The sequence below is a fragment of the Aestuariibacter sp. GS-14 genome (assembly GCF_006494365.1).
GTDB lineage: Bacteria > Pseudomonadota > Gammaproteobacteria > Enterobacterales > Alteromonadaceae > Alteromonas > Alteromonas mangrovi.
The window spans coordinates 1-50,328 of the sequence record NZ_VHIP01000021.1; the positions used below are offsets into that span (position 1 = coordinate 1).

General features: G+C 44.0%; 47 protein-coding genes. 31 read left to right on the plus strand and 16 right to left on the minus strand.

The genetic code is table 11. The features are described 5' to 3' along the window. Nucleotides 1–454 precede the first annotated feature (454 nt). The 16 genes from FJ444_RS20100 (at nucleotide 455) to FJ444_RS20175 (ending at nucleotide 16,249) form a co-directional block, all read left to right on the plus strand. Nucleotides 455–1,075: a hypothetical protein gene (locus tag FJ444_RS20100; protein ID WP_140961529.1), complete on the plus strand. Its 621-nt coding sequence runs from the start codon at nucleotides 455–457 to the stop codon at nucleotides 1,073–1,075. Nucleotides 1,076–1,091: 16 nt separating this feature from the next. Next, nucleotides 1,092–1,253 carry a lasso RiPP family leader peptide-containing protein gene (locus tag FJ444_RS20105; RefSeq protein ID WP_140961531.1) on the plus strand — a complete coding sequence of 54 codons (162 nt, stop codon included), beginning with the start codon at nucleotides 1,092–1,094 and terminating at the stop codon, nucleotides 1,251–1,253. Nucleotides 1,254–1,535: 282 nt separating this feature from the next. Beyond that, the gene (locus FJ444_RS20110; RefSeq protein ID WP_140961533.1) at nucleotides 1,536–2,144 is read left to right on the plus strand and encodes a hypothetical protein; all 609 of its coding nucleotides are present in this window, start codon (nucleotides 1,536–1,538) and stop codon (nucleotides 2,142–2,144) included. A 13-nt stretch (nucleotides 2,145–2,157) separates the two neighbouring features. Continuing rightward, nucleotides 2,158–2,319 (plus strand): lasso RiPP family leader peptide-containing protein, encoded by a 162-nt coding sequence (locus FJ444_RS20115; RefSeq protein ID WP_140961535.1) that lies wholly within the window; start codon nucleotides 2,158–2,160, stop codon nucleotides 2,317–2,319. Between the two features lie 301 nt (nucleotides 2,320–2,620). Further along, entirely contained in the window at nucleotides 2,621–3,790 is a 1,170-nt protein-coding gene (locus FJ444_RS20120) for an APC family permease (protein ID WP_140961537.1), read from the plus strand. Nucleotides 3,791–4,667: 877 nt separating this feature from the next. After that, nucleotides 4,668–4,820, plus strand: a complete 153-nt coding sequence (locus FJ444_RS20125; protein WP_140961539.1) for a lasso RiPP family leader peptide-containing protein — start codon at nucleotides 4,668–4,670, stop codon at nucleotides 4,818–4,820. A gap of 142 nt (nucleotides 4,821–4,962) precedes the next feature. After that, nucleotides 4,963–5,955 carry a hypothetical protein gene (locus FJ444_RS20130; RefSeq protein WP_140961541.1) on the plus strand — a complete coding sequence of 331 codons (993 nt, stop codon included), beginning with the start codon at nucleotides 4,963–4,965 and terminating at the stop codon, nucleotides 5,953–5,955. Between the two features lie 219 nt (nucleotides 5,956–6,174). Beyond that, on the plus strand, nucleotides 6,175–7,395 hold the full coding sequence (locus tag FJ444_RS20135) for an HD domain-containing phosphohydrolase (protein ID WP_140961543.1): 1,221 nt from the start codon (nucleotides 6,175–6,177) through the stop codon (nucleotides 7,393–7,395). Nucleotides 7,396–7,528: 133 nt separating this feature from the next. Continuing rightward, nucleotides 7,529–8,641 (plus strand): hypothetical protein, encoded by a 1,113-nt coding sequence (locus FJ444_RS20140; protein ID WP_140961545.1) that lies wholly within the window; start codon nucleotides 7,529–7,531, stop codon nucleotides 8,639–8,641. A gap of 380 nt (nucleotides 8,642–9,021) precedes the next feature. Continuing rightward, a complete protein-coding gene (locus FJ444_RS20145; RefSeq protein WP_140961547.1) occupies nucleotides 9,022–10,425 on the plus strand; it encodes an undecaprenyl-phosphate glucose phosphotransferase in 1,404 nt (467 codons plus the stop codon). Then, nucleotides 10,415–11,563, plus strand: a complete 1,149-nt coding sequence (locus FJ444_RS20150; protein ID WP_140961549.1) for a glycosyltransferase — start codon at nucleotides 10,415–10,417, stop codon at nucleotides 11,561–11,563. Before FJ444_RS20145 ends, FJ444_RS20150 begins: the two co-directional genes overlap by 11 nt. Beyond that, the gene (locus FJ444_RS20155; protein ID WP_140961551.1) at nucleotides 11,547–12,755 is read left to right on the plus strand and encodes an O-antigen ligase family protein; all 1,209 of its coding nucleotides are present in this window, start codon (nucleotides 11,547–11,549) and stop codon (nucleotides 12,753–12,755) included. Before FJ444_RS20150 ends, FJ444_RS20155 begins: the two co-directional genes overlap by 17 nt. After that, nucleotides 12,752–13,480, plus strand: a complete 729-nt coding sequence (locus FJ444_RS20160) for a WecB/TagA/CpsF family glycosyltransferase (RefSeq protein ID WP_140961553.1) — start codon at nucleotides 12,752–12,754, stop codon at nucleotides 13,478–13,480. The genes FJ444_RS20155 and FJ444_RS20160 overlap by 4 nt, the downstream gene beginning before the upstream one ends. Beyond that, nucleotides 13,473–14,213, plus strand: a complete 741-nt coding sequence (locus tag FJ444_RS20165) for a putative capsular polysaccharide synthesis family protein (protein ID WP_140961555.1) — start codon at nucleotides 13,473–13,475, stop codon at nucleotides 14,211–14,213. Before FJ444_RS20160 ends, FJ444_RS20165 begins: the two co-directional genes overlap by 8 nt. A 3-nt stretch (nucleotides 14,214–14,216) precedes the next feature. Further along, entirely contained in the window at nucleotides 14,217–15,482 is a 1,266-nt protein-coding gene (locus FJ444_RS20170; protein ID WP_140961557.1) for an oligosaccharide flippase family protein, read from the plus strand. An 11-nt stretch (nucleotides 15,483–15,493) separates the two neighbouring features. Continuing rightward, on the plus strand, nucleotides 15,494–16,249 hold the full coding sequence (locus FJ444_RS20175; RefSeq protein WP_140961559.1) for a WecB/TagA/CpsF family glycosyltransferase: 756 nt from the start codon (nucleotides 15,494–15,496) through the stop codon (nucleotides 16,247–16,249). Here the strand turns inward: FJ444_RS20175 and FJ444_RS20180 are convergent. The 5 genes from FJ444_RS20180 to FJ444_RS20200 all read right to left on the minus strand — a co-directional run bounded on the left by FJ444_RS20180 (nucleotide 16,238) and on the right by FJ444_RS20200 (nucleotide 21,726). Continuing rightward, nucleotides 16,238–17,248, minus strand: coding sequence for a nucleotidyltransferase family protein (locus FJ444_RS20180; RefSeq protein WP_140961561.1), 1,011 nt, complete (start codon nucleotides 17,246–17,248; stop codon nucleotides 16,238–16,240). The two genes, FJ444_RS20175 and FJ444_RS20180, sit on opposite strands and share 12 nt — an antisense overlap. Before the next feature lie 98 nt (nucleotides 17,249–17,346). After that, complete coding sequence (locus FJ444_RS20185) at nucleotides 17,347–19,560, minus strand: polysaccharide biosynthesis tyrosine autokinase (protein ID WP_140961563.1); 2,214 nt, start codon at nucleotides 19,558–19,560, stop codon at nucleotides 17,347–17,349. Nucleotides 19,561–19,572: 12 nt separating this feature from the next. Continuing rightward, a complete protein-coding gene (locus FJ444_RS20190; protein ID WP_140961565.1) occupies nucleotides 19,573–20,133 on the minus strand; it encodes a polysaccharide biosynthesis/export family protein in 561 nt (186 codons plus the stop codon). 1 nt (nucleotide 20,134) lies between these two features. Further along, complete coding sequence (locus FJ444_RS20195; RefSeq protein WP_181405250.1) at nucleotides 20,135–21,304, minus strand: outer membrane beta-barrel protein; 1,170 nt, start codon at nucleotides 21,302–21,304, stop codon at nucleotides 20,135–20,137. A 5-nt stretch (nucleotides 21,305–21,309) separates the two neighbouring features. Beyond that, complete coding sequence (locus tag FJ444_RS20200; protein WP_181405251.1) at nucleotides 21,310–21,726, minus strand: 3-phosphoshikimate 1-carboxyvinyltransferase; 417 nt, start codon at nucleotides 21,724–21,726, stop codon at nucleotides 21,310–21,312. Nucleotides 21,727–22,070: 344 nt separating this feature from the next. Between FJ444_RS20200 and gmd the strand changes: the two genes are divergently transcribed. Then, nucleotides 22,071–23,186 (plus strand): GDP-mannose 4,6-dehydratase, encoded by a 1,116-nt coding sequence (gmd, locus tag FJ444_RS20205; RefSeq protein ID WP_140961570.1) that lies wholly within the window; start codon nucleotides 22,071–22,073, stop codon nucleotides 23,184–23,186. 772 nt (nucleotides 23,187–23,958) lie between these two features. Here gmd and FJ444_RS20210 read toward each other — a convergent pair. After that, a complete protein-coding gene (locus FJ444_RS20210) occupies nucleotides 23,959–24,663 on the minus strand; it encodes a metallophosphoesterase (RefSeq protein ID WP_140961572.1) in 705 nt (234 codons plus the stop codon). 105 nt (nucleotides 24,664–24,768) lie between these two features. Beyond that, nucleotides 24,769–25,257 (minus strand): VanZ family protein, encoded by a 489-nt coding sequence (locus FJ444_RS20215; RefSeq protein ID WP_140961574.1) that lies wholly within the window; start codon nucleotides 25,255–25,257, stop codon nucleotides 24,769–24,771. Nucleotides 25,258–25,665: 408 nt separating this feature from the next. Between FJ444_RS20215 and FJ444_RS20220 the strand changes: the two genes are divergently transcribed. Further along, nucleotides 25,666–26,640, plus strand: a complete 975-nt coding sequence (locus FJ444_RS20220; protein WP_140961575.1) for a hypothetical protein — start codon at nucleotides 25,666–25,668, stop codon at nucleotides 26,638–26,640. A 22-nt stretch (nucleotides 26,641–26,662) separates the two neighbouring features. Next, a complete protein-coding gene (locus tag FJ444_RS20225; protein WP_140961577.1) occupies nucleotides 26,663–28,126 on the plus strand; it encodes a hypothetical protein in 1,464 nt (487 codons plus the stop codon). A gap of 99 nt (nucleotides 28,127–28,225) precedes the next feature. Here the strand turns inward: FJ444_RS20225 and FJ444_RS20230 are convergent, their stop codons facing one another. The 3 genes from FJ444_RS20230 to FJ444_RS20240 form a co-directional block, all read right to left on the minus strand. Further along, nucleotides 28,226–28,999, minus strand: a complete 774-nt coding sequence (locus FJ444_RS20230) for a DUF1353 domain-containing protein (RefSeq protein ID WP_140961579.1) — start codon at nucleotides 28,997–28,999, stop codon at nucleotides 28,226–28,228. Continuing rightward, a complete protein-coding gene (locus tag FJ444_RS20235) occupies nucleotides 28,929–30,062 on the minus strand; it encodes a hypothetical protein (protein ID WP_140961580.1) in 1,134 nt (377 codons plus the stop codon). The genes FJ444_RS20230 and FJ444_RS20235 overlap by 71 nt, the downstream gene beginning before the upstream one ends. 529 nt (nucleotides 30,063–30,591) lie before the next feature. Further along, nucleotides 30,592–32,022 carry a PLP-dependent aminotransferase family protein gene (locus FJ444_RS20240; RefSeq protein WP_140961582.1) on the minus strand — a complete coding sequence of 477 codons (1,431 nt, stop codon included), beginning with the start codon at nucleotides 32,020–32,022 and terminating at the stop codon, nucleotides 30,592–30,594. A gap of 269 nt (nucleotides 32,023–32,291) precedes the next feature. Between FJ444_RS20240 and FJ444_RS20245 the strand changes: the two genes are divergently transcribed. Further along, nucleotides 32,292–32,894 carry a LysE family translocator gene (locus FJ444_RS20245; RefSeq protein WP_140961584.1) on the plus strand — a complete coding sequence of 201 codons (603 nt, stop codon included), beginning with the start codon at nucleotides 32,292–32,294 and terminating at the stop codon, nucleotides 32,892–32,894. Between the two features lie 49 nt (nucleotides 32,895–32,943). Here the strand turns inward: FJ444_RS20245 and FJ444_RS20250 are convergent, their stop codons facing one another. Next, a complete protein-coding gene (locus tag FJ444_RS20250; protein ID WP_140961586.1) occupies nucleotides 32,944–34,029 on the minus strand; it encodes a DUF3419 family protein in 1,086 nt (361 codons plus the stop codon). A 405-nt stretch (nucleotides 34,030–34,434) separates the two neighbouring features. After that, entirely contained in the window at nucleotides 34,435–34,713 is a 279-nt protein-coding gene (locus tag FJ444_RS20255) for a hypothetical protein (protein WP_140961588.1), read from the minus strand. 809 nt (nucleotides 34,714–35,522) lie between these two features. Between FJ444_RS20255 and FJ444_RS20260 the strand changes: the two genes are divergently transcribed. After that, the gene (locus FJ444_RS20260; RefSeq protein ID WP_140961590.1) at nucleotides 35,523–35,735 is read left to right on the plus strand and encodes a cold-shock protein; all 213 of its coding nucleotides are present in this window, start codon (nucleotides 35,523–35,525) and stop codon (nucleotides 35,733–35,735) included. 75 nt (nucleotides 35,736–35,810) lie between these two features. After that, nucleotides 35,811–37,226: a DEAD/DEAH box helicase gene (locus FJ444_RS20265; protein WP_140961592.1), complete on the plus strand. Its 1,416-nt coding sequence runs from the start codon at nucleotides 35,811–35,813 to the stop codon at nucleotides 37,224–37,226. 349 nt (nucleotides 37,227–37,575) lie between these two features. On the opposite strand, the gene FJ444_RS20270 is transcribed toward FJ444_RS20265, so the two are convergent. After that, entirely contained in the window at nucleotides 37,576–38,751 is a 1,176-nt protein-coding gene (locus tag FJ444_RS20270; RefSeq protein WP_140961594.1) for a PLP-dependent aminotransferase family protein, read from the minus strand. Between the two features lie 209 nt (nucleotides 38,752–38,960). Here FJ444_RS20270 and FJ444_RS21755 point away from each other — a divergent pair, with 209 nt between their 5' ends. Further along, on the plus strand, nucleotides 38,961–39,497 hold the full coding sequence (locus FJ444_RS21755) for a prepilin-type N-terminal cleavage/methylation domain-containing protein (protein WP_140961596.1): 537 nt from the start codon (nucleotides 38,961–38,963) through the stop codon (nucleotides 39,495–39,497). Nucleotides 39,498–39,532: 35 nt separating this feature from the next. Here the strand turns inward: FJ444_RS21755 and FJ444_RS20280 are convergent, their stop codons facing one another. Next, entirely contained in the window at nucleotides 39,533–39,958 is a 426-nt protein-coding gene (locus tag FJ444_RS20280; RefSeq protein WP_140961598.1) for a hypothetical protein, read from the minus strand. A gap of 379 nt (nucleotides 39,959–40,337) precedes the next feature. On the opposite strand from FJ444_RS20280, the gene FJ444_RS20285 reads away from it, so the two are divergent. From FJ444_RS20285 to FJ444_RS20305, 5 genes are all read left to right on the plus strand, one after another. Further along, nucleotides 40,338–41,129: an RNA polymerase sigma factor gene (locus tag FJ444_RS20285; protein ID WP_140961600.1), complete on the plus strand. Its 792-nt coding sequence runs from the start codon at nucleotides 40,338–40,340 to the stop codon at nucleotides 41,127–41,129. A gap of 11 nt (nucleotides 41,130–41,140) precedes the next feature. Further along, complete coding sequence (locus tag FJ444_RS20290; RefSeq protein ID WP_140961602.1) at nucleotides 41,141–41,782, plus strand: hypothetical protein; 642 nt, start codon at nucleotides 41,141–41,143, stop codon at nucleotides 41,780–41,782. A gap of 15 nt (nucleotides 41,783–41,797) precedes the next feature. Further along, the gene (locus FJ444_RS20295) at nucleotides 41,798–43,192 is read left to right on the plus strand and encodes a peroxidase family protein (protein ID WP_140961604.1); all 1,395 of its coding nucleotides are present in this window, start codon (nucleotides 41,798–41,800) and stop codon (nucleotides 43,190–43,192) included. Nucleotides 43,193–43,194: 2 nt separating this feature from the next. Continuing rightward, entirely contained in the window at nucleotides 43,195–43,680 is a 486-nt protein-coding gene (locus FJ444_RS20300) for a hypothetical protein (protein ID WP_140961606.1), read from the plus strand. A 71-nt stretch (nucleotides 43,681–43,751) separates the two neighbouring features. Then, complete coding sequence (locus FJ444_RS20305) at nucleotides 43,752–46,646, plus strand: CHAT domain-containing protein (RefSeq protein WP_140961608.1); 2,895 nt, start codon at nucleotides 43,752–43,754, stop codon at nucleotides 46,644–46,646. A 7-nt stretch (nucleotides 46,647–46,653) separates the two neighbouring features. On the opposite strand, the gene FJ444_RS20310 is transcribed toward FJ444_RS20305, so the two are convergent. Continuing rightward, nucleotides 46,654–47,106, minus strand: coding sequence for a MarR family winged helix-turn-helix transcriptional regulator (locus FJ444_RS20310; protein WP_140961610.1), 453 nt, complete (start codon nucleotides 47,104–47,106; stop codon nucleotides 46,654–46,656). Between the two features lie 141 nt (nucleotides 47,107–47,247). On the opposite strand from FJ444_RS20310, the gene FJ444_RS20315 reads away from it, so the two are divergent. The 3 genes from FJ444_RS20315 (at nucleotide 47,248) to FJ444_RS20325 (ending at nucleotide 49,551) form a co-directional block, all read left to right on the plus strand. After that, nucleotides 47,248–47,673: an organic hydroperoxide resistance protein gene (locus FJ444_RS20315; RefSeq protein ID WP_140961612.1), complete on the plus strand. Its 426-nt coding sequence runs from the start codon at nucleotides 47,248–47,250 to the stop codon at nucleotides 47,671–47,673. Between the two features lie 737 nt (nucleotides 47,674–48,410). Next, nucleotides 48,411–49,061 (plus strand): hemolysin III family protein, encoded by a 651-nt coding sequence (locus tag FJ444_RS20320; protein ID WP_370298078.1) that lies wholly within the window; start codon nucleotides 48,411–48,413, stop codon nucleotides 49,059–49,061. Between the two features lie 22 nt (nucleotides 49,062–49,083). After that, complete coding sequence (locus FJ444_RS20325) at nucleotides 49,084–49,551, plus strand: hypothetical protein (protein ID WP_140961616.1); 468 nt, start codon at nucleotides 49,084–49,086, stop codon at nucleotides 49,549–49,551. Between the two features lie 25 nt (nucleotides 49,552–49,576). On the opposite strand, the gene FJ444_RS20330 is transcribed toward FJ444_RS20325, so the two are convergent. Beyond that, on the minus strand, nucleotides 49,577–50,176 hold the full coding sequence (locus FJ444_RS20330; protein ID WP_140961618.1) for a YigZ family protein: 600 nt from the start codon (nucleotides 50,174–50,176) through the stop codon (nucleotides 49,577–49,579). Nucleotides 50,177–50,328 lie beyond the last annotated feature (152 nt).

Genomic DNA, 50,328 nt, shown 5'->3' on the forward strand with positions numbered 1-50,328 from the left:
TAAACAGGCCTGGATCTTTAAAACGATCTTTAATTTATTCTTACAAAGCCTGCTTAAAAATTGTGCATGTGCACAGTGTTAGTGCTTATTCAAATTAATAGGCTTGAAAATCAATAAACACCATTTAAATCATGTGGTTAAATCTTTCTCAATTTGATGTATTCAATAACACCTAACTACTTCCCTAATGACCAAAACCAAAGTAAACTACGCACCAAGCTGAAAATAAGCTTATAAAACTGCATAAAAGCCGGATCGCGTCGCATTTTTAGTAATTTGTGTCGGATATTTTTACAAATAAAGCAGCCTAAGCTGCGGTGTTTGGCATTAATGGTTTAGTTAGTGTTTTTAAATGTTGTTTTATAAGTAATTTTTATTTTTGGCATAAACCTTGTATTAATACGGAAGTAGTGCACGAAATTTCGGTACTGAGCTTTTTTAGAGGACGGAAGCGATGAAAAAATTTATTTTAGCGGGTCTCCTGGCGTTTTTTGCTTGTCAGGCAAACGCAGGTTTCATTCAGGGTGTAACTGGCGAAGACATGGTAGGTGTTGAAGTTACTGCAACATTTGCTGATGGTGCTTCTGAAACAGCTACATGGGCGGCCATTACTACCGGTGCTGGTGGTGCTTTCGGTATTTTACCTTGGGGTGTGTTACTGGACGGTGATTCGTTCGGTGAGTACGATCCATTAACCGACACTCTGTACGGCGGTTTCTTAATGATGAACTTCTACGATTTCGACATGGTGTCGTTATCGTTCAGCGCACTGTCTGCAGGTTTTGTATTCGATACTGCATTCTTTGACGCTTCTGCTAACGGTTCTGGTTCTGGTCGTGAATTGGCGGCTTCTAACCCAGATGTGTTCGCAGTTTACTCAGACAACTACATGGATGAACTGTACGGCACAATGACTCTGCTGAGTTCTTCTCAGGTAGTTCTGGCTTCTGGTGAGATGGGCGTGTTCTTAACTGACACAGACCAAATTTCTGAAGAAGTTCCAGCCCCAGCAGGCTTTGCAATGATTGCACTGGCTCTGATGGGTATGCGTTTAGCGCGTAAATCATCTAAGTAATATGGAGAATGTAACGATGACTTCTATTGAACAGCGTAATGCGCACGCTCAAAAGCGCGAATACTCGAAGCCTGCGTTACAAAAGGCAGGTAGCCTGGCAGAACTGACTCAAGGTTTTTCTGGAAGCGTTCCAGACGAACAGGGTGGTCACACCAAGCGCAATCCGTTCCAAGGCTAATCGTTAAAAGCCTATTTCATCGCAGAAACCCGGGTAGAGATACCCGGGTTTTTCTTTTTGCGCTGCAAAATAGTAAAAATAGTAAATCATTGATAACACGGTGTTTGTGTGTCGGTTTATTTTACAATCTGAAAACTTCTGATCAGCATTGATCCAAAGCGATCAAATTTTTATTAATAAAAACAAGTAACTAAAATAACTACTAGGATAGGTATAATCTTTGCATTGCTATAAGTGGAAGTAGCAGTACTCTTTTTCACTTTCATTTTAAGGACGTCTAAAATGAGAAAATATATTATCGCAATGACTATGGCTCTGTTTGCCTCTTTCCAGGCTAATGCGTCATATGTTCAGGGTGTTACCGGTGCAGATATGGTTGGCATTTCTGTTACTGTTGAATTTGCTAATGGATCGAGCGAGTCTGCTATTTGGCAAGCAATATCAGCCACCGCTGGCGGTGCGTTTGGTGCTTCTGATTGGGCTTTGATTCTCGACGGTGATTCATTTGGTGAGTACGACTCGGTATCAAACACCTATTATGGTTTGTTCAATTTCTTCAACGGTCCGTTTGACGTTGTTGGTATCACACTTGATATTCTGAGCGAAGGCTTTGTATTTGACACCGCTTTCGGTGATGCTTCTGCAAATGGCTCAGGTGCTGGTCGTGAATTCGTAAGTTCTGATCCTCAGGCAACAGTAAGTTACGGCAGTCTGGTTGAAGACGAGCTGTACGGTACGCTGGATATTTCTGCATTTGTTGCTGCTGGTACTGGTTTAGCATTCATGACAGATACCGACGCAATGGCACAGGGTGAAGTACCTGCTCCTGCTGGCTTATTGTTGGTAGCGTTTGGTTTGTTAGCACTGCGTGCTACTCGTCGCGCTAAGTAAGGGAGTAACTATAATGACATCACAACAGGTAGTTGTTACGGAACAAAATAAAAAGGTTTATGCACAGCCTAAGCTTGATAAAGCGGGTAGTCTGGCTGAGTTAACGCAGGGTTTCTCTGGTAGCGTACCAGACGAGCAGGGCGGTCACACTAAGCGTAATCCTTTCCAAGGGTAAAAGCTTATTAGCTTCTACTTCTAAAAGCCCGGTTTTCCGGGCTTTTTTATAACTTCAAACCTCAAACCCCAAAAAAGCATTAGCTTGCTAAGCATGAGCACGTAATACAAAACCAATGTGCTTACTTTCTTCAGTCACCGCTATTAACAATCAAAACTTCATTGCGACTCAGAATACAAAAAATTTCATTCGCAGGGCCTTCATAGTTACCGTGAATACTTTAGAATCGATAACTGCTAATACCAGCACACACAATGGTAAGGCATTGTAATTACTAAGGCTAAAACGTAAAAGAATAACAATGAACAACCAGTTAGTAAGAAGCACTCACTTGGGCGGTGCGGTAATAATTGGCCTGGGATCGATATTGGGAACCGGCGCTTACGTAAGCGTGGGATTAAGTGCCTCAATTGCGGGTAATTGGCTGGTATGGGCGGTGGCAATTGCCGCTATCACAGCACTGTGCAATGGCTTGTCTTCAGCGCAGCTTGCTTCGGCCCACCCTGTTAGCGGTGGTACTTACGAATACGGATACCGGTTTCTTAATCCGCTAAGCGGCAAAATTGCCGGCGGGTTGTTTGTAGTAGCAAAAAGTGCTTCGGCCGCTACGGCTGCTTTGGCTGTAGCACAATACCTTAACAGTTATTTGGGCATGTCAGCTGCGGTGGTAAAAGTAATCGCACTGATGCTGCTGCTTTTGTTCACCCTGTTTGTGTTGTCGGGTGTGCGCCGCACTAACTGGCTTAATGTAATACTGGTAGCCATTAGCCTTACCGGGCTATTTGTATTTATTGGCATTGCTTTCTCCATGCCAGTAAGTCACCACGAATGGACCGACAATCAATCGGGCGGCTTGTCGGTTTTCCATGCAGCTGCACTGATGTTTGTGGCATTTACTGGCTATGGCCGCATTGCCACCATGGGAGAGGAAATTGTAGATCCTCGCAGGAACATTCCGCGTGCGGTATGGCTTACACTCACTTTGGTAAGCGCGTTGTACATAGTAATAGGTATGGCAATTTTGCATGTTTATAACGCCCCGGTATTTAATCAGGCTACGTTTAAAATTAGCGATTTGGTTGCTGATGCTAGCTGGGCTTGGGTAATCGTAACAGGCGGCGTAGTGGCTATGTGTGGCGTGGTGCTAAACTTAGTGCTGGGCGTGTCTCGCGTGATACTGGCGATGGGGCGCAGAGGTGATTTACCCAAAGGGCTGGCAAAGCTGGATGCCAGCAGCAAATCTGCGCCTGCTGCAACATGGCTAACCTTTAGCATGATGGCCGTGATTGCTTTGCTAACCGAAATAGAAGGCGCCTGGACCCTGAGTGCGTTTACCGTATTGGTGTATTACGGCATTACCAACCTGGCTGCTCTGCGCGTTAGTAAGCACGATCGTTTTATTCCCCGCTGGGTATCGGTGGCTGGGTTTTTTAGCTGTGTGGGCTTGGTTGTATTGGCCGCTTTAGCATAACCGTTATCATTGTGTAAAAGTGCGCAGGCTTACAATTGACATCCCGGGCACCATTAGGCTTGACCCGGGGCCTATTTAAACAGTGTGGGATGTGTATACAAGATCCCATGTCATCCCGGGCTTGACCCGGGGCCTACTCAAACAGGCCGGGATCTTAATTACCGTCACCCCGGGCTTGACCCGGGGTCTACTCAAACAGGCCGGGATCTTAATTACCGTCATCCCGGGCTCGACCCGGGGCCTACTTAAACAGTGTGGGATGTGTATACAAGATCCCCTGTCATCCCGGGCTTGACCCGGGACCTACTCAAACAGGCCGGGATCTTAATTACTGTCACCCCGGGCTTGACCCGGGGCCTAATTAAACAGTGTGCCGATGCTAAACAAGATCCCCGCCTTCGCGGGGATGACGGATGAGGGGGGGGGAATGAAGGATGAGGGCGGGGAATACTTCCCATTACCGTCACCCCGGGCTCGACCCGGGGCCTACTTAAACAGTGTGCCGATGCTAAACAAGATCCCCGCCTTCGCGGGGATGACTGAAAGAACGCGGGGATGACGGATGAGGGCGGGGAAGACTTCCCATTACCGTCATCCCGGGCTTGACCCGGGGCCTACTCAAACAGTGTGCCGATGCTAAACAAGATCCCCGCCTTCGCGGGGATGACGGGAAGAACGCGGGGATGACGGATGAGGACGGGGAATACTTCCCATTACCGTCACCCCGGGCTCGACTCGGGGCCTACTCAAACAGGCCGCGATATCAAATAGTCAGTCATAAATTACTTATTACAATCCATACCTAATAATAGCCACTTATAACCTACGCACGAACAAAATATGTACACTGGACTCATCAACTAGAAGGATGTGTTGAATGAACAAGCAAGACGACAGACAAGCTAAATTAGCCTACCACGCCCCCCAACTGCAGCGTGCAGGCAGCTTGCAAGAATTAACGCAAGGTTTTTCCGGCAGTGTTCCCGACGAACATGGCGGCCATACCAAGCGAAACCCTTTCCAAGGTTAGTGTGTGAAACAAAGTGTGTGTTCTCTAGTTTGCCCCGTTTTTACGGGGCATTTTTTTATCCCGCAGTTTATACAACCCCTTTACACAACTCTTTAAACCCCGCATTCTTACACCACAGGTATGGCAGTAAGCGGATTAAGGAATGTCAGTTAATACTCAACAGGAACTCGCAACATTAAGCAGCGCCCCATTACACGGTGTTACGCTGAACTGCTCCCCTGATCCCACTACAGCAGACACGCCTTACACATTGCAGGTAGCGTTCAACAACATCAGCCCGTTAAGCAATCCCGAACGCGTATGGCAACTTACCGACAAAGGTGAGCGGTACGAGTCGAATATTACGCTGGATCGCCAGCAGCACTGTTACCAGTTACACATAAACTGTGAAGGGCAGGGCAGTTTTCAGCTTCAGCATAACCAACTGGATATCGATTGGCAGGCAAATGGCACAGGCCCCTCGCATTATTTGCAAACGTTAGGTATGTCGCTATTTTTGGAGTTACAAGGCAAGCTGTGCCTGCATGCGAATACCCTGGTTAAACATGATCAGGCGCATTTATTTTTAGCGCCAAGCCGCACAGGTAAATCTACTCTAACCACGTTGCTTACTACATTAGGGTACTCACTCACCACCGACGACATGGCAGCGCTATACCACTTAAATAGCAGCTATCAGGTTTACCCCAGCTGGCCAAAGGTACGTTTGTGGCCCGATAGCGCCGAACTGTTAGAAAAACACTTAACGACGCAACAAGTGCAACAAAAAAAAGTGCACGAACGCTTCGCCAAAAAAGAAATTACCTTTACGCAGCAAAACAATCAGCAAGGCGGCCATATGCCCACACCGGTAAAGGCCATGTATTACCTGAACAGGGTAGATGCACCGGCTAACACCAGTGAGCCTTTAACAATCACACCTATCAACCCCAGTGCTGCACTAATTATACTGATACAAAACAGCATGCTGGGCGATGCTTATCGTGGGTTGGGCATAGAAAAGCAACGCATTATGGCACTCGCTGCCTTGTTGCAGCGCGTTCCTTTTTATCGGGTAACCTATCCAAGCGGATTACACCAGTTACCTGATATTGCCAGCATTCTGGATAAACTCATTCAATCGAAAACACAATAAATTGTCGGGCCAGCAAGGAATACACTGCACAAGAGTGTGAATACGAACGCAAATCAATAAAACATCGTATTTGCAGGCAGCTATGTCGCAAAAAGTGGACTTATACAAAAGTTTAATTAAACTGCCCCCAATATACACAGCCTCAAGTGGTGTACTCCCGGTTTAACGGGAGCCTAAGCAATATCTTCTTCATTTTCTTCAATGTGGTTTTAACTCATCATGAATAAAAGTCGCTACCAAAAACTAGTTGCTATTTATCTGGTTATCGGTTTGCTTTGGATTATTGGCAGTGACTGGCTACTAGCTCAGTTTATTGGCGATTTTTCAGATTCCTATGCAATATCAGCAGCCAAAGGCATGGCCTTTGTAATACTAATGTCGGGTATGTTATACGTGCTGTTAATGCGTTTAAACAAAGCAGAAAGCAAAGTTGCCACCACTATTACGCACAGTACAGAACAACTGGTGCTGAATAAAATTCCGACGTTTTTCCAGAATATTCCCATGCTTACCTATGCCCTGGATTGGGATGGCAAAACCCTTCGTACACTCTGGGTAAGCGAAAACCTACAGGAAATCCTGGGTTACTCTAACGAAGAAGCCTTGCAACCTGGTTGGTGGGAAAAATGCGTACACCCCGACGACCGCCTGCGCGCCCTGGAAGAGAGCAAAAGCATTCTGGCAAACGGTGGGGGCGATCACTACTACCGGGTTAAGCACGCAAACGGGCACTATGTGTACTTTCACGACGAACTGCGCCGGGTAGAAAGCGTGTCGGCCAATTGCTTTGTAGGCATATGGCGCGATATCAGCACCGAAGAATCCGCGCTGGAACAAGTGCAGGAATATTCTACCAAGCTGGAAAAAACCATTCTGGGTACCATAACAGCCATTGCACACATGGTAGAGCTGCGCGACCCCTATACCGCTGGGCATGAGTCGCGGGTAGGCGATTTGGCTGCCGCCATAGCGCTGGAAATGGGCTTAGACATGGATACCCAGTATGGCCTTCGCATAGCTGGGTTGTTACACGATATTGGTAAAATAAGCGTGCCGGCAGAGTACCTCACCAAACCTACACGCCTCACCGATGCTGAATTTGAGATCATTAAATCTCACGCCTGTAACGGGTTCAGCATTCTTAAAAGTATCGACTTCCCCTGGCCGGTAGCCGAAGTAGCGTATCAGCATCACGAACGCCTGGATGGCACTGGTTACCCAAGGGGCTTAAAGGGCGACGAGATCCTGCTGGAAGCACGCATTATCGCGGTAGCGGATGTAATTGAATCTATGGCCACCAACCGCCCATACCGCCATGCGTTGGGTATTAAAAAAGCCTTGCAGGAAATCGAAAGCAATGCGGGAAGGTTATACGATACCGAAGTATGCAACGCCGCACTTACACTTTTCCGCCAGAAGAATTACCAGTTGGGTGATTAGTAGGATTGTACAGTTTATACAATCATGTTCAGGAAGTATCAGAAGTTATATTGCAGGTTTATATCTCTATAATTTGAAGTATTGTTTGCCTAAATTTAAAGAATGTAGCATTTTGATGGGAAAAGGACTTTTTATGCAAAGTATCATTATTCACAAACTTCAAGATCTCAATTCCGCATGGGTGGTAATAGTAGCGCCTCACTCTAATGTGAAACCATCGCGATTTGAAAGTGAAGGATTAGTTGTTACTACAGATAGTGATCCATCTACTTTAGAATTAGAAATAATCGAGAAATATAACTTCAAAGGCTCCTTCTTTGATGATGACTCCTTAAATACTATTTCTAACTTTGCTTCTGAAAATGTTCCTAAAAAATTTAGATTAAAAGCAACCATACCTGGAGGGTTCTGGTATCGATTTTCTAATCATAATGAGAAGATGTCCACCTATATCAAGACTAATCAGTATTTGGTTATTCTTGAGGACGAAAGTTATGTTGCCGCTGTTATTGGTAGTATTGGAAAGGATATTGACTATTCCTTTCTACAATTTTCGGAACAACAATCTTCAAGAATTTCATTAGGAAATGTGGCAAAACTAATCGTTGGTCCCGGGAAGCGACGAGGAGCGATTAAAGAACTCCAGTCTTTTACTAGGGGGGCAAGGAAGGTTAGTGTAATTGATCCATATATTTTGGGTACTGTAACTGGCAAATGCGAGGTTCATGAGCAATTCATTACGTTGATAGAAAGAAAAGCGACCAGTGATTTGGTACTCAGACAGCTAAGAGAAATGCAAGGCAGAAGCTTTGGTTCAGTTGACAAGCTAACCTCTTACATTAAACGAAAGATCTCAGTATCGGATAATGATTTGATGATAATTCAGAAAATTGCTGAGAGGCTCTTTGTTAAGGAATGCTACGTTTCTGACTTTATGAAAGCTGTCGGAAACAAATACACTAATGAATTGAATATATTCTTCAGTAGTAGTCATGCTAATTCAAAGAAAGTTAAGGACGATATTGGAACTCAGTTTTCAGGGAGAACTCGGTTTTGTGATCTTGACAGCCATGAAGAATTGTTTGTACACGATAGAATTTGGGTTGTTGATTCGTCAAAGGCGGTTGTGGTTGGTAATTCATTCGGTGGGCTAGGTATGAATGCAATATCGTTTATACTTCCGTTGCCTTTAGCCGATTTGGAAGCATTAAAGAAAGAGATGAAAGCAACGGGTATAGATATTTAACGCAAATTAACGTTCGACTAATCGGTTTGTTTGGAAAATACGACAATTCGGGACATCCCAAACAACATAGTCCAGTAAACTAACCAAAATACCAGTAAAAAAACTGGCACCCCATTTGCTCATTCTTTACATTAAAAATCGGCCCTAATTACAATAACGGGCCAACAAAAAAACAAACGTAACTAAATCGATTAAAAACACGCACTCACAGCGCCAATCTACACACTGGTTTGGCATTCAGCGTATTTGCGGTATAGTTACGAAATGGTGCAAAAGCACCATTTTGGTGATTCATTTAATTGTCACGCTGGGGCAATACCATTAGAATCTCCAGCTTACGCATTCATGTTGTATTGGGAATTACCAAGGGATGGTATTCAATGAACGAAAACGGCGGATTCATTCGCAACAATATTAATCAGTTTGCCTTCATCTACCGACTGATCGATATTTTAATTATCCAGCTGTGTTTAGCTGTTTCCGCAATGGCGTACATAGGCAAATTCGACACCAAGTACTTTGTATTGGGGTTGGTGTCTAATATGGCGTATCTCTTCTTTGCCGAACTCTTTGTGTTATACCGCTCCTGGCGCAACGGGTCCTTCAAAGAGATGCTGTTTTACACCGTAAGCAGTTGGCTGCTTACGCTGTTCCCACTGTTTATATTCCTATTCTTTACCAAGCAAACCGAGTACTTTTCGCGGGTTACCCTGGGTTTATGGATAATCAGCACCACTACCTTGTTGTGCCTGTGGCGAGCTTTATTCCGCCAGTTCCTTATTTCCATTCGCAAAAAAGGCTATAACACCCGTTCAGTGGGCATTATTGGCTTAACAAAGCGCGGATTAGATTTAGCCAACGAAATAGTTAACTACCCGGAAGCAGGCTATAAGCTTACCGCCATATTCGACGAACGCGCCCCTGAACGGCTGAACGACAAATACCTGCACAAACTGGCAGGTGGTATTGCCGATGGCGTAAAAATGGCACAGGAAGGCAAAATAGAAATACTGTTTATTGCCCTGCCGCTTACCAACAAAGAGCGCATAGAAAACATATTAAAAGAACTGGGCGACACCACGGTAGACGTACACTTAGTGCCAGACATTTTTACTTTTAACCTACTGCACTCCCGCATGGGACACGTAGGCGAAATTCAAACTATAAGCATATACGACACCCCCATGCGCGGCGGGTACTCCATTATGAAACGTATGGAAGACGTAGTACTAGCGTTTTTAATCCTAACCGTAATAGCGCTGCCCATGCTGATTATTGCCACCATTATTAAAATTACCTCACCAGGCCCAGTGTTATTTAAGCAAGACCGCTACGGCATGGACGGCAAAAAAATAAAAGTGTGGAAGTTCCGCTCCATGCGGGTAATGGATAACGGCGAAGTAGTTAAGCAAGCCACTAAAAACGATCCGCGGGTAACCAAGTTTGGCGCATTCCTGCGCAGAACCAGCTTAGACGAACTGCCCCAGTTCTTTAACGTTATACAGGGCACTATGTCGGTAGTGGGCCCAAGGCCACACGCAGTAAGCCACAACGAAGAATACCGGAAAAAAGTAGCCTACTACATGCTGCGCCACAAAATGAAGCCAGGTATAACCGGGTGGGCGCAGGTAAACGGATGGCGTGGCGAAACCGATACCGTAGAAAAAATGGAAATGCGTATAAAGTACGATTTAGAGTACATCCGTAACTGGAGTATATGGATGGACTTTAAGATTGTAGTGTTTACGGTGTTTAGAGGGTTTGTGGGAAAGAATGTCTACTGAAGAAAAGTGCACATATATAATAGTAAATCGAATTAGTTATGCCGGTGGCGCCGAACAGATAGCAATAAAATCTGCATTGTATATTCGTGAAATAGGCTTTTTAGTTACAATAATATGTATATCGATAGAAGACGACGACCTCTACAATGAAATTGAAAGGTCTGGTATCAAAATAATAGTTTTAGAACAAAGAAATTATCTTTCGAAAGGAGACTCTAAAGATAAATACGAGAAATTATGGGACCAAATAAATGATATATATAATCCTAGGATAGAAATATTTATTAAAAAAAATATAAGGCCAGGAAGTATTGTTTTAGCTCATAAAATTAGAGGTTTTTCTCCATCGATTTTTAAATGGATTTCACAATTAAATTGTAATGTTTTATATACTACTCATGATTATGAGTTCTTCAATTATAACGCTAAAATAATTAGTGGTGGGTATTTATCAAAGTTGTATTATCTACTTTTTAGAATAAAATATTTAAAGTATATTGATAAAATTTTGGTTCCTAGTCAATTTTTAAAAAATGAAATTTCAAGAATATATAAAATAGACAAGAATATAGAAGTACTACATAATTTTATCGAGGATTTTAAGTATAAAGAAGGAGACATAGATAGACAATTTGCATTGGGGTATTTTGGAAGAATAGAGGATATTAAGGGGGTAAAAGAGTTTTGTGCCGCAGCAGCTAATACAGAAAGAAAAACGATAGTAGTAGGTCAGGGATCTATTTTAGCCGATTTGAAGGAAGAGTATAAAAATTCACATTTTCTTTTTACAGGAAACGTAGATAAGGAGGATGTACTTAACTATATGAGAATGACAAAAGTGGTAGTTGTCCCTTCTTTATGGAACGAAACATTTGGTTTAGTAGTTGCCGAGGCAATTTCCTGTGGATGTTTTGTATTGGTAAGTGAATTTGGTGCTTTGAAAGAAGTATTGAATTTATGCCCCAACCGAGGACGGGTTATTAGTAAATCTGAAATAGTTGATAAAAGTAAATTTTCTGAAATTTTGAAAGAAACATCTGATAAGGTAAATAATTTATATATAAATATTGATATGTTGACTATCAGTAATTATCACAAAAAGCTAATGGAACTACTAGATAATGTTAAGATTGGATAGAATTTTATTTAAGTATTATCCAATTGCATGGATTGCTGGATTAAGCTTATTTTATTTTCATATAATTGTGATATTACAATCTATAAAAACATTAAATAGAAAAAATATTAAGATAGTACCGACAGAAATCGTACCAATAATTCTTTATATTTCAATTTACTTATTCTCCCTTGCATTTAATTCATATGGCTCTCCATTAGATAGAATAATTGCAAGTGCCTATAATCTTTCTTTTTGGGTTTTAGGCGTTTTGACGGTATTGGTTCTTTATCATAATCGAGAAGAAATAGATTATAATAGTCTTAAGAGGGGAGCAGAATTACTTTTGATAATTATATTTATTTCAGCCCTCCTATGCCTAACTGGGTCTTATAATGAAATAAAATTTGATTCGTTACTGGCAAAAGCGATTAACGTTAACTCTATGCCGCAATTAATAGTTGATTCTACGGTATTAAAGGTATTCACTTCAGACTGGTTTGACGGCGGCAGCTCAGTTAGAAACGCAATCCTTTCACCATATGCTACTGCAACAGCAGCAGTATCGATAATGCTCTTTACAATTATTACATTAAAATCAAATGTGAAAAGCTTGGAGTTCACGATTTGGGCTTTGATTACACTTATCTGCGTAATATCTACTTTCTCAAGACTCTTAGTCGCTCTCTATCTATTACATTTACTTGTTCTTTATAGTTCTGAACTTAAGCGAAGTCTTAAAATATATTTAATAATGATATTTGCAACTTTGTGTATTTTAACATTTCCTATGTTATTGAAGGCTTGGAGTGAAATTAACAATTTGAGATCTGGAAGCAGTGCCATTAGATTTTTAGCATATGAAGCCACATATGAAAAGGCAATGGCCGAAAATCCGATTTTCGGCTTGGGGGTGAAAGATAGAGGAGTATTTTTTATCCCACTCGGATCACATTCTACATTTTTAGGTGCTTTTCTAAAAACCGGAATTTTTGGTTTGCTTTTTTTAATTACATATAGTGTGTTAATTATATTTAGATTTTCTCTTGAGTTTCTCAGAACAGAAGTTAATAGATGTAAAGTTAGGTTGATTTCGATTTTAATGGTTATGACTACCTTTTGGATTTTTGAAGATATCGATGCAGCACAGTTGTTAAGTGTTTGTTATTTTTTTATGCTTGGATTATATACAACTAAAAGAGAAATTCAGTGAGTAGAGATGATCAACTAATCACATCATTGAGAAAAATTGCCAATTTTGATATTTCAGACTTGGATGATAAGAAGAGTAGAGCGTATACTTTTGTCAATCCTTATTCTGTAAAGTTGCTTTCAGAATCTAATATACAAATAAATCAATTTGATAAGATTTATGTTGATGGCATTCTAATGGTTTTTATCTTGCGATTGTTATTTAATATAAGAGTAAAGAGACATAGCTTTGATTTTACATCTTTGGCGGATGTAGTCATCGGGTATGCTTGCAACCAAGATAAACCAATAGCTTTTATTGGCAGCGACTTTGAATCAAATCAATTATTTTGTAGTAAAATTCGATCTCAATATAAAGATATAAATTTAGGGTATTCGAGAGATGGATATTTCGGTAAAGAAGAATACCCAGCTCTTAGAAATTTTATTCAAGAAAATTCTATTGCTATAGTTATTTTAGGAATGGGCACTCCTAAACAGGATGAGCTTGCTATTTATCTTAAATCACAGCTGTCCAATATAATTATTTTTACATGTGGTGGTTTTATTCATCAACACGCATCAACTGAGAATGAAATTTATTATCCACATATAATAGATAAGCTGAACTTGCGTTTCTTATATAGAATTTTTGACGAGCCAAAGTTATTAAAAAGATATATATATGAGTATCCAAGATCGATATTTTGGTTATTTAAATTAGCTTTTAAGGATAAAAATGTTTAGAAGGCTAAAGGAAATATCGGAAAGGTTTTCAAATGAAAGCAATGTCTTAATTTATCAAATGGGGAAAGTTGGTTCTACTTCGCTTGAAAAATCAATACCCAATAGCATTCATATTCACACTTTATACGGTAATGCTCCGTGTTGGGTATTTCAGAAACAACATAGAAGTGGGATTCGTGCGCTATTTGGATTTATTGGTGATTTGATAAAGCGAAGCTGTATTTTAAAAAGGAAAAAAGTAAAGATAATTACTTTGGTTAGAGATCCCTATAAACGTAATTTATCTATGTTTTTTCAGGATATATCTCACTGGATTTATAATTATTTGGGCTCAAAAGGGGCTGATTGTAGAACTGATGATAATGAATTTCTCTTTCAAGTGTTTGAAAATTCGTTTGACCAGGATTACTTACATCTTTGGTTCGATAAAGAGATTCGTCGCTTTACTGGAATAGATGTGTATAACCGTAATTTTTCTGATTTGGGATTTGAACTATATAAAAAGGATAAGTTTGAAGTACTACTCCTTAGAGCTGAAGATTTGAACGATAATATTAAGATAATCGAAGAGTTTTTGGGCTTTGAAATTAGCTTTTCGTCTTCTAATGTTGGTGATAATAAGTGGTATTCCAGTTTATACAAAGATTTTAGAATTCAAGCTGAGGATAAACTTTTAACATATAAGCAAAATTTAAAAAAAAGCAGGTTTTATAGACATTTTTATAAGGTCTAGTTTATGTGGCAAATGGCACTAAATTTTTGTAAGTCAGATTTATTCTGTCAAATAGTTGTCAATTTTTCTTTAAAGATCGTAGGTGTGTTATTTGGATTTTTATTGACTCTGGTCGTTGCTCGTTACATAGAAATTTCTGTTGCAGGTGATTTTTTTTTCTTGATGTCACTTGGTTTTATTATTGGTACAGTTTTTAAATTCGGATTGGACCAGTCTACCATTCGGTTTGTCAGTACTTCTGATGTAAAAAGTCATGCGCATATAAATATAATGCAATCAGTACTTCTAATTTCTATTATTTTCACTTCGAGTTTGTTGTTTTTATGCTTAACTTTTTTATATTTATTTCACAATACGCTTTTATTATTTGACGTATATGTTTTAGTTGTAATTAATGCAATTTTTTGGGCTCTTTTCAATTTGATTGCAATGGGATTTCAGGGCTTGTCATTTAGTAAAACTTCTGTTTTCTTTATGAATATATGTAGTAATGCTTTATTTTTAATTTTTTTTATTTTGCTTCGCCCTACTAGTTTATATTCACTTTTGTTTATTCTACTTTGCTCGTCAGCTTTTTGTTTCTTGCTCTCTTATTTGTTTTTCTTTAGACAGCATCTTTTTTTCTTTACACGTTCTATTGATTTTACAATTCTACGTTCTTCTATCCCGCTTTTTTTTGTTTCAATACTGGGTCAATTATTGTTCTGGGGGGGGCAGTTATTTCTTGGTCTGTTTGAAAGTTCAGAGTCAGTCGCAATATTTGCTGTTTGTCAAAGATTATCTTTGCTTGTGAGCTTTGTGCTCACCACTACTAATTTTATTCTATCACCAAAGATTGCAAGGTTTGCTGCTGCAGGGAATTTTAAGGACATAGAGTTGTTGTGTAAGAAAGGAATCGTAATAACTTCAGGAGTTAGTTTTCCAGTATTTGTTTTCATATTTTTCTTCCCAGACTTATTATTGAATATGTTTGGAACCGAGTATGTGATTGGTACTAAGTGCCTACTTATACTGATTATAGGACAAGCCATAAATGTTTTTTTCGGTCCTGTTATTTATATTTTATCCATGTCAGGTTTTGAAAAAGATCTAACTAAGTGCTCCTTATTAGCCGGTGCGACACTAGTGTTAGCATCACTGTTGTTGATAGATGCTTATGGTATTGAGGGTGCAGCCATTGCCACTATACTAGCTATATTTGTACAGACCTTTTTAGCTAGTTTTTACGTGAAGTACCGTTTGAACATATTTTTTTATAGGTTAAGTTAGTTAAGTCTGGCATGAATATTTCTAATTACAAAAAATTAAACATATTCGATCTTTTTATTTTTAATTCGAATAAGATGGTCTTTTATAGTTTAATTAGAACACTAGCTTGTTCTGGGAAGCCAGCGGTCATTGTAACCCCTAATGTCGATCATTACGTTAGAATTTCTAAATCAACTACGATCAAAGAGTTATATTCTAGTGCTGATTTTTGTATCAACGATAGTAGAGTAATGGCGATCCTAGTAAAGGTAATTTTGAATAAAAATATCTCCGTAATTACAGGCAGTGACATTACCTCTATGATTTTGCGTAGAGGAGATTTTACTAGTTTTAAAATTTTGATTGTAGGAGCTCCGGACCCCATGTTCTCTCAAATACATCAAGGTTTAAATTCTATGAACACAAACATTTCGCATGTTTGTCCGAGTTTTGGTTTTATTGATAAACCAGATGAAGTAGATAGTATTTCTGATATTATTGTACAAGAAAATGCCGATATTTTGTTTTTAGCTTTGGGTAGTCCCCAACAAGAATTTTTAGCACATTTTATTAAACCAAGATTAAAGAAGGGTATAATTTTGTGTGTAGGTGCCAGTATAGATTACTTAACCGGTAAAGAAAAAAGAGCGCCGAAATTCATACAAGCTATGTATCTGGAATGGTTGTTTAGGTTTGCTCAATCGCCCATAAAGCGCTTCAGGCGCTATTTTATTAACTGCCCTCAAATCATTTATTATCTTTTGCGTGAGCGATTTCTATCTAAATAGCTTTAAGCGCATGTATTGCATTTGTGTAGCGATAGTACGCTTAAAACTATCAACCAGTATTATTTGCAGTAAAGCTTGCTGCAGCTTTCGTCTGAGCGATTTAACGGGGTAGTTTTTACTAAGTAGATATCTTCCTATTTTTATCCGCAATGATGCTGAGATAGGTTGATTGAATGACTTAATTGTTAGTTTTGTGTCTTCTAGTTCAGTAATGAGTAAGTGTGTAATTAATTGGCATCCCCAGGCTTTACATATTTGCTCTAAACCCCGAGAGCTCATCTTTAGCTTGTTTAAAAGACTCGATGCGTCTAAAAGGCTGTGATGCGGCAAATATCCATCACCAAATATATGTAAAGCTGCGTGAATAAAATTATGCTCTGGGCCCATTACTCTTATTGCTGGCGTATTGAATTGTGGGTGCTCTCTGCTTAATGCAAAGATGTCTGCATTGCATATAGAAAACAGTTTAGGATTAGTAAGGTCTGTATGTACATCAATAAACAGTGTTGGATCTTGTTTACTTATCCAGCTTTGTTCATACAAGCCATCAAATGGCTGTGAATCTGATTTGTTGTGTAAGTAGGCAACCTTTTGAAGGATCTGCTCCAGCTTATCTTTTTCGTTGCTTCTGATAAGCATGTCGATATCTGAATTTCCCCGACAGCGCTGATTTGGGTAGAGGTAACCATTTAGTGCGGATGATTTCAGCAAGACTACTGTTATTGAATGTAATTCAAACTCTCTGGCAATACTCCGAATAAATGCCTGTTGCTTTAAGTTGGTTGCAATTATTGCCATTTTAATTGCATTGAATTTTGCTTTTTGAGTTTCAGTGATTGGCAGGTCTGTTGTGGATTGAATTGGTAGTAAGGCGGCGAAACGTTGCAGGTGTGGGTACTTTAAAACAAGCTCGATTAGTTGTTTGCGTTCAAAGTTGGTTAGTTCTTTTCGCAAACATTGGTGATAAAAATAGTACGTTTCATTAATGGCTAATTTCATGTTTCTTAATGTTTGATGCGCCGCCGGTTTTTAAAATGCCTTGGCGCCTCAAAAGGCGCCAAGTATCTTTTAATTAGTTGTTCTCTAGGTTCTCGAACTTAAGATTTGGCTTTCTCTACACCATAGTAACTGTCTTGATAGTAATGTTCGCCGTAGTAGCTCATCTTCTGAGGTGAAGCCTGGGTAAGCACTACACCCGTTATAGTGGCGTTAACCTTGCGTAAGCGGGTAATGGTTTCTTTGGCCATACTGATCTTTGTTTCTTCCGCTTTTACTGCCACTATGGTTGCATCAACCATTTTAGCTAATACGCATGAATCACTCACCGGTAGGGTAGGCGGGCTGTCTATTACTATGTGTGTAAAGCGCTCACGCAATGAATGCAGTAGGTTAGCAAACCGTTTGCTGGAAATAAGCTCCATTGGGTTTGGAGGAATAGTACCACACGTAATTACGCTTAAGTTTGGCGCGCCTTCTACCTGATGGAATACGTTGGTATCGGTTTTACCGCTTAACAGGTCACTCAGGCCCATATCGGCTTTTATGCCGAGGTCTTTACCCACTGCCGGCTTACGTAAGTCCATTTCTATCAGCAGCGTTTTATCCATTTGGCTTAACGCCACAGCCAGGTTAATGGCCAGTGTAGTTTTACCTTCTGAGCCATTAGTTGAGGTAATCAAAATGGATTTAGGCGGGTTATCTATGTTCGAGAATATTAAACCTGTTCTTATGGTATTAATAGCCTCGGCAAAGGTACTGCGTTGGTCGGTTATATATTGCTTCTCTGGCTCAACACTGCCCTTTTTCTTCTTAACTAGTGGGGTAACCCCTAACGAAGGTAAAGCCAGTTCATGTTCAAGCTGATCTGGTGTTCTAAATACGTTGCCCATTAATTCACGAGCAAACGCAAATACCACACCAAAGAACACACCAAATACCAAACTTGCGGCCACAATCAGTGATGCACGGGGTTTAACCGGAAATTCTGGGATTGTAGCGTTGTCGATAATACGAATGTTGGATGCATCGTAATCACCAGATACATCGGCTTCCATGAGTTTACCTAAGAAGCTTTCATAAACACGGCGGTTGTTTTCTACTTCGCGTTCCAAGCGGGTAAGCTCAAAACTATCGCCCTGATAACTTTGTAAATCGGTTCTGGTTTGATCTATTAATTCACGAACATTGCGCTCTTGGGTTTGCGCTGCACGGTATTCGTTTTTAATGTTCTCTACAATTTTGGCTGCTTCTCTGTCCAGGTTTACCTGTGCACTGGCAAGATCAGAACGGGCTGCAATCATTTTAGGGTGCTTTTCGCCGTAACGTTCGCTGAGTTCCTGCACTTTACGGCTTAGGGTGGATTCTTCCCTAACCAAATCGCGAATGGTATTGCTTTGTAATACCGGCCCAATAGAACGGTAATCGCCACCACTTCGCTCGGCTTGCGTAACTTGCGCATATAATTCCTGAGCCTGAGAAAGCTGAGTTTGCGCGCGTACTAACTCAGTATTTAAAGTTTGCAGTTGCGTGTTGGCTAAGCGTTCTTGTTGCTCAGTATCCATTAAGTTTTGCGATAAACGGAAGTTACGCAGTTTATCTTCCGATTCCTGCAATGTTATGCGCAGTTCTTCTAACTGTTCGCTAAGCCACTCGGCAGTGTCTTTGATTTGACTTAAACGAGACTCTAAACCAAATTCTATATAGGCTTCGCTAATAGCGTTAACCACATCAGCTGCTAAAGCCGGATCTTCGTTCATGTAGCTGATATTAATTATTTGGCTTTGAGTACCGCCATTTACGGTCAGACCAGCTTGTATTGCCTGCGCTAGCATTGTGCGCAATTGTGAATCGCTTAATTCAACCGGGGCTTGCTTAGCTTCGTCAGATGGCAATAACTCTTTAATCGATTTTTTAATACTGCTAATTACACTTTCGTTTTCGCCAGACGCTTTTAATTCAGCCTGTTCTTTTTTATAGCGAACAACCAGATTTAACTTATCAACTACGGTTTCGGCAACTTTACGCGATTGAATGATTTCGTATTGTGTTTCGTAAAACAAAAACACCATGGAATTCATTATATATTGATCTTGAGCTGTAGCATTTGGCTGTACTGGGTCGGCTTGTATTTTTGCGGATGCCTGAAAAATAGGGGTGGCTTTCGAAACGTAAAAAATACCCAATGCAATAAAGCAAAGCGTAATTAAAGCAATGCTCCATTTGCGGCGCTTTAAAATGCGAATGTACTGGCCTAGGTCTATTACGTCGTTGTCGCTCGTGCTACGAGCGGAGTAGCTATCCATTCTTTCCATACTTCAATTCCTTTAGAAAAAGCTTTCTTCTACTGTAATGACGTCACCTGGCTGCACTGGTGTAGTGAGATCGGCTGTTATTGGCATTCCATTAGAGTTTTCGCGCACGAGTAAAATTTTGCTTCTGGAAGCGCGTTCGGTAAAGCCTCCAGCCAGCGTAATTGCACGTTGAACTGTCATACCCTCACGGTAACTGTATCCACCGGGTTTACTCACTTCCCCGTTAACATAAAACTGCCGGTATTCTACTATGGTTACAGTAATATCTGGTTTCTTTAAGTAGTCGCCCAAATACAAATTGTGAATAGCTTGCTCTGCTTGTGCAATGCTTAAACCCTTAACGTTTACTTGCCCGATTAGTGGCATGGCAATGGTGCCTGTACTCGAAACTCTGGCTTCGCGTAAGCTTAAATCGGGCTCGTCGAATACACTTACCGAAATAACATCATCCGCACCTAGTTTGTAGTGCTGTAAATCCTGAGCGTATGCACTTGTGCTAACAACTAAACACGTCAGGATTGTAAACAAGAAATAAGTGAATAATGCTCTTTTCGAATTTAATATGTTATGCATTTTATTCATCCATTGAAAATATTACATTTATTCCAAAAATGTTGGCTTCGAATTCAGCTAACAAATCAGTAGAGTCACGTTGTTCGTATGAGTAACTTAAACCTACTGCTATATTACGCAGAACTGAGTATTCTAATGCTATTTTTGAGATAAAACGGTCGTCTTTACGCGCTGTTGTAAATACCAATTCGTCGCTGGCATAACCTGCACTAGCTTCTATTTTCATCAATTCTGATAATTCGTGGCTAAGATTAAGTCCGTAGCTAGTGCGGAGAAAACCACCAGTCTGTTCTAGAGATGAATCTATTGATTCTCTTCTAGCAACCATTTCCAATGTTGTATAGGTGTTAATCGACCAATTAACTTGCCCGTTATAGGCTAGGCCATCAATATCACGAAGTGTTTCTAGATCATAATCACGGTCTTGGTAACCAATATTTATATCGCCAGAGAGTTTATTGGTAAAATCCCATGTTAATCCAACTCTATATCGCTTGTAGATATTATCCAGCTCAAATCCGTTTACGTTTTCATAGTCATTGTCAGCATATATGGTTTCCAAATAAGCACGCGTCTTTGGGGCTAATCTGAATGTAAAACGACCGATAAATTCGTCACTCACAAAATCTAAGAAATTCAGGTTGTTATTTATGTGATCTTTTTGGTTTTTACGATACTCTAAAGCTATTCTCCCAGCTGCACTTTCACCACCATAAGCAAATCCGGCTAAAAAATAGTTCTGGTTGAATTTGTTGTATTCAGTAATGTCGAGTTGAATTCGGTTTATTGAACCTGGATCTTCATGTTCTTTTTGATAACCGGCTTCAAATTTACTTGTGAATCTCAACGAATGATCAAAATTAATCTTTGCGCGAATATCATGATCGCTGTAATCAGCATCGCTGGTATCGGCAAACTTTGAATAATCGCCGTTATAGCTAAGCTCGAAACGCTGTTTGCCAAAACCGCCAATTAACTTTAATTCGGGAGCAACGGAAAGGTAGGTGTCTGACTGCGCAAGGTCGTCGGTTACACGGTAAATGTTGTCGTCGTGCGCCAGTGTGGTATCGGCTTTTGCAAAAAAGCCGGTTGCATCTTCCTGTGCCAAAGCCATTGAACTGCAAAGGGCTAAAGCAATTGTTGATAATGTAAATTTAGTACGGTTACGCATTCCTGTTACTTCCATAAACCTTTAAACCAATCCCAGATTCCCAGGGAAAAACCTTTAAATAAGTTAATTCCAAGGGCCGATTTTATTAAATACAGCACCAACAAGCCAAACAGTGTTGATGCGCCAATAAACGTAGCAATGAATAATGCAAATGTAATTGCTGATATTTGCTTTTCCCGGCGAGTTAAATCCCGACGGTTTCGGCCCATTAATAAAACAAAATAAATTTGACGCTTAACAAACGGTACAGGGAAGGTAGAACGAATATCTACTGAGTGCTTTTTCCAGCTTCTTGCGCCTAACGCGCTGTGCAGGTGCGACAGTTGTTCTTCGGTAAACGAATTGGCAACCTCGGGTGGCATTCTGTCGAGTATGCTTTGTAAGGCTGGATCGTTAGTAGATTGAGATGTACTTCTATTCACCGTGATCCCTGTAATTTACCTTTTATTATTTGCACCGTTTAAGTGCTACATATTGCAACATTTTGGCGCGTTTTGCATACAAAAAATGCAGTACGTCCAATGTGCTACAACTTACAAGCGTGTTTACGTTATTGCAATGCAATTATCTATCCAACATCTTACAGTATTGTGATGCTTACGAACACTGGTTGATGAGCATGTGTGCAAGGGGCTGTGATTTTAATTGTTGTGTGAAGTGGTTGGTGCAGTAAGTAATTAAGAATTAAGAGTAGTTTTTTTGCGCATGTGGTTGGTATTATGCAAATGTATAAAGTTTAACCTTTAAGGGATTGCAGAGTAGCACTATGAAAAAAGCGCTTATTACCGGTGTAACCGGCCAGGATGGTTCATACCTAGCTGAGTTGTTGTTAGAAAAAGGGTATGAGGTTCACGGTATAAAGCGTCGTGCGTCTTTGTTTAATACGGAGCGTGTGGATCATATTTACGAAGATCCCCGTCATGCCAAACCAAAGTTCTTTTTGCATTATGGTGACTTAACGGATACGTCTAACCTTACGCGCATTTTGCAGGAAGTGCAGCCCGACGAAGTTTATAATCTGGGGGCTCAGTCGCATGTGGCGGTATCGTTCTTGTCGCCGGAGTATACGGCCGATGTAGATGCGCTTGGCACATTGCGGTTGTTAGAAGCCATCCGTTTTTTAGGCATGGAAAAGAAAACGCGATTTTATCAGGCGTCTACGTCTGAAATGTATGGCTTGGTGCGGGAAACCCCACAAACCGAAACCACTCCATTTCATCCTCGTTCGCCCTATGGTGTAGCAAAACTGTATGCCTATTGGATTGCGGTTAATTACCGCGAATCTTATGGCATGTATGCTTGTAATGGTATTTTGTTCAACCATGAATCACCTCGCAGAGGTGAAACCTTTGTTACCCGCAAAATCACTCGTGGAATTGCTAATATTTCTCAGGGATTAGAGCCGTGTTTGTATCTGGGGAATTTAGATGCGCTGCGGGACTGGGGGCATGCAAAAGATTATGTGCGTATGCAATGGATGATGCTTCAGCAAGATACCCCGGAAGATTATGTTATTGCCACGGGTAAACAGATTTCTGTGCGCGAATTTGTGCGAATGAGCTGCAAAGAAGCGGGGATTGAAGTGGAGTTTAGCGGTACTGGGGTGAATGAAATTGCTACGGTTACTCAGGTTGATAAAAGCATTGCGCCAGGTGTTAGCGTGGGCAAAGTTATTATAAAAATCGACCCGTGTTATTTTCGCCCGGCAGAAGTAGATACCTTACTTGGTGATCCTTCCAAGGCAAAAATAAAGCTGGGGTGGGAGCCAGAGATAACCGTTGAACAAATGTGCGCCGAAATGGTGGCGTCTGATCTTCAAAAGGCACGTCAGCATGCTTTACTGAAAAAACATGGCTACGAAGTGCCTGTTGCTAAAGAATAATTAGGTTAGTTTTCGTTACTTAATTGTGTTTTATGTCGCATGTATTTCTCCATGCGATTTTTGTGTTATTCATTGCTTCTGCTGCTTTTTGCGTTATTCCCGCGTTTTTTCTACCATCATCCCCGCGTTTCAATCACTGTCATCCTCGTGTTCCAATAACCGTCATCCCCGCGCAGGCGGGGATCTTGTTTGGCTTTTGTACGTTGTTTGGGTAGGCCCCGGGTCGAGCCCGGGATGACGGAATGTGGGCCGGGTGACAGAAAGGGAGTGTCATCTTCGCGTTCTAATAACTTTCATCCCGCGTAACATTAAACCGTCATCCCCGCGTCCTTCTATTCGTCATCCCCGCGCAGGCGGGGATCTTGTTTGGCTTTGGCGCGTTGTTTGAGTAGGCCCCGGGTCGAGCCCGGGGTGATGGTTATTAAGATCACGGCCTGTTTTAGTAGGTCCCGGGTCAAGCCCGGGATGACGGAATGTGGGCAGGGTGACAGAAAGGGAGTGTCATCTTCGCGTTCTAATCACTATCATCCCGCGTAACATTAAACCGTCATCCCCGCGTCCTCCTTACTGTCATCCCCGCGCAGGCGGGGATCTTGTTTGGCTTTGGCGCGTTGTTTGAGTAGATCCCGGGTCGAGCCCGGGATGACGGTTATTAAGATCACGGCCTGTTTGAGTAGGTCCCGGGTCGAGCCCGGGATGACGGTTATTAAGATCACGGCCTGTTTTAGTAGGTCCCGGGTCAAGCCCGGGATGACAGGGGATCTTGTTTGGGCTAGTTGCGCTGCTTAAACGCGTCAATTGTATCGCTTAGGTTAATTACCGTAGGGCTGCCGAATCGGCCGGTATCAATGTGATATGAGTTGCCAATCCAAATACACTCTGGCGTAGAGTTGTGGCCGTGAACGGAAAAATCCACCCCGTGATTAATATTGTGTTTGCGTTTGGTGAAGCGCTCTCTGTCCCATAGCAGCGGCCATACACAGGCTTCGGTGTTGCCGGGCATGGTTTCCCAGCTCCAGGTAACAGGCAGGGTATGCGATATGCCGATGGTATGCCCCTTGTACTCTAATTTAATTGCAAGGGGCTGCTTAATAAACCAACGGCACAGGGTAAGCAGGGTTTGTACCGACGCCCCCTGATGCCATTTGCCGCCGTTTTGGGTCCATAGCCTCAGGGCAAAGGTGTCGCGGCTCATTAGCGACTCCATCATCATGTGTTCGTGATTGCCCAGCACCACATGCGCGCCTATTGCCTGAAAGTACTCCACCAGTGTGGCGCTATCTGGCCCGCGATCAATAATATCGCCCAGGCTAATCAGCACGTCTTCTTCGGCATTAAAATGTACCTTGCTAAGTTCTGCCTGCAGTTTTGCGTAATTGCCGTCTAAGTCGCCTACCACAAATACGCGTTGGGTATCCGGTATGGTAAGGCTTTTACACAATGGCGCTTTACTTATTGCGGTGGTTTTAACATTCATATCGCTGTGGAGGTACTTAACTTAAATTCAACGGTTTTGGCTATGTTACTGCTTACTGCGCCAGTTACCAAGGGGCAATCCTGTATGTGAGCGGTTACCAGTGCGCTAGAGGCTTGCGAGTTTTTCGATTAGTGGAATGCGTTCTATTACCACGGCCACCGAAATGGCAATGAATAGTGAAATGCGCAGCGCCCAGTGGGGTTTATGCGGGCGCTGAAAATGCAGCAGTATGCTAATGCCTAATAGGGTGCCAAGTATGTTGCGCAGAATGTCGCTCCATTGAAACGACCTGCCCACAGAGCTTTGCAGCAGTTCTATAAGCAAACTTAATAGAAACACCATCAGCAAAAAGCGGGGTATGCGCGTGCGGTTTTTACCTTTGGTAAACCGGTAAAAGGCCATCGCAAATACGCTAAAAAAGATAATGTGCCCGGTATTTAGAATGGCAGCGCCCAGTGGGCCACTCATCCATTTTGGAACGGGTACAAAAAACAGCGCCGACAATATGGAAAACACCACAACCAGAATCACCGGAAACGGAATTAACGGCCTTGATTTAGGTGGTTTGGTAATAAGTTCTTCCTGAACAGACATGTCCTGTGCCGGGTGTGTACTTGGATTTCTGTAAGAATAGCGCAAATTGTAAAGGCTTTCTAAAGAAATAGGGTGTTTTAGGGTGCTTTTGCGGTTAGTTGTTGGTTTTTGGGATAAATGTTTTGGCTTTAGTAGACTCCGTGTCAGGCCCGCGCTCCACTCACCGTCATCCCCGCGCTCCACTCACCGTCATCCCCGCGCTCCACTCACCGTCATCCCCGCGCTCCACTCACCGTCATCCCCGCGCCCTCCTTACCGTCATCCCCGCGAAGGCGGGGATCTCATTTGGCAAATTGCGGTATTTGAATAGAAGCTAAACGAGTCGATTTATTTAAATCTTAAAAAATTAGTGGGAGAAATAAGATGCGGTTGCACCTTTCTTATTATTAAGAAAAGGAGAAAATGGACATGGATTTTAATTTTATTGGGGAATTAATTGACGCCGCATGTGTCGCTTTTAGGTCAGGTAATTTAGATATAGGCAAGATGATCGTGTCGAATACACTAAATTTCGTTGCTCTACTGGGTATTCCTTTTTTTGCGGTTACTACGCAGGGTAAAACGAAAAAATGGTGGACTGCTGCATCAATTTTGGCAATTGGATTTTTCTTTCCCTTTTCATTGATTTACGGTGCTGTTAACGAACATCAGTCAAAGGTAAATACAGAAAAGCTAGTTGCAGAGTTGGTACAAGAAATAAAAGAACATGGAATTGAAGCGAAATATATTCAATTTAATAATGATACAGACTATCTAATATCAGAAACTGAAATATTCAAAAAAGCAGTAAGTGAAGGGAATTGGTATCAATATTTTGGGCAGGGCCTGATAACCAGCCTTTTAATCAAGCCGCTTATTAATTCCTCCAGCGAAACAGTGAGTAATACTGTAAATCAAAATTCACAAAAAGAGATGGTGAAGCTTACTGAGGTTTCAAATTTGAATTCTACTAAAATTAAAAGTGAAATTACTAATTTAACCACAAAGATAAACCAATATATTGCGACCGCCCAAATACCTGAAGGAAGCGTTAATAATTTTGATTCAATTTCGGAGCAGGTAAACGAGGCAAAATCAGAGATTGATACTTTGAGTACTAGTGTTGGAAAGGTAAGTAAAAGCCTTCAAAATCTGGAAGATAGCTTTAAAAATAGTCAGCTACGTCAGTTCGTTACGCGCTTTGATGAGACAACGGCCATTTTGCAATCCAGTGAAGCAAGATATCTCGCACTTTCGCAATATGTAACTTGTTTAAAAGAGCTTGGTTTTTGGGAAAAAATGTTCGAGGACGAAAAATGTGAAATAGAAAGACAACAGTTTGATGACCTGGTAAGTCCGCCACTGTCAAATGAACAAACAGCACAATTAACCTCTGACCTGTAGCAAAAAATTAAAAGGTGTGAATATGAAAAAGCTATTGATGATTGCGTTAAGTGTGGCCTTGGGAGGATGTACTAGTTTGCCGAAGCTAGAGGATGAAGCTCGATACCATCAAGTTGCAGCTAATACAAACGGCAATTTCTTATCGTTGTTTAACCATAAGGAATCTTCAGACCGGACTCCTCACTGGCAGTGCGGGCTTAATTCACATTTGGCTGGTATGGCTACTGAAATGGAGGAGTATTTTAAATCTCGCCCCGGAAAGCCCAGAAAAATCCTGATTTCTATTCATGGTGGCCTAAATTCAATTAGCGCAAATATCGACAGAGTTGAAAACCATTACGAAGATGCTAAGCAAGACGGTTACTATCCAATATTCATAGGATGGCGCTCTGGTGCAGCTACAACGCTGAACGATCGGTATTTTAGAGTGCGAAACGGTGTAGATCGCTCTAAATGGAACACTATTCCAAGCTCACCGTTTTATATCGCAAGTGACTTGCTTAGAGGCGTGGCCGCTATTCCTGAATCATTTTGGGATCAAGGGGCTAATTTTATTAATGGACACAGGTATCGACTCAGCGGATTTTATGAAAAAGATATTCAGGCGCGACTTAAAGATTTTGAACAGCCGAAAGTTTTATACACTGGTAAAGGGAGTGATAAGTCTTTTGGTGAGCAGGTTACATATGCAGCAATACAAGTGGTTCCTGGAATATTGCGGCTAATCTCTACGCCACTTATTGAAGGCGTAGCGAACCAAGCCTGGGGAATTATGCAGAGGAGAGCGAAGACCCTAATGTATCGCCAGCAAGACTTAACCTACGAAGGAGTGGGCCAGTCTTTTGGCAATAAAATTGATGACGATGACAAGCAAGTTGGAGATGTCCATCAATGTGAAGAGCAATCACCTTATTTTAAAAATGGTAAACCAAACGGCATTGTTGCTCAGTTGCTCAGAACAATCGAAACACAACAGAATGTTGAGATCACGTTAGTGGGTCATAGCATGGGCGCCATCATAGCAAATGATATAGTGAGTGAATTTCCCGGGCTTAAATACGAGAAAATTATTCATATGGCTGCAGCTGATTCACTCAGAAATTTTATGCAGAAAACATTGCCCTATCTCGCGTCCCATAAAGAAACAAAGTTCTATAACCTAATGTTGCATCCGGTAAATGAAGATCAAGAGCAATCAGCTTTTGGTGCGGCACCAGAGGGCAGCTTACTTATCTGGCTTGATTATTTACTTACCAACCCGGAAACCACCTTAGATCGAGTAGCTGGCAGATGGGAGAATGCAAAGTGGGCGGTTCCGTTATTTACGAGTTATCAGGGACAAGAGTTAAGTAACGTTCACTTAAAATTGTTTGGCTTACGACAAACAATGGAGTACCGAGACACCGGAGAGAAGGTAGCGGAGCCAATCAAACACGGTGACTTCGGTGACAAAAGATTTTGGCGGCCTGAATTTTATTGGCAATAAGCAGTAGGTTACTTAGATCATATAGAAAAGCGGAGTAACAATTCTCCGCTTTTTTATATCTGTATGAATTATAAGCACATATTAGTTGTGCACTTAAAATTACATAATCCAAATCAAAAATTGAATTGCCAGTATCACTACTGCGATTGTTAGCAGGGTAAGTTGAATGGGGAATCGGCCGCGCTCCAGAACTGCACGTTTCCTGAGTTGATATGGCGTAGGTCCAGTTAATTGTTCGTTCCATGTTGAAACGTACGTTACCAATGGCTTTTTGTACCCTAAAACACCAAGTCGAACTCCCCACCAGGCAATGTAGGCGGCAACCGGCGCTTCATTAACTGTTGTCGTTATATCCTTAAACAGTTTGTCGGCATTGTGGCGCATTTGGTAATTTTTCTTGGGTTGGGTATAAGGCAGTGCGCCATGTTTAAATGCATAGTCATGAACAATACTTGCAGTGAACAATATTCCCATAGGTCGCAGTACGCCAAAAGAAAGTAATGCGATTAACCAAGGCGCGGGAATACTGGCACCATCAATTTCTGTACCTTCAGGTATGCAAATATCAAAATCGACACACTCACCTTCTTCGTTCTCGAAGTTGAATATTTCTATGCGCCAGTTTTGCGTTAATTTGTATTTCCTGGGCATGGCCATAGCGTGTATTTTACAAGCTAATCTCAAGCCTGTAGTTTTAATCAACTGTGGCTGCACGGCAGGAAGGCCGTGCAGTATCACTTTAAAACCAGCTTTATTCCTGTTTTTCTTCGGATAGGTTAGTTTTGTATTCATTTGCAGATCTTTAGTTGCCGGTGATGAATGATTTGATGCTGTCGAACCCCGAGCGGTAAGCGAAGAAAATACCAACATCATCAGCACCCTTACCTAAATTGGCTTTCACACCAACAACAAAACGGCCGTCGTTGGGATCGGCATTTTCATCTGAGTTCAATTGCCACTCACCACGAATTAAAAGTCGTTTTTGATCTTCTAAGCCACCGTATTCCTCGAAGTTCAGATAACCCAACCAAACTTTACCTCTCGGAATGCTATTTCTGGCATTCCGCATATTTTTTCCAAAATAAAGGTATTCCGAAAGTATGCCATAGTAGAAAACTACGGCGTCCTGCTCGTCTGTAATGCTTTCACGTGTTTTGAAACCGGCAAGGCCACCAACCGTAAAGTAGTCACGCAGTTCTTTGTCATTATCATCAGTCCAGAAATTAACTGTAACCTTGGTATATATATCCAGAGAATCTGAGACATCGTTGAACGTTGGTTTTTCTGGAGTGTTGTTAGTGGGTGCTTCCGCTGGGGTTTCCGCTGGTATTTCTGCACTAGAGTCTGTGTTGTCTGTGGTGGTATCTTCGGCTGGTTGAGTTTCATCGTCGCCGATCAACGCTGGGCTACTTGCAAAAAGGCCTCCTATTTCCCAATGCAATATGTTGTAGTTATCTGAGACCCATCTACCGTCAAATCCAAATTGAGCAAATGGACTGCGCTCACCTAAGCCCTCATGTTCTTTATCTTTATTGTAAGAAGAGTTGATTGAGTAACCTACCATAAACTGATTTACCCAACTTGAGGAAATTTTGGGATCATATGGCGTATTCAGTGTTGCGCTGCAATTCTTCCCAACGTTAACAATCCAGTCTTTGCGTTGCTGCTTGTCTACATCGCTTAATGGGATACTGGTAAATTTTTTATCAGCGAAAGTTTCTAACCTAATGGTGTCTTTTGGCCGGCCTTCGGAACACGCATTGAATGCGGCATCGAATGCTTTAATTGCTCCGTCTATACAAGATTTTTGTTTGTCGCTTGAGCAATCTATGGTTAGTAAAGTTGATTCTACTTTTTCGCTACTTTGACATTCTGCAAAGTTACTAAATACTGAAAGCGTGCTTAAGGTTAATATTGGAACAAGTTGGTTTTTCATAAAAAGTCCTTTTTGAAGTTTCCTAAACTTAAGTGCTGTTAAGCTCAATTTCTCTCACATTTAATAGACTTTCATTTTTTGAGTAGACCCCGGATCGAGTCCGGGGCGACGAGAAAGGGAGTGTCATCCCGCGCCCTCCTTACCGTCATCCCCGCGCAGGCCGGGATCTTGTTTGGCACCGGTGCGTTGTTGGAGTAGATCCCGGGTCGAGCCCGGGATGACGGGGAGGGGAGTGTCATCCCCGCATTCTCCATCGTGACCCCGAATTCTCTACCGTCATCCCCGCGCAGGCGGGGATCTTGTTTGGCATTAGTACAATGTTTGAGTAGACCCCGGGTCGAGTCCGGGGTGACTGTAAGGGAGTGTCATCCCCGCATTCTCCATCGTGCCCCCGTATTCTCTACCGTCATCCCCGCGAAGGCGGGGATCTTGTTTGGCATCGGTACGCTGTTTGAGTAGGTCCCGGGTCGAGCCCGGGATGACAGGGGATCTTGTTTGGCATCGGTACACTGTTTGGGTAGACCCCGGGTCAGGCCCGGGGCGACGGAGTGGAGTGCATGCCACGCATGATTTCACCCAGTATGGATAAACCGCGCATGCGGGTGTCGTTGTCTTTGTCGTTGTAGTTTAAGCGCAAACAGTTGCGGTATTTACCCGTAGCCGAAAACAACTGCCCTGGCGCTACAATTACGCCTTTTTCTTTGGCTAGTTCGGCCAGTTTAACAGCGTCGTACTGGGCGGGTAATTCTACCCATAGCACAAAGCCGCCTTCCGGGTAGCTTACCAGTGTGCCTTCAGGAAAATACTGCTTGATGCCTTTGAGCATGGCGTCGCGAGCCTTGCTGTATTTTTGCCGCATGTTGCGCAGGTGCTTGTCGTAGCCGCCTTGTCGAATAAAACTCGCGATCGCCAGTTGCGGCAGCGTGGGGCACATAGAGCTGGTAACGTATTTTATGTGGGTAACTTTGCTGCGGTATTTACCCGGCGCTATCCAGCCCACCCTGAAACCGGGGGCCAGCGTTTTGGAGAACGACGAGCACAACAAAACGCGGCCGTCTTCGTCGAACGACTTGATTGACTTAGGCCGCGGGTATTCAAAGGCAATATCGCCGTAGATGTCATCTTCAATAATGGCGATGTCGTATTCGCGCGCCAACTGATACAGCGCCTTTTTCTTTTCGTGGGGCATGATGTAGCCCAGCGGGTTGTTTACTGTGGGCGTTACCAGAATGGCTTTAATTGGCCATTGATCAATCGCCAGCTTTAGCGCTTCTATGCTCATGCCATTGGCCGGATCCGTGGGGATTTCCAGGGCTTTTAAGTTGGCTGCTTTTATAGCCTGCATGGCACCGTAAAAGCCGGGCGACTCTACGGCAATAATGTCGCCTGCCTGGGCCACGGTACGCAAACACACCGACAGCGCTTCCTGACACCCTGAGGTGATCACCAGTTCGTCGGGATGCACCTGGCATCCGGAAGCTGCAACTAGCCGGGTAAGTTGTTCACGCAAACTGTAATCGCCCTGTACATCGCCGTATACCATGCCGTCGAACGGACGGTTTTTGTTTAATTCGTACAAGGTTTTTAAGAGTGGTTTTAAGGTAGTGGCCTGCATATCGGGCATGGCATGCTGAAACTGGCAAAAGGCGTGATTACACTGATTCAACAACATACTGAGTACATCTTCCCACTGCGATACATCCAATGGCCGCTGAGGCGGGCGAGATACCCTGGGCATGGTTACCTGCGCATGTTTTTGTGGTACAAAGTAGCCCGATTTGGGCCGAGCCTCTACTAACTGTTCTGTTTCCAGTTGTCTGTATGCTTCCTGTACGGTTGAAATACTCACGCCGTGTTCGTTCGCTAACTGGCGCACCGACGGCAGCTTGTCACCGCTGTTAAATACGCCTAGCTGTATGTGTTCGCGCAGTCGGTCGGCCAATTGTGCGTAGAGTGTCATGCTGTACCTGTGTACGTTATTAAACCATACACATTACTATACACCGCATTTCTTGGTTAATTAACCATACAGATTGCGCCACTTTGTACCATACAGTGAATGTAATCTGGCTGTTGTGTGTGGCGTTTTCGTTTCTACTGCATCTAACCGTGTGTTGAGGATTTCGTTAAGCTTTGCACACTGGTTAGGTAAGTCTTTGTAGCTTGCAGGTTAAGGGCAAAGCAAGGCCAGCAAATTCGGCTTGAGTTTTACATTGAGGAGTTAGTGTTATGGAACATTCATTGGTGTTGGCAATTTGTACGTTTGCGTTTATTACCACGGTTACGCCGGGCCCAAATAACGTTATGTTATTGGCCTCGGGCGCGCAATACGGTTACGTTCGCACCATTCCTCATATGTTGGGCATTGTATTTGGCGTTGCCATGTTATTGCTAAGTGTATTGCTTGGGCTTGGCATGCTGTTTTCGCTATATCCGGTGTTGTACTCGGTGCTTAATGTAGTGGGGGCACTGTATTTGTTGTGGCTGGCTTATAAAATTGCCAGTGCGCCGGTGGCCGAAATTCAGGTAGATACTGCTAATACCAGAGGGCCATTACGCTGGTGGGAAGGCGCGCTGTTTCAGTGTGTAAACCCGAAAGCCTGGATGATGGCGCTGGGCAGTGTAAGTACATTTGCACAACCGGGTGAATTGTACGTTCAATCGGGCGCTACCATTATGCTGGCCTTTGCGCTAATTGGTTTCCCGTGTATTTCGTTATGGGCCGGTGCGGGCGCTAAAATGCGCGTATGGCTAAGTACGCCCAAACGACGCCGCAGTTTTAATTTAACGATGGGCGCAGTAACTGCTGCTACTTTGCTGCTGATTGTCTGATGGTTGTTCCGGAGTCGACAGGCGATTCCGGGATGTCTATCTGTCTCATTCAGTAATTTTTCAATTCTAAATTCGATTTTTGTAAGATGGTGATTTTATAAAAAGGGGTGTCGTCGTTTAGCAACTGCATTGAAAATCGTTCACTGATGTTATTTGTGTCGGTTGTTTGAATATTTTCACCGGCACTTGAATGTTGTCGAATAAAGACAATTCCGTTGTTTTTTAACGAACTATTGCATTTTTCTACGTTCCTGATAATTGCACTGGTGTAGCAATAATCCAAAACGTTTGATAACGAAATGAAATCAAAAACATTCTGATTCTTATCGGAGTATTGAAATATATTACTATTTACAAATTCAACTTTGCAATTAAGTATTGCATTTTTGCAAAGAGCGTAATTTTCTTCATTTATCTCCGGCGTGGGTGCTATTTTGGGATTATATCGTCCCAAAATAAAAGGGGAGTAGAAGTAATTGTGTTTAATATCTTTTCGTCTACAAAATTTAAATAATCCGTATAAATACATGTATGCCGATTTGTATGTTTTTTTAATTTTTAATTTGTATCGTAGATGTTTGATTGATATAAATCCATTTTGAACTATTGAAGAGGTGGAGATGATGGTAAGTGCAAATATTAATCGCCATTTTATTTTTTTTAAATAGTTGCTTTGTAATTTAATGTCCTCACAGTCATGTAGCATGTTCGATTTTTTGAGTGCAAGCTTTTTAAAAATTTTAGATGATTTTACAACTTGTCTTTCCCAGTTTCCTGAGAATATTAAGCAGCCCCAATTAATTTCTTCGAACCAATTGTGCATGAAATTTTTTGCAGTCGTTCCTATTTTTAATCGTTCAAATATTTTTTTTCTATCTGAGCATTTGGCGCTTAAGTAACCAAGAAGAATACAATATTCATTGTAAGAGAGCTGCTTTACTGCAGTAATTCTCATTTCTGTAAGAAATAGTTGAAACTCGCAACTATCAATACAGACAAGTCGTTTAGGCCGAGAAAGAAATAACGGTATGACTCGTGAACCGCTACCTGCAATAGCTAGTATACTTGACTCAGGTTTCAGACAACTTACTTCCGTATTTGTATCTTCATTACAAAATGTGTACTGTAAATTCATATTTAATTGCTCCCTGAACTACGTTGGTTGTCGATTGTTTATAGTTCTAAAGTTGCAGACAGTATTGAGAAGAATACAGTGAAAAATGATAATGTTGCGATGTTTTTTTGGAATTTTTTGTCGCTAATTTTTAATGGTTTTGTTCTTTGTGATGCGACATGAAAAACAATTACAGATAGGCATAGAAAAGTTAAGAATGAAAAATGCCTGCCGCTTGCTTCAGCAAGTGCAGACAAGATGATAAGTAGTGTCGATATAATCAAGAAAAATGTAATGGAAATCGAATTTGAATTTAGGTTGCTCATAAAATTTCTCTCTCAACAGAAATGTCAAATATTTTCAATTAGAGCCTAACCCAACATATTCATGTTAATGTTTGGGTAGGCTCTGATTAAAGACTTAGTTTTAAGGACTTACAGCATTTCCTATGCCCCATCCTCCAAACGCTGAAGCGGCGATTCCGAATCCAGCAAGTGTCAATTCTCCAGCAGTAGCCGCACCAGCGAGACCGATCGGGATTGAAGCTATTCCTCCAGTTGCTACAACTGCCACACCTAAGGCAATGATACCCGCTGCTGCTGCCGCTTGGCCCCAGTCAATGTCTCCACCAGAGACACATTGAAGTTCTTCTGGACTTAGTTCTTTCATATTTTCTTTTCCTTTTGCGATTATTGAAATGTTCATTGGCGAATAGCCACGAGAAAGACTATATGCATCAACGTACTTGGCGTAACTGTCCGATTATTCTAGTTTTAGGACAGGGCAATTGATTTTCGATTTTATTTTACTAAGGCTCGTGTCGCGCTCGGGAATAAGAGATTAATAGTCATCCCCGCGCAGGCGGGGATCTTGTATGGCATCGACATGCTGTTTGAGTAGACCCCGGGTCGAGCCCCGGTTCGACGGTAATTAATATCCCGGCCTGTTTGAGTAGGTCCCGGGTCAAGCCCGGGATGACAGGGGATCTTGTTTGTTATCGACACGCTGTTTAAGTAGACCCCGGGGCGACGGGAAGGGGAGTGTCATCCCTGCATTTTCAATCGTCATCCCGCGCTCTTACCGTCATCCCGCGCCCCTCACTGTCATCCCCGCGTCCCTCACTGTCATCCCTGCGAAGGCGGGGATCTTGTTTGGCATAGGTATGGTGTTCGAGTAGACCCCGGGGCGACGGTGATTAATATCCCGGCCTGTTTAAGTAGGTCCCGGATCGAGCCCTGGATGACAGAGAACTATGAAAAACACCCCATCGCAAAATCCTTTATCGTGTCGATTAAAAATTGTGCTAGGTAGTTTTCAAAATGAGTGTTACTATCGCGCCGCCTTGTGAAGGTGCTATGTCGTTCCACTTTGTTTGCTACATCTGTTTACTCTTTGTTTGATTGTTCGTCTTTCCGATACATAAATAAATGTCAACCGATTTACGCCCCAGTGCTCCAATAGTTTCTCTGCACGTTAGGCTTTTATCTTTTAATTAATTTGTAAGGACTTTATTTATGTCTAATAAATCTACTGGCACTGTAAAATGGTTTGACGAGAGCAAAGGTTTTGGCTTTATTTCTCAAGCAAATGGCGGCAAAGACGTATTCGTTCATTTCCGCGCTATCGAATCTGAAGGTTTTCGTACCTTAACTGAAGGTCAAACTGTTGAATTCGTAGTTGAGCAAGGCAACAAAGGCCCACAAGCGGCTCAGGTTGTTGTACGCTAATTGCGCTTCAGGCAGGCGCATCTGCGTCTGCCAGCCTTCCTTCTGTTTCACTTCCCTACACAATCTGAGGTATTAATGTCTTTTTCCCAATTGGGGCTTTGTGCACCAATTCTTAGCGCTATAGCTAAACAAGGTTACACCACACCATCTCCTATCCAGCAGCAAGTTATTCCGGTAATTTTAAACGGCCAGGATGTACTGGCATCGGCACAAACTGGTACCGGTAAAACCGCAGGTTTTTCGTTGCCTATGTTACACCGTTTGTCTGAATCACCGCGAAATGTTCGTGGCGGCAGAGTGCGTGCGCTTATTCTTGCGCCAACGCGTGAGCTGGCAGCTCAGGTAGGTCAGAATGTGCGTGACTACAGCGCTGATTTGCGGATTAGAAGTACTGTTGTGTTTGGTGGAGTGGGTATTAACCCGCAGATGATGGCACTCAGAAAAGGCGCGGACGTGTTAATTGCCACGCCAGGGCGTTTGCTGGATTTATATCAGCAAAATGCTGTGTCGCTGAAAGAAGTTGAAATCCTGGTGTTAGACGAAGCCGACACCATGCTGGATATGGGCTTTATTCACGACATCAAACGTATATTGAAATTGATTCCTGCCAAGCGCCAAACCTTGCTGTTTTCGGCAACGTTTGCTCCCGATGTAATGGCGCTGGCTGAATCGGTAACCAACAATCCTGTGAAGCTGTCGGTTACGCCGCAGAACTCCACCGTTGAAGTGATTGAGCAAAAACTGGTACCGGTAGACAAAGAGCAAAAAATTCCCGCGTTGATTTCGTTGTTAAAACAAAACAATGCCAAGCAAACCCTGGTGTTTGCGCGCACGAAACATGGCGCCGACAAAGTGGTTAAAAGACTGGCGGGTGCAGGGATTCGCAGTGCTGCAATACATGGTAACAAGAGCCAGGGTGCACGTACTAAGGCGCTTAGCGCATTAAAAGACGGTAGCATTGAAGTATTAGTGGCTACTGATATTGCCGCCCGTGGTATTGATATAGACCGCCTGCCAGCGGTAATTAATTTAGACTTACCCAACGTACCGGCTAACTATGTGCACCGCATTGGCCGTACTGGTAGAGCAGGTGAGGGTGGTCGTGCCTGGTCGTTGGTGAGTGCCGACGAAGTAGCTGAGCTTCGCGATATCGAAAGCTTTATTAAACAGAATATTCCACGCGAAACGCTGGTTGGTTTCGAGCCTTCCGCACCGTTGCCTACTCACGCAGTAAAAGCGAGTGCACCAGCATCGAACAAGCCAAAGAAACCTAAAAAGCCAAAAGAAGGTCAGGCCCGTCAGCGCTCAGATGCGCCTAAACGCTCAGAAGGCAAAGGTCGGAGTGCTGGTCGTGGTGAGGGCCGTAATGAGGCTCGTAACGAAGGTCGTAACGAAGGTCGAAGAAATGGCCGAAATGAAAGCAGAAGCGAAGGCAGAACCCCACCACCCTCTAAAAAAGGTGCTTGGGCGGGTGCAGGCAGCCGCGCATAAACGCTGTTGCGCTTTAGCGTAGTGCTATTGATATAAGAATTGAACATCCCGGCGTTGCGCAAGCACGCCGGGATTTTTTATGCGCGCTGTTTGAGTAGACCCCGGGTCGAGCCCGGGGCGACGGGAAAGGGAGTCATCCCCGCGAAGGCGGGGATCTTGTTTGGCATTGGTATGTTGTTCGAGTAGACCCCGGGTCAAGCCCGGGGCGACGGAAAAGGGGGGCATCCCCGCTTTCTATCACGTCATCCCCGCGAAGGCGGGGATCTTGTTCGGCATTGGTGTGTTGTTCGACTAGGCCCCGGGGCGAGCCCGGGATGACAGGGGATCTCATTAAGATCGAGTGACTAAATTAGCGCTTAGCTATATGTGAGCGAATAACACCAGCCAGTACGCTAATGGATTTCTCAATATCAGCATGTGAGAGGCGCGCAAAACTTAACCGCAGGAACCCATCGGTGTAGGCTTCCTTGGTGGGGAAAAATGGCGTGCCTGGCAACACCAGAACTTTTTGTTCCAGTGCGTCGTGCAGAATTTGTTTCGACGATACACCTTCGGGTAAGGCCATCCAGAAGAACATGCCGCCTTTAGGGGCGTGAATGGTCATGCAATCGCCCAGCTCGCGTTGCAGTGCTGCCGCCATTACATCGCGCTTTCCTTTATAGGATGAGCGGATCACTTCTAAATGCGCAGGTAATTTACCTTCTGCGATAAACGTTGAAACCAGAGACTGGCCCAAACGGTTAGTGTGCAAATCGCTGGCTTGTTTAATTTTTACTAAAAACGGCACTACCGCAGGGCTTGCCGACACATAGCCTACCCGCAAACCAGGCCACAATACTTTTGAAAAGCTGCCCATGTACACCCAGGGCGCGCTGTTTAGCATACTGGCTATAGGTGTGATCACTACTTCGTCGTAGTACAGATCGCGGTATGGGTCGTCTTCAATCAGCAGAATATTGCTGGCATCAATAATACTGGCAATGGTTTCGCGGCGCGACAAACTGTAGCAATGTCCTGCCGGATTCTGGAAGTTAGGGATCAAATACACCGCTTTGGGGTTGTATTGCTCAATGGCTGCTTTGAGGGCGTCGGGGTTCATGCCTGTTTCGTCAGACTCAACCGTTTTTACTACCGCGCCTTGCAGTTGAAATACCTGTAATGCCGCCAGATAAGTCGGCTGTTCAGTAAGTATTACATCGCCTGGATTCAGCACCAGGCGACTGATTAAATCCAATCCTTGCTGTGAACCATTGGTAACCAATACCTGTTTGAACTCAACCGACAGCCCACGCTCGCTGATTATTTCACTGATTTGTTTGCGCAGTGCAGGTTCGCCTTCACTTGGGCCGTATTGGGCAAAAGAAGCCACGGGAGCAAGTGTGGGCAGTGGTGGCATCAGTGTTTCGTCGGGCAGGCCGCCAGCCAGCGACAAAATGTCTGGCTGTTGAGAATATTGCAGCAGCTCGCGAACCAGCGAAGACTCCATTTTTTGTGCCTGAGGCGTAAGCAGGTGTGTAAGGTTCATGAGGTCCAGATAAGTAATGTTTCAATGTGCGAAGCATACTAGCTTTGCAGCAAAAATCGTACAGATACACATGAATAATTTTCGTTCCATACAGATATAGGCAGCATAAATACGATTAATTACCGCGAGGTGACGATTGGCATGAACGCAATCGTTTGCATTTTTAAGTATTATTGCGTGTCGTGTTGAAGTTGTCGGGTAAATTTATAATGAAAAACAAAAACCGGGGTTTTACCTTAATTGAACTGATCATTGTGATCGTAATTATTGGCATATTGTCGGTGGTTGCTGCGCCAAGATTTGTGGATTTTAGCGACGATGCAAACCATGCCACTACCATTGCTACATCCAGTGCATTTAAAAGTGGCGTGGCACTGCTGCATTCCAAGTATCAGATAAAGCAAAGTTCGCCCATTTTAATTGACAACCAGTCGGTTAACTTTAATTCGGTTGGCTGGCCGGTGGGTTCTACGACCAACAGCGCAGGTTGCGCCGATTTGTGGAATAAAGTGTTCAGTAATGCTGAACCTATTTCGGTAGCTGCTTCATTTACGTCGGTGTTGAGTCCTGGCTGGAATGCGTTTGCCTACAACCAGATATGCGGATACATAAAAAGCGAGGGAGGCGAAGCTGTTTATCAAAGCAGTTCACCACATTTTGTGTATTACTCAGATGCGTTTAGTTATTCCGGCGGTGGATACAATTACGACGGCCAGGCTGGCGACGTAAAAATTTATGGTATGTAACTGCCCCTGGCACAGTAGCAGTTTGTTGAGTGCGATTAGCAGTTGGAACGGTTAATGTCGGTGTCGCACGCTTCAAAAGTACTGTGTTTCACCGGAACAATATTTTCTCGCTTGGCAAGAGAGTACAGCAATCGGGCTACTATAGATGGTGTGCCATCGTCGATGCATTGCAGCATCAGGGTTTTGTCGGCTACCGATTTACAGGTATCTGGTAAGTGCTGTTCGCGCATAAGCTGGCATAACACATGATGAATCAAGGCTCCCCGTACCGCATTTTTACACCAGAATCCCCTGCATTTGGGGCCATTCCACTGGTAGCCTTTTTTAATGATCAAACGACCACTGCGTAATAATGACACGTCTGGCGTAACAATATCGGCAGGTGGTTTGATACCAATACGCAAGTGAACATCTTCCTGTAATGTATACTTGTGACTTCGTTGGTTGCTGCTTTGCTGCATGAGTACTTCACATCTTATTCTGCTACCTACACCGTGATGTGTCGTGTGTATTTGTTTTCTCTCACTTAATTTTAAGAAATTTTTATATTCCTGTTATTCGTTGATATTCCGTGGTCTTCTACATCGCCATCCCCGAGTTCTATTTCGCCATCCCCGAGTTCTATTTCGTCATCCCCGAGTTCTATTTCGTCATCCCCGCGAAGGCGGGGATCTTGTCAGGCATCTGCCCGGTCTTCGAGAAGACCCCGGGACAGGTACGGGAATAGGCTTGGAGGTTGGCATGGCGCAATTTATAGACACTTTTTAACAATTAATCTTGCCTCATTCTCACTTTTCCCTTAGCCTCTTATTTATCATAAATTCATATAGTTAGAATGCGGTGTCACCTGAGAATAATCCTGCCATCTCGGGCTCACCTGAATCTCTGTTAAGTAGTATTGTTTCAGGCAGTAAGTCTGCAGAAGAACAACTCGTGCGCCGGTATTGGCGCGCGCTGTATCTAATGTTGTTTAACGATTGTCACGACCACAGCATGGCCAGCGATCTGGCACAGGAAGCCTTGTGTATTTGCCTGGTAAAAGCCCGGGCAGGTGACATTCGAGAAGCGGCTGCCTTAAGTGCGTTTGTTCATCGTACCGCCACCAATTTACTGATAGCCCACAAGCGCAAAGAAAAGCGCCAGAAAACCGATTGCACCGACGAACTCGATACGTTGTTTGCAGAGCTGGATGGTCCGGCTCAGCGGTGTCAGCGCGAAAAAATTGTGTCTTTGGTATCGAGCGTCCTGAATGAAATGCCGGTAGAAAGAGACCGGGATATTCTGGTTGAGTATTTTGTGCATGGCACGCCCAAAGAAGATCTTTGCGATTTACTGTCGTTGTCTCCTGAGCATTTCGACCGCGTGCTGTATCGTGCGCGTCAGCGCTTAAAACAAAAACTGAGCGCAGCTATCAATGAACCGATAAGCGATTTGTCACTGGTGTCTTTGTTGGGGTGTGGGCTGGTTGTGTTGTTGTGCGGTGAAACACTGCCAGCAGCACAAGTTCATCATGGGGTGAGAGAACCCATTGCGTCGCATCACTTGTTACAGCGGATTAATAATTGTACTTCCGCCGAAGTGTTCCATTGCCAACGTGAATGCCAACGTGGTTGTAATGAAGGGCCGAAGTGAAGGTAACGTTCATGACACAAAACATCTCAAAATTTGAGCAAGCAGAATTCCATCAGCGCTATTTACAACAAAAGCTGAAAGACAGCGATCGCATGGAGTTTGAGTTGTATTTGTTAGACCATCCAGAATTAGTCGACAAGCTGGAAATTGATCAGTTGTTCCGTCAAACCCTGGTTGAGGCAGTGAATAAAAACCGTGCTGAATCCGGCGTGTTGCAATGGATACGCACGTATTGCTGGTCAACGCCTTTGCGTGCCAGTGCGTGTACGTTGGCGGCCTGTGCTTTGAGTTTTGCGGTATGGCAAAGTGGCAGTGCGCCAGGCGGATTGGTAAGTTCGCAGGTTGAATACCTGGAAACGGTGCGTTCCTCGGCGTCGTCTTTGCCGGTGTTTGTATTGCGAAAAGATAGCGACGTAATGGCGCTCATGGTACAAACGTACTTTGCCCAACCGGATGCCACCTACTGGGTTAGGGTAACGGCAAAAGCATCAGCGAGACTGGTGCTTGAATACCAGGTAAAAGGTAACGAACAAGGGGAGTTGTTGGTGGCACTTACCCGCGATCAGGTACATGCTGGCGAGTACAGCGTGGAAGTATCAGATGAAAACCACAACACGCCGCAGGAAATTGGGTTTTATCTGGAAATGGAATAGACAGGAATAGTTGCTATGGATGGCCAGCCTCACATTGCTAAAAGCGTAACCTCTCCGTTAACCCGCGGTATGCTGATTGACTTGGGGGAAGCCATCTCAAAGGTCCCCCAGCGCGGCCTGGCGGAATTGGGAGAGCATGATCTGCCTGCCGGTTATACCTATCTTGGCCAGTTTATCGATCACGATTTACAGCGTTTTGCTACAGCCGATACACCGTTAATGGGCACCATACACGGCGACGGAAAAGTACCCAGAGCACGCCCGGAGCTCGATCTGGCAAGCCTGTACGGCACTGGCTTTAGCGAACCGTTTGTTGATCAGCAAAGCGGCAAACTAAAGGTTAAAAAACTTGGCAGCGGTGCCTACGATTTTATTCGGGGAGACGCGGGTGCGCCCTTGATAGCCGATACCCGCAACGAAGAAAACCTGCTTATTGCACAGCTTCATGTGCTGTTTATTCGCTTTCACAACGCGGTGGTTAAACAGTTATCTGCACAGCCAAATACAGCTAATAGCCCCACTGCACTTTATGACATGGCCCGGCAAATAGTCACTGCCCGCTACCTGCACATTGTGGTTCACGACTTTTTAAAGCGCATTTTATGGGACGAAGTGTGGACTGCGTACTTTGGTGCAGCAGACTGCATGGATACGCTGTTTAGTGAGCAGGAGTTAGCGGGCACTAATGCGTTCAATACGGCGGTGTTTCGGTTTGGTCATGCCATGGTTCGCCCTGAGTACGTGCTAAATGAACACAAAACGCGTTTAACGCTGCGCCAGTTGTTTAACTATCGGGCGGGCAGTGATTACTTCACCAGTGGGTTCACTCACATTCCGCCTGAAGTTTGCGTAAACTGGACGCGCTTCTTTTACACTCCCGACGAATTCAGAGCTCAGCCTAAAGGCAAGCAGGCTGCTGTGCATTTAAGCCCTAAAAACACCATTGTTATTCCCGGCCTGATGTGGCCTAACAACGTGCTGGCAATTCGCAACTTACTGCGAAGCTGGAATGAAAATACCCCGCTGGCACAAGTGTACGAAAATAAAATAGCCGCACTCCCTGTACGTGCGGTACTCAGTGATTTTCCGCTACTCACACCCGACAATATGGATACACCGGTTACCTCGCTGTTTGCGCAGGTGGCGAATGGCGATGTGTTAAAACACCACACGCCCTTGTGGTATTACATTTTGCGGGAAGCGCAATACGTACAACATACTCCGGCTATTCGCCGCAAAGGGTATTTGGGGCCGTTGGCCAGCGTAATTGTGGCATCTGCGTTTAAACAAATCCTTCAAAATTCTGTATCTGCGTTGCCGGGTGTACCAGATATGCCAGGCATGGCAAGTGCTTTGGCGGTATCAGACATGCCCGGCTTACTTACCTTTGTACTGTTAAATGAGGAATAACAATGAGTCATAGTGATTACGATGGTTACTGGAGTGTAAGCGGCCAGGGAAACGGTGGATCCTATACACATGCCGGCTATTTGCCTGTTCAGGGAGATCGGTTACTGGCTAAGTACCTGCCAAAAGAAAACATAGTGGTAATAACGGTAATGCCACAGGCCAGCGAGCCCTATATGATGGTGTATTACCCGGTAAAACATAACAATGAAGAGTTGTTTTACACCGTAAAAGAAGCGGATGACGAATTGCTGTTAGACGTGATTTCATTAAAGCAGGAAGCCGGTGTGCGCTTAATGCAGCACGATTACTATTGGTCTGATCACAAGCACTGGGCTGCGCAAAAGGAAAACGAGACGATTGCGCTGGATATGCCTCCTGGTTTAGTGAAAAAATGCATTGAGGCCAGAGAGAAAGTTGCCAAAGTTGATACCGCTAAATCGGCAACAGATGACACGCCGGTAGCACCGTTCTGGCGCTGCGAAATCTAACACAGGTTAAATTGATAAGTGGGGCGTAGGTGAGCAAATTCTGTAATTTTTCGGGTTTACTGATAATCCTTTTGATTATTAGTACTCCCTCGGCGTCGACAGAGTTTGTTTTACCTGGTCCTTATGGATTTTCTAACCTGATTTTTACCAGAAATAATATCACCTTAGAGCAATGCGAAACGCATCGCACGGAAATTAGCAGTGTTCCCCTATCTGGCCTTGAATTTGTTTTACTGGAACAAATAGCCGCAGACTGGAGTAGCGGTGTTCCGGCGGCTCAACAGGCCGCAGCATTAAGGTTAAACCACTGGCTAAACCAAAAGGCCGATCCCCATTCTTCGCAGATCCTTGCTGCCACTTTGGTTTGGATGCATTTTAATTTATATCAGTACCCGGATGCTGAACGTGTTATTACCGAATTAAGTGGTGATACTAAGTCTGAAGCAACAGTTGAAGCCGCACTTATTCTGGCCGAGATCGCGTTATTGCAAGGCCAGTTGGACAAGGCCGATGAATATCTGTCTTCACTTCAAACCTGGGATAGGGATGCCTGTGCGCCAATGGCGTTGAAGTTATCGATACTCATGGCTGAACTGGCAATTCACCAAGAACGGTTGCGGGATGCTGAAACGTTACTCGCAGAGGCCTTTGAACTTGAAAGAGAGATACCTGTTACCGCCATTGTTTTACCTGCGTTGGTTAACCTTTACGATACCCAGAGCTTTTTTTACATAGCCGAGTCGAGGCTACAACCAGACTACAAAAGTGAACTGTTGCGCAATGCGTTAAATACAGAGAAACAGGCGCTTCATATAGCAACATCATCACATGGGATACGCAACGGTGCACTACTGAAACAACAACTGATAGTGCTGTCGAACCTTGCCTGGTTATACACCCAGTTGTTTGACTATCACCATGCAGAGATCAGCTTGCTTTCGGCATTGGAGTTATTGCAATCTCAACCCGATCCAGATTTGGAAAATCACATTTATCATCTGCTTGGTATTAATTATTTTAATGTGGGCTTATACGAAAAATCGCGTGTTTTTCTGCTTAACGCCGCCTCCATTGCTCAAAACAGCAATGAAGCAAAGTATGCCCGTATACAGTGCTTGCTTACCCACATAGCAGTAGAGACGCAAAGAACCGACGAAATATCTGCCTACCTGCCAGCTTGTGCCAGGCTGTTGAATGACGAATCCGGGTCTTCGGGAGATCGTATCCTGAGCCTGGTCAGTCAGATTAAATCGGGAGTGTTCGACTCGCAGAAACAGTTGCTTTTGCTGGATAGGCTGGAAAAAGAAGTTGCTATCAGTGGTTACGATAATCTGAAAATAACCGGGCACATTCAGTTAGCTGAGTTTGCCCTTGAACACGCACAGCTCGATTTAGCAAACAGGGTGTTTAGCGCAATGCAAAGCCTGGAATCTGGCGCTTCTCCAGCACTTCTTGTTCAGGCCCGGTTGCTTAAATTTCGATTCTTAAGCTTAAAGACGTTTTCACCTGTTGCTGCAGACTTTGCTGAAAATACTCACCAGTTTATTTATAGCTTGCTGAGCAAACTGGATGCTGGGGAAATGGCTCCTGCACTTCAAAATCAAATTTTCGGATTTTATCAATTGTGGTTTGAACATCTAATGCAAACCCAGCAGGCCGAAAATACCCGTAAAGTGCTGCAAATTAGTATGCAGCTAAATCAGTTAACCAACGGCGTAACCAACACATTGAATACTTACGGTGGGCGCGATCTTACACATGTGAGCGAGCTACAGGCCGAGGTACTCGATAGCAATTCTGCACAGGCGAGTTTAACGCATCACATCGTTTGGGATTTAGAGCGCCTGGCCTATGCAAAACAGGGTTTGCCCGCTACGTCTGCGGTTGAATATGGCAGTGCGGACTTACCTGAATCTGTAAGCATTGAGGCGGTGCAGGCCAGGCTGAAACCATCCGAACAACTGTGGTTTTATGTGGCTGCAGAAACAACCGGCTATGTTTTTGGTGTAACACAAGATAGCGTTGAAACGGCCTCGTTAGGGGATTTATCTGAGCTACAACAGGTGCTTCGCAACATGCACAGCGCCATTAGCCAGCGACAACCCATAGAAGACAGCGCACTCAGATTACTGGCGGAGCGGATTTTTCCGCAAAAGCTGACTGCGGGCAGCAGGCCCATGTGGTACGTGGTAACTAATCAGGTGTTTCAGGACATGCCAGTGAACGGTCTGGCGCTCAGTTTACGGCAGCCGCCTGAATCGGTGATTAAGGTGCTGTCGCTCGCTACGCCGCAAATAAACGACGTTCAGCAAAATCGGCCTGCGTTCCGATTGTTGTCGGTGCCAGAACTTATGGTAAATAGCTCGCAGTCTATGCCTGTTTGGATGGCTGATTTACAACCTTTGCCGTGGTCGGCAATTGAAGCTGAGAAAATTACCGGTTTATTTGAGGCATCGGATGCCCGTGCCTTGGTGGGGGAGTCAGCCAGCAGAGATGCACTGTTTTCAGAAGAAGCCAGAACCTCTGCCGTGTTACACATAGCCGCGCACCATATTTACGATCCGTTCAAACCTCAGTATGTAGGCTTGGTATTGAACGCACAGGCGCAAAGCTCAATGGGATCGGCATTTATTAGCGAATTTGAAATCCGCAATCAGCAGTTTTCTAATGAGCTCGTATTTTTAAACGGGTGTGCCACGGCACAGGGCCGTCATTTCACGGGCTCCAATACCATGAGCATTAGCCGGGCATTCTTAATTGGCGGGGCGAAAAAAGTGGTCTCAACCCTTTGGGAAGTAGCTGACAGGGCGTCTTTAACGTTTGCCAGCGCGTATTACGAAGCGTATTTACGCACCGGCGATACCAATAAAGCGCTGATCAATACCATGCAAGATATGCGCAGCCAGCCTCGCTACCGGCATCCATTTTACTGGGCAGGGTACGAACTTACCCAGCGCCACCTGTAAGCTCGTTTTAATCGTTACCTGTAGGACCGGTTAACTCACAGTACAGCTTGTCGATCAGGGTTTTAAGCTGGTTCATTTCTGCTGCATCCAGGTTTTGTAACTGACACAAAAGCTGTTTGGGCACGGCCAATGCGTCGTCTTTTGTGGCATGCCCTTTAGGCGTTAACGCTACTACTTTTACCCGTTTATCATGTGACGAAGGGGTAATTTCAACAAAATCCTTCTGCGACAGTTTTTGCAGGATTAAGGTAAGCGCACCTGCGTCAATCCGGCACTTTTCTACAAGTTGCGAGATGGTTTGCTTGTCTTGTTCCCACATTGCCATCATTACCAGATACTGCGGATAAGTAATATCCAGTGATTTTAACAGCGGCCGGTAGGCGCGGGTAAACGCGTTCGACACGCTGTAAAATCGATGACAAAGCTGGTTCTCAAGTTTTAATAAGTCGTGTTCATGCATGCCTGACTACCTCTGTTTTATATTTTGCATACAAAGTAGTTGCAAGGCAATCATTGCTTTGTTATTTTATTTTGCATACAAAGTATCTGTTCCCTCTGAAGCTTCGGAGGGAAATGTAAATCACAACCAAGAGGACATGTTATGCATAAATTAGATCAAGTGTTATATACAGGTGTGGCAACAGCCACAGGTGGTCGCGATGGAAAAGTGGCATCTGATGACGGGCGCTTAGCAGCCGGTTTGTCGGTTCCAAAGGGCTTGGGTGGTGACGATGGTAAGGGTACCAACCCAGAGCAGATGTTTGCTGCTGGTTACGCAGCGTGTTTTATTGGTGCGCTTAAGTTTGTGGCTGGTCAGGAAAAAGTGAAGCTGCCTGCCGATATTAAAGTAACCGGCGAAGTGGGCATCGGCCCTATTCCTACAGGCTTTGCGATTGCGGTTAAACTTATCGTTGATTTGGGCGATGTGGATACCGATAAGCAAGCGCTGGTAGAGAAAGCCCACGTAGTGTGTCCTTACTCAAATGCGACTCGCGGCAACGTAGAAGTAACCTTCGACGTGGTATAAGCCGTTTGGTTGATTCTCTCTTTCAGCCCCGGTACGCTGTTTAGGTAGACCCCGGGGCGAGCCCGGGGTGACAGGAAGGGGAGCATCCGCGCTTCCTTTTTCGTCCTCCGCATTTCCTTTTTGTCCTCCGCATTTCCTTTTTGTCATCCCCGCTTTCTAACAAGTCATCCCCTCGTCCACCTTTTCGTCATCGCCCCATCCTCCTTACCGTCATCCCCGTCCTCCTACCGTCATCCCCGCGAAGGCGGGGATCTTGTTTGGCTTCGGTACGTTATTTGAGTAGACCCCGGGTCAAGCCCGGGGTGACGTTAATTAAGATCCCGGCCTGTTTGAGTAGGTCCCGGGTCAAGCCCGGGATGACAGGGGATCTTGTTTGGCATCGGTACGTTATTTGAGTAGACCCCGGGTCAAGCCCGGGGTGACGTTAATTAAGATCCCGGCCTGTTTGAGTAGGTCCCGGGTCAAGCCCGGGGTGACGAGAAGGGGAGTCATCGCCGCGTCCTTTTCGTCATCCCCGCGTAATGCTTATCGTCACCCCCGTCCTCCTTACCGTCATCCCCGCGAAGGCGGGGATCTTGTTTGGCTTCGGTACGTTATTTGAGTAGACCCCGGGTCAAGCCTGGGATGACGGAGGATCTAAATCCTTCGGTTTTTCAATACTCAATGATTATTTGCCACGAAACTGCAACAGTTACGGTGTACAAGTGTACGCTGAGTTATTACACTGTACTTATTGAATGGTCGGAGCAGTTATGACAACCCTAAAACACCGCGCGTACTCAGTACTGGAAGAATGGATGAACAGTATCAGCCATGGGCTGGGCTTTGTTGCGGCGATTGTGGGGTTGGTGTTTATGCTGTTGCGGGCAGAATCGTCCGTGAGTATTACGGCATCCGCGATTTATGGCGGCACGCTTATTTTTATGTTTCTGGCATCTACCATTTACCATGCGGTTACCCATCAGCAGGCCAAAGGCGTGCTGAAGTTGTTCGATCACAGTGCCATATATTTATTGATCGCGGGAACCTACACACCTTTAACCCTGGTTGCCATTGGCGGCACACTGGGTATTGCAGCAACCATTGGCATTTGGCTGCTGGCGTTGGGTGGCGTGGCGTTTAAGCTGATTGCCAAACACCGTTTTCCCAAAGTGTCGGTAATGACCTATCTGGTAATGGGCTGGATTGCGCTGGCGCTAATTTACCCGTTGTACCAGGCACTTCCTGGTTCTGGTCTGTGGTTGATTGTAGCTGGTGGGTTGTGTTTTAGTATTGGTGTGTTGTTTTACGTAGCTAAGTCGAAAAAGTTTACACATGCCATTTGGCATTTGTTCGTAATTGGCGGTTGCAGTTGCCATTACTTTTCAATTTACTATTATGTGGTGTAGAGCCATTACCTGACAGGTAGTTATGTCTACATCATTGAGCTGGTTTGCCGTTGGAGCGGGTAAAATCACCCTGGGAGCCAGACCCACTGCTGACTATATGCACGCGTTGCGAAAACAGGGCGTTACGCATATTGCCACTATTCAAACATCAGAAGAAAACAAACCTGAACTAAAAGCAGACGTTACCGCCGCAGCTATGCATTGGTTGTGGTTGCCATTTAACGTATCCGATATTTTTGTACAAAACGACACGGAAAAAGCGTTTTTACAACAGTATTTACTGGAAGTGGCGCAAACATTAAAAGAGGGCGGCCGGGTGTATCTGCATTGTGACGGCACCTGCGAGCGTTGTAGGCTGTTCCTTTACGCGTTATGTATTTACCTTAAAATACCCGCCAGTAGCGCCTACGCTATTGTACATAGTTTCGGAGCCGACAAAGCCAATCAGCTTTCGCGCCGGGAACTGCAACAAGCTGCAGCGATTGTTTGAACGAACAAAAAGATTCTATGGTGGGTTATTCCGGCACTGTAACCTGAATGCCCTGACCATTGCACAGTTGTGTGAGTGGGCTAATGGCCGGTGCAGGCAGCGCAATGTGCATGGTTACTTCATTGGCATATTCGCAGTGGTCTACTACTCCCTGATGTTCGTTAACCACATAGCGCACAAATTGTTCGTGACGAAAATCAGCCCTAACCAGTACCTTGCTCAGGGTAACCTGCTCTTTTACCGTTAGGTTTTCCATTACCTGCTGGGCGGCTGACGAATAAGCCCGCACCAATCCGCCTGCTCCCAGTTTAATCCCGCCAAAGTAGCGCGTTACAATGATGGTGATATCGCCCACGCCTTTGTGTTGTAGCACGTTTAATATGGGCTTGCCTGCTGTGCCGCTGGGTTCGCCGTCGTCAGACATTGCGGCACTCGCCGGTGAGTGCGGATTGCCTAGTAAGTAAGCCCAGCAATGATGGCGCGCGTCGGGGTATTGCTCGCGTTTACCGGCAAGGTATTGCATAGCCGTTTCGCGGTCTGGTGTGTATGCCGCAAAGGCAAAGAACTTACTCTTTTTTACTTCAAAGAGTACTTCTAAGGGAGTGTCTGGAACGGGATATGACATAGTGGGCGTAGTGTACACGCTTTTGGCGCGGTGCGGAATGTGTGGCCGCTATGGGTAATAAGCCAAATCTGTAGTTTGTTTGCGTAGGCCCTGGGGTTGCGATTATTTAGATCTCGGTCTGTTAGAGTAGGCCCCGGGTCAAGCCCGGGGTG

Excerpts from the sequence above, each read along its gene's own strand:
- FJ444_RS20100 (WP_140961529.1), top strand. The coding sequence starts at position 455 with ATGAAAAAATTTATTTTAGCGGGTCTCCTGGCGTTTTTTGCTTGTCAG.
- FJ444_RS20105 (WP_140961531.1), top strand. The coding sequence starts at position 1,092 with ATGACTTCTATTGAACAGCGTAATGCGCACGCTCAAAAGCGCGAATAC.
- FJ444_RS20110 (WP_140961533.1), top strand. The coding sequence starts at position 1,536 with ATGAGAAAATATATTATCGCAATGACTATGGCTCTGTTTGCCTCTTTC.
- FJ444_RS20115 (WP_140961535.1), top strand. The coding sequence starts at position 2,158 with ATGACATCACAACAGGTAGTTGTTACGGAACAAAATAAAAAGGTTTAT.
- FJ444_RS20120 (WP_140961537.1), top strand. The coding sequence starts at position 2,621 with ATGAACAACCAGTTAGTAAGAAGCACTCACTTGGGCGGTGCGGTAATA.
- FJ444_RS20125 (WP_140961539.1), top strand. The coding sequence starts at position 4,668 with ATGAACAAGCAAGACGACAGACAAGCTAAATTAGCCTACCACGCCCCC.
- FJ444_RS20130 (WP_140961541.1), top strand. The coding sequence starts at position 4,963 with ATGTCAGTTAATACTCAACAGGAACTCGCAACATTAAGCAGCGCCCCA.
- FJ444_RS20135 (WP_140961543.1), top strand. The coding sequence starts at position 6,175 with ATGAATAAAAGTCGCTACCAAAAACTAGTTGCTATTTATCTGGTTATC.
- FJ444_RS20140 (WP_140961545.1), top strand. The coding sequence starts at position 7,529 with ATGCAAAGTATCATTATTCACAAACTTCAAGATCTCAATTCCGCATGG.
- FJ444_RS20145 (WP_140961547.1), top strand. The coding sequence starts at position 9,022 with ATGAACGAAAACGGCGGATTCATTCGCAACAATATTAATCAGTTTGCC.
- FJ444_RS20150 (WP_140961549.1), top strand. The coding sequence starts at position 10,415 with ATGTCTACTGAAGAAAAGTGCACATATATAATAGTAAATCGAATTAGT.
- FJ444_RS20155 (WP_140961551.1), top strand. The coding sequence starts at position 11,547 with ATGTTAAGATTGGATAGAATTTTATTTAAGTATTATCCAATTGCATGG.
- FJ444_RS20165 (WP_140961555.1), top strand. The coding sequence starts at position 13,473 with ATGTTTAGAAGGCTAAAGGAAATATCGGAAAGGTTTTCAAATGAAAGC.
- FJ444_RS20170 (WP_140961557.1), top strand. The coding sequence starts at position 14,217 with ATGTGGCAAATGGCACTAAATTTTTGTAAGTCAGATTTATTCTGTCAA.
- FJ444_RS20175 (WP_140961559.1), top strand. The coding sequence starts at position 15,494 with ATGAATATTTCTAATTACAAAAAATTAAACATATTCGATCTTTTTATT.
- FJ444_RS20180 (WP_140961561.1), bottom strand. The coding sequence starts at position 17,248 with ATGAAATTAGCCATTAATGAAACGTACTATTTTTATCACCAATGTTTG.
- FJ444_RS20185 (WP_140961563.1), bottom strand. The coding sequence starts at position 19,560 with ATGGAAAGAATGGATAGCTACTCCGCTCGTAGCACGAGCGACAACGAC.
- FJ444_RS20190 (WP_140961565.1), bottom strand. The coding sequence starts at position 20,133 with ATGCATAACATATTAAATTCGAAAAGAGCATTATTCACTTATTTCTTG.
- FJ444_RS20195 (WP_181405250.1), bottom strand. The coding sequence starts at position 21,304 with ATGCGTAACCGTACTAAATTTACATTATCAACAATTGCTTTAGCCCTT.
- gmd (WP_140961570.1), top strand. The coding sequence starts at position 22,071 with ATGAAAAAAGCGCTTATTACCGGTGTAACCGGCCAGGATGGTTCATAC.
- FJ444_RS20210 (WP_140961572.1), bottom strand. The coding sequence starts at position 24,663 with ATGAATGTTAAAACCACCGCAATAAGTAAAGCGCCATTGTGTAAAAGC.
- FJ444_RS20215 (WP_140961574.1), bottom strand. The coding sequence starts at position 25,257 with ATGTCTGTTCAGGAAGAACTTATTACCAAACCACCTAAATCAAGGCCG.
- FJ444_RS20220 (WP_140961575.1), top strand. The coding sequence starts at position 25,666 with ATGGATTTTAATTTTATTGGGGAATTAATTGACGCCGCATGTGTCGCT.
- FJ444_RS20225 (WP_140961577.1), top strand. The coding sequence starts at position 26,663 with ATGAAAAAGCTATTGATGATTGCGTTAAGTGTGGCCTTGGGAGGATGT.
- FJ444_RS20230 (WP_140961579.1), bottom strand. The coding sequence starts at position 28,999 with ATGATGTTGGTATTTTCTTCGCTTACCGCTCGGGGTTCGACAGCATCA.
- FJ444_RS20235 (WP_140961580.1), bottom strand. The coding sequence starts at position 30,062 with ATGAAAAACCAACTTGTTCCAATATTAACCTTAAGCACGCTTTCAGTA.
- FJ444_RS20240 (WP_140961582.1), bottom strand. The coding sequence starts at position 32,022 with ATGACACTCTACGCACAATTGGCCGACCGACTGCGCGAACACATACAG.
- FJ444_RS20245 (WP_140961584.1), top strand. The coding sequence starts at position 32,292 with ATGGAACATTCATTGGTGTTGGCAATTTGTACGTTTGCGTTTATTACC.
- FJ444_RS20250 (WP_140961586.1), bottom strand. The coding sequence starts at position 34,029 with ATGAATTTACAGTACACATTTTGTAATGAAGATACAAATACGGAAGTA.
- FJ444_RS20255 (WP_140961588.1), bottom strand. The coding sequence starts at position 34,713 with ATGAACATTTCAATAATCGCAAAAGGAAAAGAAAATATGAAAGAACTA.
- FJ444_RS20260 (WP_140961590.1), top strand. The coding sequence starts at position 35,523 with ATGTCTAATAAATCTACTGGCACTGTAAAATGGTTTGACGAGAGCAAA.
- FJ444_RS20265 (WP_140961592.1), top strand. The coding sequence starts at position 35,811 with ATGTCTTTTTCCCAATTGGGGCTTTGTGCACCAATTCTTAGCGCTATA.
- FJ444_RS20270 (WP_140961594.1), bottom strand. The coding sequence starts at position 38,751 with ATGAACCTTACACACCTGCTTACGCCTCAGGCACAAAAAATGGAGTCT.
- FJ444_RS21755 (WP_140961596.1), top strand. The coding sequence starts at position 38,961 with ATGAAAAACAAAAACCGGGGTTTTACCTTAATTGAACTGATCATTGTG.
- FJ444_RS20280 (WP_140961598.1), bottom strand. The coding sequence starts at position 39,958 with ATGCAGCAAAGCAGCAACCAACGAAGTCACAAGTATACATTACAGGAA.
- FJ444_RS20290 (WP_140961602.1), top strand. The coding sequence starts at position 41,141 with ATGACACAAAACATCTCAAAATTTGAGCAAGCAGAATTCCATCAGCGC.
- FJ444_RS20295 (WP_140961604.1), top strand. The coding sequence starts at position 41,798 with ATGGATGGCCAGCCTCACATTGCTAAAAGCGTAACCTCTCCGTTAACC.
- FJ444_RS20300 (WP_140961606.1), top strand. The coding sequence starts at position 43,195 with ATGAGTCATAGTGATTACGATGGTTACTGGAGTGTAAGCGGCCAGGGA.
- FJ444_RS20310 (WP_140961610.1), bottom strand. The coding sequence starts at position 47,106 with ATGCATGAACACGACTTATTAAAACTTGAGAACCAGCTTTGTCATCGA.
- FJ444_RS20315 (WP_140961612.1), top strand. The coding sequence starts at position 47,248 with ATGCATAAATTAGATCAAGTGTTATATACAGGTGTGGCAACAGCCACA.
- FJ444_RS20320 (WP_370298078.1), top strand. The coding sequence starts at position 48,411 with ATGGTCGGAGCAGTTATGACAACCCTAAAACACCGCGCGTACTCAGTA.
- FJ444_RS20325 (WP_140961616.1), top strand. The coding sequence starts at position 49,084 with ATGTCTACATCATTGAGCTGGTTTGCCGTTGGAGCGGGTAAAATCACC.
- FJ444_RS20330 (WP_140961618.1), bottom strand. The coding sequence starts at position 50,176 with ATGTCATATCCCGTTCCAGACACTCCCTTAGAAGTACTCTTTGAAGTA.